Here is a 55,636-nt window from a genome sequence, read left to right as displayed (position 1 = left end):
CGTCCTCGCCCGTGCCGTCGCTGTCGTCCGCCTCGTCGTCACCCGCGTCGTCCTCACCCCGGCCGGCCACGCGGTCCGCGACGCCCCAGGTGAAGCCCTCGGGCGGCACACCGAAGCCGTCGACCGACACCTCGAAGAACTCGGGCGGCACGCCGAAGCCCTCTGGCGGCACGCCGAAGTCCACGACCACCGTGCCGCGCGGCGCAACGCCTCCGGGCCAGCCGACCAAGCGCAACTGATCATCCGCACCACCCATCTCCAGGAGCGTCATTGTCCCGGTCCCGGCACCAGCGCCGCCGGCAGTCCCTGCTGAGGCCACGCCGACTGGCCGCGCCCCCGCTGCGCTTCTTCATGCCGCTGTCCCTGCTGGCGTGCCTGCTCGCGCTCCTCGTCCTGCGCGGCCTCGCGACCAACGAGGTGTTCCACGACGACCGGATCGCGATCTCGGTCGACAAGGACACGGTGCCGCAGAACCTGCTCAAGGGCGGCCCGGTCATCGACGCGCGCGGCAGCAAGAACGAGCACCCCGTGAGCTACCGCATCCCCGACCGCACCGTGGTCCTGAGCTTCGACGACGGTCCCTCGCCTGAGTGGACCCCGAAGATCCTGGAGCTGCTCGAGGCCCGCCGCATCCATGCCTCCTTCTTCGTGACCGGCGCCATGACCACGCGCAACCCGGAGCTGATCCGGCAGATCGTCGCGGGCGGCCACGAACTCGGCGTGCACACCTTCACCCACGCGGACATGGCGTACCAGTCCCCCACCCGGATCGGCTGGGAGCTGGCGCAGTCGCAGCTGGCGCTGGCCGGCGTCGCGGGCGTGCACAGCGCGCTGTTCCGCCCGCCGTACTCCTCCGACGCCACCGCGATGGACGACTGGAACTACCCGGTGATCAAGTACGTGGGCGCGCGCGGCTACCTCACGGCGTTCATCGACAAGGACACCGACGACTGGAAGCGGCCCGGCGTCGACGCGATCGTCAAGGCGGCGATGCCGTCCAAGCCCGGTGCGGGCGAGATGATCCTTCTCCACGACGCGGGCGGTGACCGCACCCAGACCATCGCCGCGCTCGTGCAGATCATCGACAAGCTGCAGGCGCAGGGCTACCGCTTCACCACCATCTCCGAGGCGCTCGGCGCCTCCAGCGCCACCGTGCCGGTGCACGGCTTCCAGCTGTGGGCGGGCAAGGGGTACATCTGGGCCACCCAGTTCGCCGTGCTCACCCTGCCCGTGCTGGTCGCGCTGCTGGCCCTCGTGGGCTTCCTCAACTTCGGCCGTTTCGCGCTGATGATCGTCCTCGCGCCGATTCACGCCCGCCGCGCCAAGCGGCGGGACGCATGGGGAGCTCCCGTCACCGAGCCGGTCACCGTACTGGTCCCGGCCTACAACGAGCTCGAGTGCATCGCCAACACCTTGAACTCCCTGGCCGACAGTGACTATCCGATCGAGGCGATAGTCATCGACGACGGTTCGACGGACGGCACCGCGGACATCGTCGAGGAGATGGACCTGCCGTTCGTCCGGCTGATCCGCCAGGTCAACGGAGGCAAGTCCTCCGCACTCAACACCGGGATCGCGGCCGCCTCGCACGACATCATCGTGATGATGGACGGCGACACCGTCTTCGAGCCGTCCACCGTGCGCGAGCTGGTCCAGCCCTTCGGGGACCCGGCGATCGGCGCGGTTGCGGGCAACGCCAAGGTCGGCAACCGGGACAGCCTGATCGGCGCCTGGCAGCACATCGAGTACGTCCTCGGCCACAACCTGGACCGCCGGATGTACGACGTGCTGGGCGTCATCCCCACCATCCCCGGCGCGGTCGGCGCCTTCCGCAAGGAGGCCCTGCGGCAGGTGGGCGGGATGAGCGACGACACCCTCGCCGAGGACACCGACATCACCATCGCGGTGCTCTGCGAAGGCTGGCGGATCGTCTACGCCGAGCAGGCCCGCGCCTGGACCGAGGCCCCTGCCAGCCTCCAACAACTCTGGTCCCAGCGCTACCGATGGAGCTACGGCAGCATGCAGGCCATGTGGAAGCACCGCCACGCGGTGACCTCCCGCGGCCCGGCAGGGCGCTTCGGCAGGCTAGGACTGCCGCTCATCGTGCTGTTCGGCGTCGTCGCACCGATGCTTGCACCGCTGGTCGACATGTTCCTGGTGTACGGCGTGGTGTTCGCGGACACGCCGGTCACCCTCGCCGGCTGGGGCGGATTCATCCTCCTGCAGGCCGCACTGTCCTGGTACGCCTTCAGGCTCGACCACGAGAAGCCCTGGCACCTGATCAGCTTGCCGATCCAGCAACTGGTCTACCGGCAGCTGATGTACATCGTCCTGTTGCAGTCCGCGATCACGGCGATGACCGGTGGCCGACTGCGCTGGCAGAAGCTCCGGCGCACCGGTGAGGTCGCCACCGCACCCGTGGAGGCCTGACCATGACCGCATCCGTCGAGTTCGGCCGCACTCACGACACGGTCCAGCTGAGGATCCCCGCCGTTCTGCGGCAGGAACCGGAGCCGGAGGCGCCGGTCCAGCGCAAGGGCGGCCGGGACCGCTATCTCGACCTGCTGCGCGCACTGGCGCTGGGCCGTGTGGTGCTCTACCACAACTTCGGCTGGTTCTGGCTCCCCCTCGTCTTCCCGTCGATGGGCGTGATGTTCGCGCTCGCCGGCTCGCTGATGACCCGCTCGCTCAGCCGTCCCGCCCTCGGCGTGATCCGCGGCCGACTGCGCCGACTGCTGCCACCGATGTGGCTGTTCGGCGCCATCATGCTCACCCTCCAGATCCTCGACGGCTGGGGCCCCGATTCCGAGGGGCACCCCAACTGGTGGTGGGGCAAGCTGGCCCTCTGGCTCCTGCCGCTGAGCACCCCCCCGTTCGGGGAGGAGCTGGGCGGGTTCGCCGGTTTCCGGCACCACGTGGAATCGACCTGGGCCCAGCAGGTCATCGTCCCGCTCTGGTACCTGCGAGCGTACCTGTGGTACGTCCTACTCTCGCCGCTGATGCTCCGGGCACTGCGCAAGTTCCCGGTGGTGACGCTGTTCACCCCGCTTGCGGTGGTGATCGTCATGAATACCTTCTTCGTCGAGCAGGAGTTCGTCTACGGGCGGGTCTGGGAGACCGCCAACGACTTCATGATGTTCGGCTCCTGCTGGATCCTCGGCATGGCGCACCAGGAGGGCCTGCTCAAGAAGATCCCGCAGTACGTGGTGCCGTCCATCGCCCCGCTGATCATGGTGGCGGGCCTCTGGTACCTGCAGACCCGGCCGGTCTATCCGCACGAACCCACCGACATCGAGGCCTGGCCGATCGCCCAGGCCCTGTGGTCCCTGGGCTTCGTCGCCATGCTGCTCCACATCAGTCCGTCCTGGGAGCAGTGGCCCAGACCCCTGGAACGCTGGAACGGCCTCGTCAGCCTGCTCAACTCGCGCGCCGTCAGCGTCTACCTCTGGCACCAGGTCGCGCTGGTGTGCGCCGTCCCGCTGATCGACCCCCTCTGGAACATCCCCTTCGTCTACACCAACCTCACGTGGCTGCTGTCGAGCCAGTGGTTCACGCTGCTGGTGGCCATCCCGCTGATCGGCCTCCTGGTGCTGATCTTCGGCTGGATCGAGGACGTGGCCGCCAAGCGCTCACCGCGGCTCTTCCCGTACCCGCGCCGTCAGCGGGGCCGGCGCCGGGCCGCCGACTGACGGGTCCTCCACCGGTTCCTCTGGCGGGGGCGTGGCGCTCGGCGCAGAGGGCCGGGAGTTCGGGGTGGAGCACATCCATGGGGCTAACCCGGGCCATGCGTCATGTCGGTCCCCGAATTGCCCGGCGGCCTCTGGAAGGCTCCTCTCGACATGGCCAGACTCTTCTCCGCGATGGTGCAACCGTTGCGCATTCCTGCATGCGTTCGTCCGGGAGTTCACGGGCGGGACGGCCCCGGCATACCTGGCGGCACCCACACCATGTGACGGCGTCAGGGGAACCAAGACGGAGAGAGCGAGTGCTCCTGTGCGAAGTCTTACGAGCAGAGCAGGTGGTTTGTCCGGTCATGAGGGAGGAGCGGCGCTCATGGGCAGATCGGGCCGGTGCATCGCGGTAGGGGGGATGGCGGCCGCGTGCCTGCTGATCGCAGCGTGCGACGTCGAGACGTACAAGCCGGCCAAACCGGCGCCCCCGGGACCCCACACCTACTACCTCAGCCCGGACGGCGACGACGACCACGACGGTCTGTCGGATTCCCGTGCGTGGCGGTCGCTGGCCCGGGCCGACTCGGTGCGGTTCAAGCCCGGGGACCGGTTGCGGCTCAAGGCGGGGGCCGTGTTCAAGGGCACGTTCACCATCGGCAAGGGGGATGCGGGCAGCGCCGCGCGGCCCGTGGTGATCGAGTCGTACGGCGGCGGCCGGGCGACGATTGCGGCAGCCGGGACGGAAGGCATCGCCGTCTACAACACGGCCGGTGTCGAGATCCGCGACCTGAACCTCGTGGGTGACGCGAAGGCGTTCAAGGAACGGGACGGCATCAACTTCTTCAGTGATCTGCCGGCCGGCAGAAGACTGGATCACGTGCGGATCTCCAACGTCGACGTGTCCCGGTTCCAGAACGGCATCCGGTTCGGCGCGGGCAAGAGCGGCTCCGGTTTCCGCGATGTCCGGATCGTCGACTCCACCGTCCGCGACAACAAGGACGCCGGAATCGTCTCCTTCGGGCCCGCCTTCGAGGAAGCGTCACCGAAGTACGCGCACGAGCGCGTGACGGTCTCGCGCGTGAAGGTGTACGGGAACAACGGAGACCCGTCGGCGGACGACCGCAATTCCGGCAGCGGGATCGTTCTCGGCAGCATCCGTACCGGCAGGGTCGAGGGTTCCGTCTCTCACGACAACGGGGCGAACTCGTCTCCGAAGGCCCAGGAAGGACCCGAGGGCATCTGGACCTACAACTCCACCGGCATGGTGATCGAGAAGAACGTATCGTACGCCAACCACACCGGCTCCCGGGTGGACGGCGGAGGCTTCGGTCTGGACAACAACGTGTCGTCCTCGGTCCTCCAGTACAACCTGTCCTTCCGCAATGACGGCGCCGGGTACCTGGTCTACTCGAGCCAGAACACCAGGGCCCACAAGAAGAACGTGGTCCGCTTCAACCTCAGCGGGGACGACGCCCGCAAGCTCCCCTGGTACGGCGGGATCGTGGCCTACGGAATGCGGGTCAGCGAACTGGACATCTACCACAACACCGTCGTGATGAAGGCCAACGGCGCGGTGCGGGCTCCGGCACTGCGCCTCGAGGAAGGGCTCCATACGGTGAGCGTGCGCAACAACGTCTTCGCCACGGACGGGGCCCCGGTCGTGGATTCCGAGTGGCCCTACCAGGCCTCCCGGGTGACGTTCCAGGGCAATGACTACTTCAGCACCGGAAAGTGGACGCTGCGCTGGGGCAAGGGAACGTTCACCGACCTGGCGTCCTGGCGTGCGAAGGCCCGGCAGGAGCAGCGCGGGTCCGATCCGACGGGAACGGCCAAGGATCCGTGCCTCGCCGGCGTGGCGGCCCCGATCACCGATGTGGCCAAGGCCGCCGCCATGCTCGTGCCCGAATGCGCCGAGGACGTATCAGAAGGGGTACTGGACCTGCGGTCCTTGGGGATCGACCCCGGCCCCGTGGACTACTTCGGGGAGCGGCTGAGCCCGGTCGCGGCGATCGGTGCCGCAGAGCCGCGGACCGCCGACTGAGGGAGGGTGACGCGGCCTGCGGGCTGCTGGCCGGGTACCACCGATGCGGAGGGCCGGCCGAGCGCGCGCACGGTCCACCCGGCGGAGCGCCACACCGCGGCGTCGAGTCCGTTGCGTGCGTCCAGGATCCTGGGCGCACGCACCACGGCGGCCAGCTTGACCGGATCGAGCTCGCGGAACTGGCTCCATTCCGTCAGGTGCAGGACCACATCGGCATCCTTCAGGGCGGTGAGCACGTTCGGGGCGTAGGTCAGGTCTCCGTGGACCGCCCGCGCGTTCTCCATGCCCTGCGGGTCGTAGACCCGTACCTCCGCACCTTCCGCGTGCACGGCGGCGGCCACGGCGAGCGCCGGCGAGTCGCGCACGTCGTCGCTGTCCGGCTTGAAGGTCGCCCCGAGAACCGCGACGCGGCTGCCGACGAACGTGCCGTCGGCCATCCCCCTGGCGATGTCGACGGTACGCCGGCGCTGGCGGAGGTTGATCTCGTCCATCTCCCGCAGGAAGGCCACCGAGTGGTCGACTCCCAGTTCGGCCGCGCGGGCGGTGAAGGCCCGGATGTCCTTGGGGAGGCATCCGCCGCCGAATCCGAGACCGGCGGAGAGGAAACGGCGTCCGATGCGCGTGTCGTGTCCGATGGCGTCGGCCAGGGTGACGACGTCGGCGCCGGCTGCCTCGCAGACTTCGGCCATCGCGTTGATGAAGGAGATCTTCGTGGCGAGGAACGAGTTGGCGGACACCTTGACGAGCTCTGCCGTGGCCGGGTCCGTGCTGATGTACGGGATGCCGGCCTGCAGCATGGGCGCGTACACCGTGCGCAGGGTCTCGTCCGCGCGCGACGAGAGGACTCCGGCCACCAGCCGGTCCGGCTGGAGGGTGTCCTGGACCGCGTAGCCCTCCCGCAGGAATTCGGGGTTCCAGGCGATCTCGACGTCACTGCCGTCGGGAATGCGCTCACTGATCCGTGCGGCGAGGCGGGCCGTCGTGCCGACGGGCACGGTGGACTTGCCGACGATCAGCGAGCGCCCGTGGAGGTACGGCGCCAGGCCGTCGATGACCGCGTCGACGTGACGCAGGTCCGCTGCGTTCGAACCCCGCTGCTGCGGTGTGCCGACGCAGATGAAGTGGACGTCGCCGAATTCGGCGGCTTCGCGGAGCGAGGTGGTGAATCTCAGGCGCCCGGAGCGGACGTTGCGGACGAGTACTTCTTGCAGACCCGGCTCGAAGAAGGGGGGCCTGCCCTCCGCGAGCGCCTCGATCTTCTGGATGTCGACGTCGACACCCAGGACCTCGTGCCCGATGTCGGCCATGCACGCGGCGTGCACAGCTCCGAGGTATCCCGTACCGATGACAGTCAACCGCATGCTGTATCTCCTGTGAGAGGGCTTTGAGGGGTCAGGCGCCGTAGCCCGTGGGGTTGAGTTCCTGGAAGCGCCACGCGTCGCGGCACATGGTGGCGAGGTCGCGGGTCGTGGCCCAGTTCCATGCCCTGGCCACGGCGCTCGGGTCGGCGACGAGCTCCGCGACGTCACCGGGTCGCCGGCCGGTGATCTCGTAGGGGATCTGCCGCCCGCTGGCCTCCGAGAACGCGGCCACGAGGTCGAGGACCGAGGAGCCCACTCCCGTGCCGAGGTTGAACACGCGCATTCCGTTCTCGTCACCGAGGTGTTCGAGGGCGGTGCGGTGGCCTTCGGCCACGTCCACGACGTGGATGTAGTCGCGGATGCCGGTTCCGTCGGGGGTGGGGTAGTCGTTCCCGAAGACGCTCAGGCGGGGAAGGCGGCCGGCCGCCACCTGTGCCACGTACGGCATGACGTTGTTCGGTACGCCGTGCGGGTCCTCGCCCAGCAGCCCGGAGGGGTGGGCGCCGACCGGATTGAAGTACCGCAGCGCCAGCACGCTCAGCTCCGGGAGCCGCCTGCAGGCGTCGTCCAGGATCTCCTCGCACAGCAGCTTGGTCCTGGCGTACGGGTTCGTGGGCCCGGCGGGGCTCTGTTCGGTCAGGGGGACTTCGGTCGCGTTGCCGTAGATCGAGCAGGACGAGGAGAACACCAGCCGGTGCACCCCGTGCTCGTGCATCGCGGCCAGGAGTGCGGTGGTCCCTCCGACGTTGATGTCGTAGTACTCCAGCGGGATCTCCACGGACTCCCCGACGGCCTTCTTCGCGGCGAAGTGGATGACCGCGTCGAAGCGGTGGGCGGCGAATACGGAGGACAGTGCGCGCCGGTCGCGCACGTCGATCCCGTACACGGCGGCGAGGGGGGTACCCGCCACCTTGGCGATGCGCTCCAGCGCCCGGGGCGAGCTGTTGGAGTGGTCGTCGACCACGACCACGTCGTAGCCGTGCTGGAGCAGTTCCACGCAGGTGTGGCTGCCGATGAAGCCGGCGCCACCGGTCACCAGGACCGTTTTGGGCACGGGGATACCTCTTTCGTCCTCTGGAGGGGGGCGGGAGACGCGTCTACCAGCCGAACACGGCGGTCGCGTAGGTCGGGTACATCGAGATCGCCCAGGCCAGGGGGATCAGGGCGGCGGTACCGGCGAGAAGCGGCAGGCGGGCGGTCACCAGGGCACGGTGGACGGGAACACCGGCGGCCCGGGCCGTTTCGACCACGTGCAGCTGGGCGATGGCGAGCGTGACGACCGCGTAGGACAAGGAGCCGAGGAGGCAGAGGAAGACGTAGCCGGCCGCGGGGCCGGTGAGCTCGCCGACGACGGCCGACGCGGAGAGCGTGGTCGTGATGATGAGGTACGGCGCCACGAGTTTCAGGGGCAGGGGCTCCAGGCCGTCCCGGGTCTTGGGGGTGACCTTGAAGACGACCGGCCGGGGCCGCAGCCGCTGCAGTACGGCCGCGCCGACGCCCCAGGCGACGTACGGCCAGCGCGCGAGGCCGAAGAGCCAGCTCTCCCAGCTCAGGAGGGGGGCGTTCGGCGGCCGGAGCAGGCCCCGCCTGCGCATCATGGCCGTCAGGAGGATGAGCCACACGGACATGGCCCAGAAGTGGCCGAGGAACTGGAAGTAGTTCACGTTGATCCAGGGCAGCCCGGTGACGGCGGCCACGGGAGGAAGTGCGAGGCCGGCGGTCGTGGTGAGCGCGAGGAGCGGGTAGTACGACAGCGCGAACGCGAAGCGCAGGCGCAGCCACCCCCGCAAGCGGCGCATGTGGCTCGGGAGCATCCCGAAGAGCATCACCGCGAGGCTTCGCGACCACTGGAATTCCTGCGTGGCCATCGCCGCGAAGGTGATCGGTCCGTCTCCGTGTGCCTCGGCGTCGATGGCGAACGACCCGTGCCAGCCCGCGGAATTGAGCAGGAAGCTGGTGGAGAAGTCCTCGGCCAGTTCGGGACCGAGCCCGCCGATGTCGCGCAGGGCCTGGGTGCGTACGGCGTAGTGGGAGCCGATGCACAGGGGGGCGAGTCCGCCGGAGTGCCCGAGCTGGACCGCGCCGTGGAAGATGGCCTCCCGGTGCAGGCGGCCGCGTGCCGACCACGACGCGTCGGCGTTGGCGTCGCACACGCTGGGGGCGGCCACGTACCCGATGGCGGGATCGGCGAAGGGCCGCAGGACCTCGGTCAGGTACGTCGCCTTCGGCACGTGGTCGCAGTCGAGCTGCGCGACGACGTCGTAGTCGCGGTACCCCGAACGGTCGTAGAAGTAGGCGAGGTTGCCTTCCTTGCAGCGGGTGCGGCGCGGCCAGGTCGGCCGGTGGTACTCGGGCAGGCCCCGGCGGCAGGACACGCGGACGCCGTGCGCCTCGCACCAGGCCTCGATCTCCTCGGTCGGGTCCTCGTCGCACAGCCACACGTCGTACGGGTGGGGGAAGTCCTGGGCCAGCATCGCCTCGAGCGTGGCCCTCGCGATGCTCCATTCCTCCGACGGGGCGCGTGTGACCACGAAAGCGGTCCGTAGCCGGGGAACGTCGATCTCGGGATTGAACCTGCGCAGGCGCACCACCGCGACGATGAAGTGCACGGGCAGGAGGGCGAGGTACAGCAGGAGTGCGCTGTTCACGGCCAGTCCCACCCAGCCGATCCGGTGCTCGGGCTGCAGCCACCAGACCCAGAACCAGACGAGGCTCGCCACCCAGCCCGTCGTCAGCAGCGCCACCTTCACCCGGTCGGCGCGGGAGAGCTGGGGAACGAAGCTGGAGGGCTGCGTCGCCGCGTCGCGCGGTGGCAGGCCCAGCACCGGGCCGTCGGAGGCGATGTCGATGACCCTGCCGTTGGACAGCTCCAGGAGCTGGCTCCGCAGTGTGTCCTGGGCATCGAACGGAAGGAGGGGTTGTCTGTCAGCCGCGACAGCCTGGGGGGCGAACCCCGGCTCGGTCTGCGTCATGGAAGCGTGCTCTCCTCGGGTTTCGGCTTGGCAACGCGAGAACCTCCTCGCGGCGGCCTGGATGACGATCGCGGCCGGGGCCGGCGCGGCTGCACGTCGGCCCCGGCCGATGGGCCGGTCAGCCCGGCACGTCGGAGTACAGCCGTGCCGGGGAGGCGGCCCCCGGCACCCGTGCTGCTGCCGCGACGGTCAGCGGCGTGCCGTCGAGCTGTCCGCCCCGGATCGCGGCGGCCCCTGCGGTGACGTCGCCGAGGCGGGAGGCGAACCACTGCACGGTTCGCCGCAGCCCCTCTTCGATGTCGACCTCCGGCTCCCAGCCGAGCTGTTCCCGCGCCCGCGTGATCACCGGACGGCGGCGGACCGGATCGTCGGTCGGCAGCGGGTGGTACTCGATCTCCGAGGTGGAGCCGGTCAGTTTCAGCACCATCTCCGCGAGCTCGGTGACCGTACGCTCCACCGGGTTTCCGAGGTTGACCGGTCCGGTCGTACTCGAATCCAGCATGGCCAGGATTCCGCGGATAAGGTCGTCCACGAAACAGAAACTGCGGGTCTGCTTTCCGTCGCCGTAAACCGTCAAAGGCTCACCGCTGAGCGCTTGGGCGATAAAGCTCGACACCACCCGGCCGTCATGCGGTCGCATGCGGGGACCGTAGGTGTTGAAGATGCGGATGATGCCGACATCCACCCCGTGGTGGCGCTGGTAGGCGAGAGAGATTGCCTCGGCGAATCGTTTCGCCTCGTCATAGACGCTGCGCGGGCCCACCGGGTTGACGTTCCCCCAGTACCCCTCCTCCTGCGGGTGGACCAGGGGATCGCCGTACACCTCGCTCGTCGAGGCGAGGACGAAGCGCGCGCCGTGGCGGCGGGCGAGCCGGAGGGCGTTCTCGGTACCGCGGCTGCCGACGGCCAGCGTCTCCAGGGGCCAGCGCAGGTAGTCCGGCGGGGAGGCGGGACTCGCCAGATGCGCGACGGCATTGACCGGCCCCAGGACGTCCATGCCCACACTGACGTCGGTGCGGACGAATTCGAATTCCGGGTTCGCCCGCAGGTGTTCGATGTTCCTCGGATCACCGGTCGAGAAGTTGTCCAGGCACACCACTGAGTCGCCGCGCCGCAAAAGCGCCTCGCACAGGTGTGATCCAAGAAAGCCTCCGCCACCGGTTACGGCAACACGCATAAGTTCTCCATGCAGGGGGGCTGGATCTCCGGGCCCAGGAACGTCTCGTCACCTTGCGCGGGGACGTTCCCAGACCACAGACGGTTCTCGGGAAACCGCAGAAAAAGCATATGGATATTCTTAAGACTCTCTGCCAAGCTCTGACCGCCCTTGCTCTGTTCGGCGGCACCCGACGTGCGAACCCCCGGGGTGTGTGCTTGCGTGACGCAAAGGCGCTGGAGGACCCCGGCGGACCACCTCTCGATCACCCGTGAGTGTGAGCGGGGCCGCGCGCGTCGCCCGTCAGCTCCGTTCGTCGTCGAGCACCGCGTGCGCGCCGGCCAGGACCTCGTGTTCCAGGGCGGCCGACCATTCCGCGAACGCCGCGTCGGCGGCCCCCCAGTTCACGCGGCCGCCGATGAGCAGGCGGTCGACGAGCCGGCCGATGCCGTAACCGATGGCCGCCGCCACTGCGGGCAGGACGAGGGTCCCCGTCCACGCCACCACCAGGTGCCGGCCGCCGAACTCGGCGGGCGACGCCGTGCCGAACCGGCTGTCGATGATTCCGAGGAGCCCGAAGGCGAGGGACAGGAAGGCCACCACGAGGTACATGACACCGATCACCGGCGCCGCGACGGGGTGCTCGTCGCTCTCGAGACCGAAGATCCACACCGGCGCGGCCAGGAGCGCCAGTACGAGCCCGATGCACAGGACCACGTCGAGGAAGCCGACCGGCTCTCCGTTGCGGACGATCAGCTGGACGAGCGGGCCGGCGCCGAGGAGCAGCCACACCAGGAAGAGCGGGAGGTGGTGCCTGATCGTGGGATCCGCGTCGTCGGCGGCCCGGGTGTCGTCGCGGACGGTAAGGTACGCCTCCTCGTGACCGGAGACCCGCAGCAGAAGGGCGGACCGCCGGGCCATGAGGGATTCCCGCAGGCCCTCCTCCCCGAGGTCCGGGCGTGCGGCCAGCTTCCGGCGGATGTCACGCCGGGCCACGGTCTCGTTCAGCACCACGGCGAAGAGCCCGTCCGGCCTGTCGTACCCGCTCGCCCAGGGGCCGGACGTGCGGGTGGGTACGGGTTCGTCGACCGGTTCGGCGGCCAGGGCGACCTCGACCGCGGCGCGGATCGTGGCATGCGCGAACCGGTACCCCCTGCCGGTGGCCACGAGGAGACCGTGGTCGGTCGCCGTGGACAGGAACGCCGAGAGCCGCCAGGGCACGCGGTAGCCCACGCTCAGCCGCAGCCGGTCCATCACGTGCCGCACCAGCGCGAATCCGCCGGCGACCGTGAACACGTACAGGCCGGCCAACGCCGCGTCGCCGGCCCACGGGCCGATGGAGAAGCTCTTCGTCCCCGCCAGATCCGCACACCACCACGCCGCCGCCGCGTGGACCGGCCCGAGCACGCCTGCGGCCAGGAGGCCCCGCAGCAGCACACGCGGCAGGGACCGTCTCGGCTCGGCCGCGGTACCACGGACCCGGAACGTGGCCAGGCCGGCGCCGGCCCCCACGACCAGGAGCGCGGCCGTCATGACGGTGGCGACGACCGCAGCCGTCCCGAACGGCAGTCCGGTCATCAGCGCGTAGGCGAACGTCACCGCGCAGGCCAGGGCCGCCGTCCTCAGCGGCGGGCCCCACTGGCCGGGCAGGACGTGGGTCCAGCGCCCCACCCAGCGCAGAGCCGGCGCGTCCAGGGGCCCGCCGTACACCTGCGTGTACCAGAGCGTGAGCAGCGACCAGCCGAACAGCAGCAGGACGCCCGGGGTCATGGCATACGCATGGGTGCTCAGGACGACGCCTGCGATCGCGAGGTCCCGCAGGATCTCCTGCCGAACCCGGGGGGCGAAACTCCGGGCGCCCAGGAGGCGGGCCTCGGCCGGGTCCGAGGCGGCCAGCAGGGTGAGGCCGTCGAAGTATTCCTGCCGGCTGAATCTCATGGCGCGGGCCAGGCCGTGCAGTCCACGGGTCAGCTTCGGGTCCGCGCTCACCTCGGGTACCGGTGGCACGGGTCGTTCGGGCGGCCGGGTCCTGCGGCGTTTCCGGGTGTTCCGCTTGCCGGGGGGTTCGGTGGAGGGGGCGGCCCCCCGCAGCAGGCTGTCGACGTAGTGCCGCAGGGCCGTGTACTGCTCGCGCACGTGCTGTCTGGCCTGTGCCGACTCCCAAGTCGCCTGGAGGTGGCGGGGGTCGGGCGACGTGATCGCAAACCGCAGGACTTCGTCGCGGGAGGGGGAGTCCCAGTCGCCGGGGTCCACGGCGGCGACCACCGCCAGCATCAGCGGAGTGGTGCACCACTGCCGGATGCCCGGGTTGTCGGCGAGCAGGTCCTGAACGGGGTGACGGTCACCGCCGAGTGAGGCGACCGCATCGTCGAGCAGTGTGCCGGTGAGGGACTGGATCCGGAGGTTGCCGGTGAAGGCCGGGCCGAGGCCCATGGCCTCGGCGGTCACCTCGCGGCTGGCCACGATCATCGGTTGCTCGCGGTGGCTGCGCAGGTGCCCCGTGATCGCCGCTGCCCATCCCTCCAGGTGGGCCTCGGGGACGGCGTCCAGGCCCTCCAGGCACGGGACGAGCAGGCCGAGGTGGATCAGTGCCGCGACCTCGGGGGGCTTCAGGTCGAACCAGGTGGTCACCTGAGGGATCAGCCATTTCATCACGTCCGCGGGGGCGGGACGGTCATGCGGTACGACGACCGGTACGGGGAGGGGGGTCGTCCACGGATGGCCCTCGTCGAGCAGGTCCTCCATCACGCGCAACATGAGGATCGATTTGCCTGCCCCCGGCTCTCCGAGGATCAGCAGCTGCTGTTTGCACCGGTCGAACACGTCGCGCGGTGGGGTGTCGGCGGGAAGCGCCGTGGGCCGGCCACGGCCCAGGGTGAGGGTCATCGGGACGTCGACCAGACGCAGCCGCTTGCGGGCGTCCTCGAGCTGGGGTGCGACCCATCCGAGCAGGATCGCGTCGGCCATGCGCCGGCGCCTCACCTCCCAGAGCGCCGGGACGTCGGGGCTGCCCTGTGCCTCTTTGCGGGACCGCCGTGGCTGCACCACGGTCACGTGCCCGACGACGCCCGAGTTGGCGATCGCTCCGTGGGAGGCGTTCGCGTTCCCGGTCCCGGACGCGTAGGTCCTGGGACCGGGAGCCGCTCCGGTCGCCGGCGCGGGCGGCGGCACGGATGCGGCTGTGTCCGTGGTGTGGGTGACCGTCTTCTCCTCGGCGGCGGGGCCGGAGGGGCAAGGGTCCTGTGGGCCGTCGTCTCCTGGTGCCATGAGCTGGATGTCCCTCGCCTTCGGCTGCCTCTGCTCTCAACCGCCGTCAGGTGCCGGTGCCAGGTGTCAGGTGTCAGGTGTCAGGCGCCGATTGCCTGGTGCGGAGACCGAACGGCCAAGGAATCAGGTGTAGTCGATGCCGCTGACGGCACGGCTGTTGTCGCCGGTGGCGGTGGTGTTGCCGGTGTCCTCGGCTTTCGCCGAACCGCTGTCGCCCTGGCCCGGTCGGCGTCTGATGCCCGAGACGGCGCTCGCGCCGCCGCTCGCATCAGCCGACCCGGTGCGCAGGGCCGTGTCCTCCGTACCGCTTACACGGCCCGTACGGCCCGTACCGTGGGCGGAGGGCTGGAGCAGGGCCCAGATCAGGGCGGCGACGCCGACCGCGGCCTGGATGGAGGCCCCGGTGAGCTGTCCGGCGTCGGAACCGTCCAGCACCCAGACCAACGGTGTGGAGCCCATTCCCGCCAAGGCCAGCACGATGGCCGCGGCCTTCCACGTACGCGACATCCCGACCCCCTGCCCCGACACCCACCCGCCGTCGCCCGAACAGGCCGACATGCGCCACTTCGTATTGTCTCCCCGCACCTTGCTCCGAAACAGAGCGAGCAGTGGACACGGATCAGCGCTGTCGGCGGGAGCACTGTGCCGGTGATTGCGTCAGAGCTCGGGACGGTCCGGCAACCGGCGGAGTTCCAGCAGGGCCACCGCGACCTTCACCCCGGTGGAAATCGTCAGAGCCTGCAGAAAAGGCATACCCGTAAGCCACAGGGCCACCATCATGACCGTGAGAACCAGGAACGCGGGAAGCAGATGGGTACGCGTGACCAGGGACTTCAGGCGCCCGGCTCTCCTCCGACGCTGATCCACCGCACCGATCGAACGCGCGGTAAGGCCCTCCTCCTCGGCTTGCGGCATCAGTTCCTGCCCTCCTCGCACTCGGCCCCGTCCACGAGCCTCGGGCGCGCCCGGGCGGTCTGCCACTGCTGCGACCCGCCCGTGCCGCCATCCGGCGTACAGGTTCACCTCACCGGGCCGCCCTCCGCCCGTGATCCGCTGTCGATGCACCCCCTGGGAAACGAGCGGAAGGTTGTCATCCGCACGGGGATTGACAAGACTCAACACCCCTTTCGCTCTTCACCACCGAGGTCCGAGGAGATCCATGGTCGACACCGTCAACTCACTGGCCACCCGTGTTCACGAACTCCTGGTGGCGCTCCTGACCCACGGTGTCGACGCGGTGGTGCCGGGGCAGAGTGTTTCCTCGCCCTCGCGCGAATTCATCGGTGCCCCGCGAAGCGTCGACATCACCACGGGCCTCCAGGACGTCGTCGCGCGCGCCACGGCGCTCGGCCCCGACGGCACATGGCTCGTCGCCGCCGGCCAGGCGGGCCTCGGGGTCCTGGCCGTCGTGCGCGGAGAGGCGGACCGGGCGATCTTCCACCTCGACGCCGCCGTGACAGCCGGTTTCAACGACTGCGTGGGGCTCCACGTCGCCCCCATACGCCCGCTGCACGACGATCCCCGCTTCCGAGCCCTCTATCAGCGGATGCGCATCACCGAGGCCGACCTCGACGAGTTCTTCTGGCTGCACCGGGAGATGCAGCTCATGTCGCAGGACGCCCAGACAGCGGCCGTCGACAACCTCGGACGCCTCGACACCGGGGTGTCGCTGCTCCCGCAGGCCCCCATGCCGACCCGCGAACCGAACACCCCCGGCGTCCTGATCACGCGCATCGATCTCGCCGCGGCCCAGACGGCACTCCAACGGGCGGCTCTGGCCGCGGAGTTCCAGCGCAGCTCCGGCAACACCAGCCTCGGTCTCATCGACGACTCATGGGACCATTCCCGTGCCAGACGCGACGCCTGGCACGCCGACGAGCTGGATTCCCGGCGCCTGAGGGCCGCCGAGGCCCGCGCTTTCGTGGAACGCCCCGGCGCCGGCACCATGCTCGTCCCCTGCCCGCCGCTGGGCTCGATCACCTACCCGGGCTGAGGAAGCCCGACCGGGCGGTGACCGGCGCGTCCGGGCGATGGTGGAAGCCGGAAGCCGTTACCCTCGCTCGGACTCACTGCGCAGAACGCAGAATTCGTTGCCTTCGGGGTCCGAAAGGACTGCCCAGCCGGAACCATCAGGATTCCGGTGATCGGCGACGAAGGTCGCGCCGAGGCCGAGCAGCCGGTCCACCTCCTGATCGCGCGAGGTCTCGGGGCGCAGACACAGATGGATCCGATTTTTGATCGTCTTGGCCTCGGGCACCTGGTTGAAGTACAGCACCGGGCCCTCCGCCAGCAGCACCTGGGTCTCCCGGTCACCCGGTCTGACATCCGGGTGCATCGGACTGCCCGTCACACTGCTCCAGAAGCCGGCCAACGCGTAGGGATCGGCACAGTCGATCGCTATGTTCTGCACTATCGAAACCATGCCCTCAGCCTTCCTGACTTCCGTTCCCGACGCCACCGAGCTGCGCTCATCGTTCGCGAACACAGGTCAGGCAAGAATCAGTCGCGGAGCCGGCCTGATCCGTAAGACACCCCCCACCTCGGGGCCCCGTCCACGTTCCATTCCCGCGGCAGTTCTCCCTCGCAGAAGACGCAGACGAAGTCCTCCTCCCGGACGATGTTCAGCCGGTCGCACGGGGGGCAGCGCCGGAACACCACCTCGTGGGTGAAACCCGAAGCGTGCCCGAGGCCGGCCGCGTCCAGGGCCCGCGCGACGGCCGGCCACGAGCTGACGTCCGGGCAGTATCCGGTCGACTGGTTGCTCACCTCACCGACCACCCACTGCCCGGAGTCCTTGCGGAAGCTCATCTCCCCGGCGCCGAGCACGGAGCCACCGCCGGCACACACCACGTGCTCGCTCCGGCGCGGCGCGATCCGCAGCACACCCGTCGAGTCGATGACGAACGTGAAGGGCTCGGCCAGCTCCACTGCCGCCAGAGCCGAAGCCCAGTCTTCGAAGTCCCCCGCCGAGTGGATGCGTCGGCCCTCGGCATCCGGCTGGACGAGGGCCAGCAGATCAGGCGGCCCCACATACCGATAGCTCCGCCCCGGCACGTTCACACTGGCCAACCCAACTCCTTCGAGATGCGCGGCGCCTGGCGGCGTCGCGGCGCGGCCACCGCGGTGACACGGGGGCCGCGCCGCCCTGTCCGGTCGGCGATCAGCCCCCGATGGGCCGGAAGATGCCGCCCGGGATGACCACCGGACGGTCGATCGTCTTGAAGCGGTACTCCATGCTCACGTCGTCGATCAGGAACGGCATCCGGTTCGCCGCGTCCTCGATGGCCATGAAGCTGATGTTCACCTTCTGCGGAGAGGAGCTGTAGAAGGCGTCGGGCAGGGTGACCGTCACCTTCTCGTAGGAACCTTCGGTTCCGCCCTTGTTCATACGGTCGTGCAGCTCATAGGGCGTGCCGTCCTCCGCCGTGGCCTCCACGATCAGCTGGCGGAAGCCGAAGCCGCTCGTACCGCTGCGGACCACGTCGCTGCGCACCCAGAACGACAGCACCGGAACCCGGTACGCCGGCACCGTGACCTGCTGCGAGATACGGCTGATGCCGGTCATGCCCTGGCCGCCCAGCTCCGCTTTGCCGGTGCCCGAGTGGGCCGGCCAGGCGGAGGAGTTGTTGATGGGGTGCCCGGCGAACGGGGTCACCTTCTCGTTCCAGGACGTGTTGCCGCTCTCGAAGCCGGGGTTCGCGATCTCGGATGTTCCCGCGCTGGCGTTCGGTGCGGCGATGAACACGCTTGTGGCCGCGACGGCGGTGGCGGCAGCGAGCATGCTCGCTCTCCGCGCTCTCTTTCTCATGGGTCTCCTGGCTGTTTCTGGATTTCCGAACGGGGACGGCCGCAACAGCCCGGCGGCTCGCCCTCGTAGGCCCCTGACGACATGTCACGGGACTGGTGCGGCCGGAACTGTCCGAGGAGTACGGGGGTCAGCCGTCTCAACCGCGGCGCACACTCTAACGCCTTGGTATGACAATCCGACCCCGGGGTGGGCGAGCGCGCTGACACCGCGGGCGGGCACCAAGGGTTCACACGTCCAGGGCGGTGCAAACCGGCAGTTCACCCCTGCTGGCGTGCTCCTGGGGCGTGTCGCTCGGGAGGTGTGGGGGTGGCTTCGGCGATGAGGAGGGCGACGTCGTCGTGGTCGTCGGGGTGGCGCAGGGAGCGCAGGAGCCACGGGCAGGTGTCCGTCAGGGCGCGCCGGGGTTGGTTGACGATGTGCAGGAGGGTGTCGAGGCGGTCGTCGATGGCGTGGTGGCGGGTTTCGACGAGGCCGTCGGTGTAGAGGACGAGCCGGTCGCCGGGGCCCAGCTCGAAGGTGGTGGTGTGGAAGGGGACGCCGCCGACGCCGAGGGGTGCGCCGGTGGGCAGGTCGACCAGTTCGGCGCGGCGTCCGGCCGGGGCGAGGACGGGCGGGAGGTGTCCCGCGTTGGCGATGTGGCACCGGTGGGTGTGGGGGTCGTAGACGGCGTAGACGCAGGTCGCGATGTAGTGCTCGAGCCCTTGGGTGATCTTGTCGAGGTGGGTGAGGACTTCGTCGGGTGCGAGGTCGAGGTCGGCGAAGGCGCAGGTGGCGGTGCGGAGGCGCCCCATCGTCGCGGCGGCGTCGATGCCGTTGCCCATGACGTCACCGATGACCAGGGCGGTTTTGTCGTGGGTGAGCGGGATGACGTCGTACCAGTCGCCTCCGACCTCGTGGGTGGCCTGGGCCGGCTGGTACAGGGAGGCGACGGTCAGGCCGGTGAGCGGGGGTGGGTGGCCGGGCAGGAGGCTGCGCTGGAGGGTCTCGGCGGTGTTGCGGACGCTCTGGTGCCAACGGGCGTTGTCGATGGCGACGGCGGCCCTGGCGGCGAGCTCGCCGGCCAGGAGGATGTCGTCCTCGTCGAAGGGCAGGGGGTTGCGGGCGCGCACCAGGTCGAGGACGCCGAGGACCTCGTGGCGGGCGATGAGCGGTACCGCGAGGTAGGAGTGCACGCCGGCCTCGGCGAAGGCGGCCGCGGCCTCGGGATCGCGGGCGATGTGCCGCAGATCGTCGCCGTCGGCGTGGGAGACCACCATGGGTGCTCCGGTGTGGACGCAGCGGGTGATCAGCCGGTCGGCTCCGTAGGCCGCGAGGTCGCCGACCGGCAGAGCGGCGGCCGCCGCGGGGCTGGGGTAGGCGGCGGCCACGGCGAGCGCCCGGAACGTCTCGGGGCCCGGCTCGCGGGAGGGCGTGGCGCGGCGGAAGGCCAGGACGTCGTCGAGGATGTCGACCGTTGCGATGTCGGCGAGATCGGGCACGGCGACGTCGACGAGCTCCTGGGCGGTGTGCTGGACCTCCAGGGTGGTGCCGACGCGGGCGGAGGCGTCGGCGATCACGGCCAGGCGGCGCCGGGCCCGGTCGGCTTCGGTTGCGGTCTGGTGGCGTTCCGTGACGTCGACCACGGAGGTCGCCGCGCCGATCACCCGGCCTCCGGCGCTTTCGATGCGGAAGTACGACACGGACCAGGCGTGGTCGTGGTCGGGGTCTGCCGGGGTGCGGCCGACGGTGTACTGGTCGACCACCGGGGTGCCGGTGAGGAGCACCTGGCGCAGCGCGGACTCGATGGTCTCCACGTCGAGGAAGGCCAGGACGTCGCGGGGGTGCTTGCCGAGGTGCTCGCCGGCCGGGATGCCGTTGATGCGCTCCAGTGCCGGGTTGACCAGCAGGTAGCGCAGGTCGGTGTCGAGCAGGGCGATGCCGATGGGGGCCTGCGAGACCAGACGCTGGGAGAGCGCCAGGTCGGTCTCGACCCGCTGCAGCGTGGTGTGGTCGGCGGCGATGCCCAGGGCGTAGGTGTCACCGAGGTCGTCCAGCAGCCGCATGTTGCGGAACTCCACCAGACGAGTGCTGCCGTCCTTGTGCCGGACGGGGAACGCGCCGGCCCAGCTCGCGCCGGTGCTCATCACCTCGGCGAACAGTCTGACGATCAGGTCCCTGTGTTCGTCGTGGACCAGCATGGCCGCGTACTGGCCCAGAGCCTCCTTGGCGGTGTAGCCGAAGATCTCCTCGGCTTGGGGGCTCCAGAACACGATCCGCCCGCTGGTGTCCAGTACCACGGCGGCCACGCTGAGCAGGTCGAGCAGCCCGCCGGGCGGGGACGGCCCCGCAAGGCGGTCCCGCTCTTCCTCGTCGAGCGGCTCGTGTGCAGCCATGACGGCCTGCTCCCTCCTCAGCGCGGCCGGCTCGCAGCGCGCGCCGGTTGAGAGCTCTCTGTCCATGCTCCTCCCCGAACCCGGTTCTGCACGATCCGGCACTCCGGCGCACGCGTGTGGCGGTGGCTTCCCGAGCCGGGCCGAGGTCGTCCGTACACGTGGTGCGGCTACCCACGGTGACCGTGCGGATGTGCTGGGGGTCGGGCGCCTGCAGCGAGGAGCGTGGCGACCGTTTCGGGGTAGGGCCCGGTGATCGCCCATTCGAGCGGGGAACGGCCCGTGCCGTGGTCTTCGCGGAGGTTGGGGTCGGCGCCGTGGGCGAGCAGGGCACGCACCGTCTCGGTGTAACCCCAGCAGGCGGCCGCGCACAGGGGGGTGCCTTCCGCGCCGCGTCCGCTTTCGGTGTCGGGGAGGGCGCCGGCTGCCAGCAGACACAGGACGTTGTCGGTGGCTCCGGTGACGGATGCCGCGTAGAGAGGCGTGGTGCCCTCGGTGTCACTGGTCTGCGGGCAGGCCCCTGCCCGGAGCAGAGCGTGGATCTGCGTGCTGTCCCCGAACGTCGCCGCCTCGACGAGGCGCTTGGACAGTTTCTTCTGCCGTCGTCTGTTCACGATCGCTCAGGCTAGCCACCAAGTGGGTGAAACGTCTGGTCACAGCCACTCGTCGGTGAGCGCCGTGAGGGCGGCCGCCTCGTACCCTGCTGACTCTTGAGCGGTTCGAGCCGCAACCACCGGCTTCCCGGCCGCCCGGGACCGGATCGGCCGGCATCGGCGGCTCGATCCGGTCCCACGTCACGCTAGATGACGCCCTGGGCGAGCATCGCGTCCGCGACGCGCTCGAAGCCGGCGATGTTCGCGCCGGTCACGTAGTCGTTCGGGGCGTCGTAGCGGGCCGCCGTCTCGTGGGCGACCTCGTGGATGGAGCGCATGATGCCCGCGAGCTCCGCCTCGACCCGGTCGCGGCTCCACGCCACCCGGCCCGCGTTCTGGGCCATCTCCAGCGCGCTGACGGCGACGCCGCCCGCGTTGGCCGCCTTGCCCGGGCCGAAGGCGACGCCCGCCTCCTGGAAGAGGTGCACCGCCTCGGGGGTGGTGGGCATGTTGGCGCCCTCGGAGACCGCCTTGACGCCGTTCGCGATGAGCGTGCGCGCGTCGTCGGCACCCAGCTCGTTCTGGGTGGCCGACGGGAAGGCGACGTCCGCCGGGACCTCCCAGACCCGCCCGCCCTGCACGAAGCGGGCGGACGGTCCGCGGCGGGCGGCGTACTCGCCGATGCGGCCGCGCTCGACCTCCTTGATCTGCTTGAGCAGCGCGAGGTCGATGCCCTTGTCGTCGACGACGTAGCCGGAGGAGTCGGAGGCCGTCAGCGGGTTGGCGCCGAGCTGCTGGAGCTTCTCGATCGTGTACAGGGCGACGTTGCCGGAGCCGGAGACCACCGCGCTCAGACCCTCGAGGGACTCCCCGCGAACCTTCAGCATCTCGGCGGCGAACAGCACGCTGCCGTAGCCGGTGGCCTCGGGGCGGATCGCTGATCCGCCCCAGCCCTGGCCCTTGCCGGTCAGGACACCGGCCTCCCAGCGGTTGGTGATGCGGCGGTACTGGCCGAACAGGTAGCCGATCTCGCGGCCGCCTACGCCGATGTCGCCGGCCGGGACGTCGGTGTGCTCGCCGATGTGCCGGGACAGCTCCGTCATGAACGACTGACAGAAGCGCATGACTTCGGCGTCGGACTTGCCGTGCGGGTCGAAGTCGGATCCGCCCTTGCCGCCGCCGATGCCGAGGCCGGTCAGCGCGTTCTTGAAGATCTGCTCGAAGCCGAGGAACTTCACGACGCCGATGTCCACCGACGGGTGGAAGCGCAGGCCTCCCTTGTAGGGGCCGAGGGCGCTGTTGAACTCGACGCGGTAGCCGCGGTTGACCTGCACCCGGCCCCGGTCGTCCGTCCACGGCACGCGGAAGATGATCTGGCGCTCGGGCTCCAGGAGCCGCTCGACGAGCCCGGCTTCGGCGTACTCGGGACGCGCGGCGAGGACGGGGGCCAGCGTGTCCAGGACCTCTCGTACGGCCTGGTGGAACTCGGGCTGCCCGGGGTTGCGTCGCTCGATGTCCGCCCGCAGTGCGTCCAGCCGGTCCTTGGCGTCGGTCACAGTCTGTTTCCTCTCCGAAGATCGTTTCGGGGGCCGTACGGGCCCAGCGGGAGCGTACCCCGCGCGAACTGCGTTCCGGCAAAGCACTTTCGGCCTCCGAACTGGCCTTTGACCGGCGCCGGACATATCGGGACTTCGCCGCCCTGCGCCCGTAGGATCGGCCCAGGCCGCCGGTCCGAAGTCTGGACGGTCCGACCGTGGTGACGCGCGTGGGAGAGAGGCACGCCGGCCGTCGGGGCGACGCAGCGGGTCAACGCCACCCTTCCCGATGGCCGGTTCCTCTCCGTCCCGGCAGCAGGTGGCGGCTCAGGAACGAGCGCACGAGGTGACGGACGGCCGGCACCGTGACGCGCGGGTCGGCCCGGCCGACCATGGCAGCGCGCCCGGCGGCGGTCATCAGACCGGCCTGGTGGAGCTGGGGGACGAGGGCCGCGTAGTCGGTGAACACCCAGTGGTGGGTGTCGTCGAGCTGACGGCGGGCCACCGGGCCGGCGTGAGCGAGAAGCGCCGCCCAGGAGCGGTCCAGCCGGGCGTCGCGGAAGCCGTCGGTGCCGGCCAGGAGCAACGGCCGGTCGGTCCCCTGCCGGGCCACCGGCAGGAGTTCGCCGTCCATCCGGTCGAGATACCCCTCCAGATTGACGGCGGCGGCGATCCGCCGGTCCTCGTGGAGCGCCTGCGCGGCCGCGGTGCCGCCCGCGGAGTGCCCGTACACACCGACCCGGTCCAGACCGAGGGCGTCGAGGACGAAGCGGAGATCGGCGACCCGGGTGTCGATCATGGTGCGGAAGGTCGCCGCGTCGATGTCCGGGCCCAGCACGGTCGTCCGGAGCCGGGGACGTTCCGGCCGCCCGTCCGGGAACTCCACCTCGCTCGCGTCCCCCGGGTGGTCGACGGTGACGATCGTCCAGCCGTGTGAGGCGAGGTCGATCGCGAGTGAGCTGCCCATCGTGCGGGCGTCGCCGCCTCCGGGGCTGTAGAGCAGCACGGGGCGCCGGCCGGGCAGGGGCGGGGCCCCGTCCCGGGCCCGGGTGAGGGTGGCCGCCCAGTCGACGCCGCTCGCAGGCAAGTCCGGATGGATCAGGTGGGCGAGGAAGGCGAACGCTCCGGCGGCGCCCGGCGTGAGCTGCGGCAGCCACGGGAAGCCGGAGCCGGGCACGGCCGGCCGCAGGACGGTGACCATGAGCTCGCGTACTCCGATCCCGGGATCCCAGGGGTCGTTGCGGGAACGGTCGACGAGGTGGAGGACCCGGGCGCCGACGGGGTACGCGCCGGTGGGCGCGGGCAGTTGGAGGAGCGGCGGGCGGGAACGCCCGGAGGCCGAGGCGGCGCCGGGGGCGGCGGCCCCGAGGAACAGTGCGGCGGCACCGGCGAGGGCGCCTTTGGCCACGGAACGGCGCGTGGGTGCGGAGGAGTCGGTCATGGACGGCATCCTGAGGGCGGGCGCCGCGCGGGGGCGAAGGATGCGGCCTGGCCCGAAAGGCGGGCGCGGAGCAGGGGGATGTGCATGATCCGGATCCATTTCACGGCGGACGATTTCGCCCGGCTGCGGTTCGCTCCGCGGCCCTCGCCCTTACCCGAGGTGCACGCGGCCTTGATGATGCTGGGCGCCCCGCACGAGCCATTGCTGTTCGGGCGCTGGCGGAACAGGCTGCTGCGCAGCATCCCGAAAGCGGCCGCACCGCTCGCGGACCTCGTACCGGACGGGGTGGCCCCTTCCTTCCTCGACGTCCTCGGCGACACGCCGGACGAAGGGTTCACCCTGATCAGAGCGCACCGCCCGGAGTTCGTGCGCGCCGGGATCGAGCAGGTGTACGCGAGACGGCCGGCCCCGCCGTGGATCCGCGACCTGCACGCCGGGGACGCCGGCGCCTGGCGGACGCTCCTGCGGGCGCAGCGGGCGGCGTACGAGTCGGTACTGGCGCCGGTGTGGCCGGCGGTCCAGGACCTGCACCGGGCAGAGTTCACCCGCCATGCCCTGGCCGTAGCCGAACGGGGCCTCGGCGGCGCGCTGACCGGCCTGGCTCCCGGGTCACGGCTGCGCAAGGGGGTCTGGGAATGGCCCCTGCCGGGCCGGCCGGGTGTACGCGACGTACGGCTCGGCGGGCGCGGGCTGATCCTGCGACCGACCTTCCACTGGCGGGGCGGCCCCCTCATCCAGGACCTGCCGGACCGTCCGGTGGCCCTCGCCTACCCCGCGGGCAGGGGGCTGCCGCTCGTCCCGGATCAGGGCGGCCCGTCGGAGGATCCCCTCGCGGCGGTCCTCGGGCGTGGCCGCCTCGCCGTGCTGCGCTCCTTGGACGAAGCCCGTACGACCACGGGAGTGGCGCGCCGTATCGGCGTCAGCAACGCCACGGCTTCGGCCCACGCCTCGGCGCTCCGCGCCGCCGGTCTCCTCACCACCACCCGCACCGGCCGCTCGGTGCACCACACGCGCACGCCCCTGGCGGAACTGCTCCTCACCGGTGGAACGGATGGCGGCTGACGGATGGCGGCTGACGGCTGAGGGCCGGCCGCCGAGGGCCGATCGCACAGGGCCGGACGGAGCGCTGCGCGTGATCCACCGGTCGGTGAGCCCCGCGTGTCGCATCCACCGAGGCCGCCGTCCCGCTCGCCGGCCCTCGATGCGAGACTGGCCCCGGTCAGGACAGCGGCGAGCCGGCCGAGCAGGAGGCGTAGTTGAGCATCAGCGTCGAGGGACAGATCGACATATCGGGTCCGGTGGGCAAACTGCTCCATCGGCGGCGGCTGCAGAACGCCACGGTGATGCAGTCCTTCGGCATCGATCCCGTCACCGGTGAGATCTTCGTCCTCCAGCTCGTCGAGGGGGGTCTCGCCCTCCCGGGCGAGTCGGGGCCCAGGACCGGCAAGCAGCGGGCGTACGCCGGTGACCTCGCCGTGACCCGGCTCAGCCAGGCGGGCACCATCACGGGGCACATGTTCCTGCGGGGCTTCGGCCACGGCGTGTCCATGGGCGTCGAGCACCACGACGGGGTCTCGCGGTTGTGGACGGAGACGGCGTCGATCCCCATGGGCACCGACGTGCCGGAGGAGGAGAAGGAGGGATACGGCACCGCCGTCACCCATTTCGAGTTCCGCAGCGGCGTGACCATCGACTCCGGTTCCTCCCAACTCGCCCAGCCCTACCGGCCGGTGGCCGGTGCCACCAACGTGACGTGCACCATCGACCCGACGACGAACCGGGTGATCGTCCGCTTCAAGAGCGGCAGCACGATGTTCGAGGCGTACGACTTGGACAAGGCCAGGGCCGGTGACTGGACGCCGCTGACCCGGATCACCCAGCCGGACGCGAAGGGGGTCTTCCAGGGGTACGCCTCCCTCGGCGGCGTGCTGTACATGCTGGCCGGACAGGGCTACTCGGACGTGATCAAGCCCCCCGGGAATACGTACCTGACCGCCGTGGACTGGGCCACCGGCGCCGTCCTGGACCAGCAGTTCGTCGCCGCCGCTCCCGGCCTGGAGCTGCGTGAACCCGAGGGGATGGCCGTCTCCGTACGAAACGGGGTGCACCACCTGCACTTCGGCTTCGCCGGCGAGGAGCCCAGCCCGCGCACCTGCACCCTTCTGTCGCTGTCCGGGGCGCCGGAGGTCGACGGGGTGAAGGTGCTGGCCGACTGGCAGCCCATCCCGCTGGCGAGCGGCGTGACCGCCGACGTCCGGGCCCCGCAGGGCCGGCTCATCAGCATGGCGGGGACGACGGTGCTGCAGCTCAGCGGCGGGGTGAAGGGGAGCTTCGAGGCGGACACCCTGATCGGTACGCTGCCGGACGCACTGGCGCCGAGCATGGCCGTCCAGGGCAGTGTGCCGCGCAACAACAGCGGCGGAGTGTGCACCGCGCGGGCGGAGGCGAACTCCGTCCGGGAGCTCTGGCTCTACGGCGGGCGTTCCACCAACCCGATCACCTGGGCCCAGTTGGACAACTTCAGCGTCGTGTGGCGCTGAGGCCCCCCTGGCCCCAAGCACGCCCCCTGCCCCCGCACGAGCCCCTCCCCCAAGGACAAGGAGACCGACCACCCATGCCCCACAACCGCCGCCGTATCCTCGGTGCCGCGCTCGCCCTGCCCGCCACGCTGGCCACGGCGAACCTGGTGGCCGCCACCCCCGCCGTCGCCGCGGGTGGTGTCGAGGCACAGCCGTGGACCGACCTCCTCCTCGAGTCGGGTGTCACCGCCCCGACGGGCGCGACTCCTCAGGTCCGGCTGATCACCATCGCCGGTACGGTCTTCCTCCAGGCCCGCGGCTCGGTGACCTGCAACCTCGCCGCCGACGCGAAGATCGCCACCCTGCCGGCCGGACTCCGCCCCACCGCCCTGGTCCGCGCCACCGCCCCGCGCAACAACAGCCAGGGCATCAACGCCTGCCGGTTCGAGGTCAACACCGCCGGATCCTTGACCATCTACGGCGGCAACGGCGGAAACCCGATCACCTGGGTCCAGTTCGACTCCGTGCAGACGATCTGGCGCTGAGAGGCGGCGAGCGGGTTGACGTAACGCGGCCGGAGCCGGCCCGCCCGGGCAGAGGATGAGCTGACGGTTGAGCAGGTCGAGTCGTGGTACTCGTTCGGAGCCACCCGGGGCTCCGAGGCGGCCCCGGCCGCGGGCCCTGGCGACCTTGGGTTCGGCCCTCCCGGGTACCGCACCGGCTCGCTCCGGTCGGGCGGCGAGCAGTGCGCGGCGGGTCGCCTGCCGGCGCCGCCTACGGCCGCAGCTGGGTCGCGAGTGCCTCGGCGACCTTCCTGAGCGACTCGCCGGCCAGGGCCGGGTCCGCCTTGGTGACGGGCCATCCCTGGGAGACCACGAGCGCCAAGTCGCCCTTGCCCGCCGCTGCCACCCGTGCGACGGCGGCCGTGCCCCGGCCCGGGGTGACCCTGGTCTGGCCGATTCCGGGCCTGTCCTTGGAGAACGCCATCACCTCGTCGGCGCCGAGGTTGCCGAGGCGGGCGATCTGCGGCAGCGCCAGGTTCACCGCCACCCCGCCCTCGGACGCGGCCACGAGGTCGATCTCCACCGGGGCTCCCGAAGCCGTGAAGTTGCAGACGACGGACGTGTGCGGCGGGACGGCGGGGTTGGAGGGGAGCCCAAACGGCGGCGTGGGCTGCCCGCTGGGCCAGGCCTCAGCCGGCCGCCCAGGGTCGACGGTCCCCTGAGCCGCGGGTCCGCCGCCGGACGCCGCCGGGGTGACGGTCCGTTCGGCACCGGCCGCCTTCAGCGCCGCCGCCGGGTCTAGGCCGAACGGGCAGGCCGACGTACTCGTCAGCTGCTTCGCCGTCGAGGCGACCCGGTCGTAGGACAGCCTCTCACCGCCCGAGGCGGTCCCGCCGAAACTCCCGGACGAGGAACAGGCGCTCCCGGCGAGGGCGATCCCGGCCGCGCCGGCCAGGGCGAGGATGCGGCGGTACTCGGCTGCTGTGCGATCAGCTGTCATCCGGTCAGCCTAATCGTGCAACCGCATCTGCGTGATGGATGTGGTGTGGGGCTCGCTGGTGTATCCGGGTGCCGATGAGCTGACGGTTGAGCAGGTCGAGGCGTGGCTCGAGGGGATAGCCGGACTCCATGCCCGCATCGCGCATCGTTTTTGCAGGTCTACACCACTCCCCGAAGAGGGGGCTCAGTTGTGGGGACAGCCTACCCATCACCTGTGACATGTGAAATATTACCTCCGCACCTGCGCTCCACCCCACTCCTCCGCCCCAACTCAGCGAAAGGCACGCCACCTTGCGCAGACTCGCTGTGGTCGGAGCGGCGATATCCCTCGCCCTCCTCACCACCCCAGCGCTCGCCGCCGCCACGCCCCCACCCCCTCCCCCGGGTGCACAGCCGGCCGGGCAGACCGCCGAGCCGCCGCCCGCGCCCCTGGAACTGCAGCGCCAGGCCCTGCGCCGCCAGGCGCTCGAGAGCGTCGCCGCCGGTGGGCCCGCGGCCGCCCTCAAGGCGGAGGCGGACGGCACGCTCCCCCGTCAGGCCAAGGTCGGCAAGCGGTACGTCGAACTCGCCCAAGAGCGCAAGGACAAGGTCTTCGTGATCCTCGCCGAGTTCGGCGACCAGGTGGACGACACCACCGAGTTCGAAGGCAAGCCCCGTTTCGGCGGCACCCCCGGCCCTCGCCACAACACCATCGGCAAGCCGGCCGCGAGCGACAACCACACGCTGTGGCGCAAGGACTTCGACCGGACCTTCTACGAGAAGCAGTTCTTCTCCACCGATCCCGAGTCGGCGTCCATGCGGGCCTATTACCGGCTCCAGTCCTCCGGCCGCTACGACATGGACGGCGTGGTCTCGGACTGGGTCAAGCTGCCGTGGAACGAGGCCCGTTACGGCACCGACAACTGCTCCGAACCCGGCCAGTGCCGCACCAACTGGGACCTGATACGGGACGCCACCGCCTCCTGGTACGACGCCGAGCGCGCGAAGGGCCGTACGCCCGGGCAGATCAAGGCGCAGCTCGCCGAGTACGACGTGTGGGACCGCTACGACGCGGACCACGACGGGAACTTCGACGAGCCGGACGGCTACCTCGACCACCTCGTCGTCGTGCACGCCGGCAAGGACCAGACCTGGGGCGGCGGGGCCCAGGGCAAGGACGCCGTCTGGGCGCACCGCTGGTTCGCGTACTGGAACCAGGCCGGCAGCGCGGGCCCCGAGGGCAACAAGGCGGGTGGCACACCGATCGGCGACTCCGGCATCTGGGCCGGTGACTACCTGACCGGTGGCGAGAACAGCGGCGCGGGGCTCTTCGCCCACGAGTTCGGCCACGACCTCGGGCTGCCCGACCTGTACAGCTCGGACGGGGACAACAGCGTCAACTTCTGGTCCCTGATGTCCTCGGGCTCGTACCTGGCCAAGGGCCGCAACACCACCGGCGCGTGGCCGGGCGATCTCGACCCGTGGAGCAAGCTCCAGCTCGGCTGGCTGGAGTACACGGAGGCCGACGCGGGGCGCAAGACGCGCGCCGTGCTCGGGGTGTCGGGTTACAACACCGAGGATCCACAAGCCCTGTTGGTGCACCTGCCGCCGTCGGAGACCCGGACCGAGCTGACCGACCCGTACGAGGGCGGCAGCCAGTGGTGGAGCGGCACCGGGGACTTCATGGACAACACCCTCGGGCGGACCGTCGACCTCACCGGCTCGGCCGGGCCCGCCCGGCTGGACGCCAGGGTCTGGTACGACATCGAGCAGGACTTCGACTTCCTCACGGTGGAGGCCTCAACGGACGGCGGCACGACCTGGACGGCGCTCGGCGGTACGGTCGGCGGCAGTGCCATTCCGGCGAAGGGCGTGTCCGGGACGTCGGCCGGCTGGGCGGAACTCGGCGTGCCGCTGGACGCGTTCGCCGGCCGGAGCTTCCAGCTGCGGCTGCGCGTCACCTCCGACGGCAACACCCACGGCAAGGGCGTCACGTTCGACGACATCCGGATCAGCGCGGGCGGGCGTGAGCTGCTGCGCGACGGGGCGGAGCAGGGCGCGAACGGCTGGAGCGCGGTCAAGTGGTCGCGTACGGAAGGTCGCACGGGCACCGAGCACCACGCGCGCGCGTACCTGGTCGAGAACCGCCGCTACACCGGCTACGGCACCCAGCTCAAGACGGGCCCGTACAACTTCGGTTACACCGGTGACCGGGTGGAGTTCTACCCGTACCAGCAGGGCGTGCTGATCTGGCTGTGGGACACGGCCTACAGCGACAACACCACCAAGGCCCACCCGGGAGGCGGCATGCTGCTGCCGGTCGACGCCCGGCCGGATCCGCTCCGGAATGCCGACGGCTCCCTGCTCAACGCCCGCGCGCAGACGTTCGACGCGCCGTTCTCGCTGCGGGCGAGCGACCGGATCGTGCTGCACAAGGCGGGCACGCCGACGGTGATCCCGTCGCGTCCGGGGGTTGCCGTCTTCGACGACCACCGGGGCTCGTACTGGAACGCCGAGCTGCCGCAGGTGGGGGTCAAGGTGCCGGACACGGGGACCCGTATCGCGGTGGTGAAGGAGGCTGCGGGCGGGGCGCTCACCACCGTCCAGGTGAGTCCGTCCTCTTGATGCCGGTGAGCCGGCGCGGGTGAGTTCGGCTCCCTCACCGCCGGCGTCGGCGGGCCCCGGACCGGAGTGCGGTGCGGGGCCCGTCGTGGCGCTGTCAGCGGCGGCGGGTCCAGAATCCGATCCCGCTCGCGGGGCGGGGCTCCATCGACCAGGGCCCGTCGGCTTCGATCACCAGCAGACGCGGGCCCCGGGGCAGTGAACCCCGTCCCCGACCCTGGTCACTCCGGCTGAACGCGAACTCGTGCTGCCCGCCGCGCCGGTGGACCCACACCGCGAAGTGCCCCTCCCCGTCCTCATCGCCCTGGAAGCGGAACTTGACGTTGACGTCGGCGCCGGTGTGGGCGATGACGTCCGGCCCACTTCCCTCCACCGGGCCGTCGAACGAGCGCAGCGTCGACACCGGGCGGACCCTGATCATCCACCGGCCCCGCGTGTCCACCCGCAGCCGCAGCGGGGAATGGCCGTCGTGGTACACGAGGCCCACCCCGCGCAGGTCCTCCATGCTGCTGCCGATGACCCGACGCCATCTGCGATTGCGGATGGTCAGCGTGACGATCTCCAAAGACGCGTCACCCTCCCTCGCGACGTCGACCACCAGGAAGCCGCGCGGGAGGGTGAGTCCGGGTTGGACGACCTCTTTGTCCCGTCCCGCGTACTCGAAGTACGGGAAGTCCGGGCCCATCTCGTCCGGGAGGGTGTTGAGCCGCCCCGGGGACGTACCCGAGGGCGCGACGGCGCCGGGCAGTGGTACGTCGGCCTTCGCGACGAACACGGGAGGCGCGGGGGCGACCGGCGCGGGCACGGGACCGGGTACGAAGGCGGGAGCCGCGACGGGCGCGGGAGCGGCGGCCGGCGGGACCGGGGCCGCGGCCGGCGGTCGCTGCTCCGGCAGTTCCGGCGCGGGCGCGAGGGGCCCGGCGGGCGGCTCTGACGCGGGCGTGTCCTCCTCCACGGAGAACCCGAAGTCCGCGGCCAGGGCCGGGAGTCCGGCAGCGTACCCCTGCCCCACGGCACGGAACTTCCAGCCCCCGTTCCTGCGGTAGAACTCGCCCAGCAGGATCGCCGTCTCCGTCGTGGCGTCGTCGACCGTGTACAGCGCCAGCTGCTCCCCGGTGGCAGCGCTCACCGCGCGCATGTACAGGTCTTCGACATCCCCGAACGTCCCGCCGTCGCACGACGCCGCGATCACGATCCGCTCCACGGCGGGCTCGACCCGGGCGGGGTCCATCTCCAGCCAGTCCGCGACCACCCCGCCCTCCCCGAGGGCGTTTCCCGCGAGCCGTACGCCGCTCCCCGTGTGCTCGGGCTGGTTGTAGAACACCAGGTCGCCCCGGCCCCTCACCTTGCCGGTCGCGTCGACCAGCAGCGCGGCCGCGTCGACTTCAGGCGCTCCGGGCCCACCGGACCGGCGCACGACCGCGACCCGCATCGGCTCGCCGCTGACGGGAAGGTTTCCCCCCTTGATGATCTTTGTCATGCGCGCATCCTGACACCCTGGCGACCGCCCCGTCACGCCCCGCCGGACCGGGCGCCGTCGACGGGCGCGGGTCCGTGCGGGGTGCCAGGCTGGGTGTCGTACAGGACCCGCGAGAGGCAATCACCATGATCACCACTGACTTCGTACCCGGCTCCCCCTGCTGGCTCGACCTCGGCGCCCCCGACGTCCCGGCGGCCGCGGCCTTCTACGGCTCCGTGCTCGGATGGGAGTACGAGTCCATGGGCGAGGGGGAGGACATGGAAGGCGGGATGTTCCGGAAGGACGGCAAGACCGTCGCCGGGCTCGGCAAGCTCACGGAGCAGGGCGCGCGCCCGGCCTGGATGATCTATTACAGCGTCACCGACGCGGACGCCACCACCCGGGCGGTGGAGCGGGCGGGCGGCACGGTGCGGGTGGCCCCGATGGATCTCGAGGGGTGGGGCCGGATGGCGCAGTACAGCGACCCCCTGGGGGGACAGTTCGCCGTCTGGCAGCCGGGCACGAACAAGGGGGTCGACCTGGTGGACGAGCCGGGCTCGCTGTCCTGGACCGAGCTGTACACGACCGACGCCGGGGCGGCCAAGGAGTTCTACGGCGGCATCTTCGGCTGGCAGTTCAGCGATATGGCGCTGCCCGGCGGCGGGGGTACGTACACCCTCATCACTCCCGCCGGGCTCGCCGAGGACCGCATGCACGGCGGCCTGATGGAGCTGTCGGCGGAGAACCTCGCCCTCGCGGGCGGACGGCCGTACTGGCATCCCGTCTTCGCCGTCGCCGACTGCGACGCCACCGTCGCCAAGGTCACCGAGAACGGCGGCAGCGTGCAGATGGGACCGGAGGACGCGGAGGGGGTCGGCCGGCTCGCCGTCTGCCTGGACCCGGCCAACGCCGACTTCGTGGTCCTCACCCCGGCCCGCGGCTGAGCCGACCAAGAGCCTGTCTCGTGGGAGTGCGGTGCGCATGGTGCTGCGTGCCGGATCGGAATTGTGTGGCGGCAGCGCTGCTGCCTGGCTTCGCCCGGGCCTCCCCCCGCCGGGATGAGGATGATCGATCCGCCCCGCGGCTGGATCCACCGCGGACTCGGCCGGGGCGGCGGGCGTGGCGTCGGGATGTGTACGGGTTGTCGGGTGATGATGGCGCGGTGCGACTTGATCACGTGTCCTATGCAGTGGCCCGCGACAGCTTCGTCTCGACCGTCCAGTGGATCGGATCGGCCCTCGGCGCCGGGTTCGTCGACGGGGGCGTGCACCCGCGGTTCGGCACCCGCAATTTCATTCTCCCGCTGAGCGGCGGCACCTACGTCGAGGTCGTCACCACACTCGACCACCCCGCCGCCGACCGCGCACCCTTCGGCCAGGCCGTCGCGCGCCGCGCCGCCGAGGGCGGCGGCTGGCTCGGTTGGGTGGTCTCCGTCGACGACATCGCCCCGGTCGAGGCCCGCCTCGGCCGCACCTCGGCCGAGGGCCACCGTGTCCGCCCCGACGGGTTCGACCTGCGGTGGAAGCAGATCGGCCTGCTGGAACTGATGGAGGACCCGCAACTGCCCTACTTCCTCCAATGGTTGGTCCCCATCGAGGAGCGCCCGAGCGCCGACCCGCGCACCTCCACCACCATCCACGGGGTCTCCATCGCCGGCGACGCCGCCTCCATCGCCGAATTCCTCGGCGAACCGGCCGACCACCCCCTCGACCAGATCGATGTGACCTGGGTCGAGGATGAGGAACCGGGCTTGGTCGCGGTCGAGTTCGCCACCGCCAACGGCCCGGTCACGATCTGACCGGGCCCGACTGCCATCAACCGCCTCAAGCAGGGGCTCGGCCCGGGCCCCCGATACGGCGGGCGTAGCAGAACAGGTGGTCCTCCGGCCCGGCGGACTCGCTGTCCGGGTGGAAGGTCGAGGTCGACCAGTGCACCACCTCCAGCCCCAGTTGCCGGATCCTGCGCAGGTACTCGTCGGTGGAGTAGCTGGAGACGGCGACCCTGCGGCCCATCCACTCCACCTCCTCGTCCCGGAGGTCCCCCGGCACGGTGGCCATCACGAAGTACCCGCCCGGTGCGAGCCAGTCCGCGATGTGCTCCAGCGTCGCGCCCACCTCCTCCTGGCCCATCAGCAGGAGCGGGAAGAAGGCGCAGACGGCGTCGAAACTCCCGCTCGGCGCCCGGAACTCGCGTACGTCGACCTGCTCGAACCGCGCGCCCGGCACCCGGGACCGCGCCAGCTCGACCATGACCGGCGAGACGTCGATGCCGGTGACCCGGCATCCGGCCCGCACCAGCGTCTCGGCGACCGGCCGGCCCGTCCCGCTGCCGATGTCCAGCACCCGCGCGCCCTCGGGCAGCCGGGAGGTCAGCCACGTCAGCGCCGCGTGCTGCTCCGGCAGCCGGACGAAGGCGTGCTCGTACTCCACCCCCAGACCGTCGAACAGCTCGGCCGCACCGTTCAGCACCCCATCACTCACCGCTGACCTCCCGTTTCCGCTCCTGGACAGGGCACCAGGTACCACGCCGGGTGCCCGCGGCCGCTCCCCCGCGCCGCACAGGACGCCGACAGGCCACCAGAACGGCCGAAATGGCGTCGCCGGCCGTCAGGAGGGTTTCGTCGCCGAGAAGGCGGTGACGGTCGCCTTGTTGTCGCATTCGGCGAACACGCCGTCGTCCATGGCGATCTGGTGCGAGCCCGCGCCCGGCACGCCGAGAACGAGCGTGGGGAAGGTCGCGGGTGTGGCGCCGGATTCGCAGTAGCCGTCGGCCTCGCCCTGGACGTTGACGAAGGTGAGCTTCGTCCAGGCCCTGGCCCCCGGAGTCATGGTCACGGTGGAGGCCGAGCCGCTGTGCGTGACGGCGAGCGGGAGGTTCTTGTCGGGCGAGCCGTTGCCGGCGCCGGCGACCGTCGGGAATCCGCTGAGCGTGCAGGCGTGCTTCGACGTGTTGGTGACGGACACGATGGCGGCTCCCGTTCCGGTACCCGGGGGCCGGACATCGGCCTGGTGGGCGTCGGAGACCTTGACCTGGTCGATCGTGCAGGCCTTCGTCCCGCCGCCCGTGCCTCCGCCCGTGCTGCCGCCCGTGCTGCCGCCGGAGGAACCGTTGCCCGTGGGCGTCGGCTTCGCCGGCTCCGAGCTCGCCGGCGGCGCCGACGGCTTGGCGGTCGCGCCGTCGTCTCCGGCGGGCGTACAGCCGGCCATGAGCGCGCTGACTGCCACCGCCGCCAGCAGCGCTGCCGCGCTCCGGCGGACATCCGTTGTGTACTGCATGATCGCTCCCCGAGGTTCACGACCGGCCCCAGACCGGCACTCGCCGCTGGACACGGCATCGCACCCCGCTCGGGTTCCCCCGGGCGCCATGCTGTTCCGGTTCAGTGACGGGATCATGACTGCCCCATGACCGGCGCCGCACACGGACCGGCGAGCCGTTCGGAGCAACCGCGATGGCGGCGCCCACCGATGCGGGAGACGGTGGCCGGAGCACCGGTGGACCTGCCGGTGCTCCGTGTCGTGCCCCCTTGGGAGAGAACCCGATGAGCGAACGCAACACCGTCCTGCGGAGCCTGCACGACGTGGGACTGGCCGCCTGGTTCGGCGGCTCCGTGATGGGCGCGGTCGGCCTCAACGGCGCCGCGAAGGAACAGAGCGGTGGGGACTGGGAGCACGGTGCGCGGATCGCGAGCGCGGGCTGGTCGCGATGGGCTCCGGTGGGAGCGGCGGCGATCGGGCTCCACCTGGTCGGAACCAGTGGCCTGCTCGCCTCCAACGCGGCCCGCGTCGCCACCCAGCAGGGAGTCGCCGGCTCCACGATCGCCAAGACCGTCCTGACCGGGGCCGCGCTCGCCGCGACCGCCTACACCCGCATGCTCGGCAAGAAGATCGAGTACGTGTCCTCGCCTGACCCGGCCGATGCTCAAAAGGGCGAACGGCACCCCGTCGACGCCAAGAAGGCAGAACGGCACCTCTCCCTCGCCCAGTGGGCCGTGCCGGCCCTGACCGGCGGCCTGCTCATCCTCAACGCCCTGCACGGCGAGCAGCAGCGCCCGGCCCAGCAGCTGCACGGCATGTGGCAGCGCTGCCGCAGCCTCGCCCCCCACATGCCCCACCCGGGTGACTGGCACCTCACCCGCTGACGTGCCGAAGGCCGGACGCAGTGCCTCGTGCGGGGTGGTTGCGGCCGGAAGGCGGGGAAACCGCGGTCCGTGTGCGCAGCTGCCGGCCGAGTCGATTTCAGGACCCGGCGGGGCCTTGAGCGCGTAGCGGGCGCGCGGGCGGGCAGGTACGAGTTCTGCCCCGGAATCGTGCCGTTGGAGGCGATGTCATGCAGGCCGAAGTGTTCGCCGGTCCGGACGCCGAGTCGTCCTGCCGGACCCGCTGCGCGGCAGGGGCGGGCCGGTGACCCCGACGGGACCGACGGCAGGGGACGCGGCAGACCCCCGTCCCACGGACGGGGGGATGCCGGCAGGGCTGCTCGCCGAGGCGCACGCCCTGCTGCCCGAGACGGTGGCGCTGCGGCGGAAGATCCACCGCCATCCGGAGGTGGGCAGCGACCTGCCCCGCACGCAGCGCACCGTCCTGGACGCCCTGGCCGGCCTGGGCCTGGAGGTGACCACGGGCTCGCGGCTCAGTTCCGTCACCGCCGTCCTGGAGGGCGGACGGCCGGGCCCGGCCGTCCTGCTGCGTGCGGACATGGACGCGCTGCCCATGCAGGAGACGACCGGTCTGCCCTTCGCCTCCCAGGTCACGGGTGCCATGCACGCCTGCGGACACGACACCCACACCGCCATGCTCGTCACCGCCGCCCGCCTGCTGGCCGCCCGGCGTGCGGAGCTGGCCGGGCGGGTGGTGTTCATGTTCCAGCCGGCGGAGGAATCCGGTGGCGGCGCCCAGCACATGATCGAGGAAGGCGTACTCGAATCCGCAGACGGGGAAGGTGTGCGGGAGGCGTACGCGCTGCACATCATGACCCGATTCGAGAGCGGCACCGTCCATCTGCGGCCCGGGCCGACGTTCGCCGCCTCCGACCAGCTGCACGTGATCGTCCGCGGCCGCGGAGGCCACGCCTCCACGCCCCACCGGGTCCTCGATCCCGTACCCGTGGCCTGCGAGATCGTCCAGGCCCTGCAGACGATGGTCACCCGCACCGTGGACGTGTTCGATCCCGCCGTGGTCACCGTCGCCTCCGTGCACGCCGGTACGACGACCAACGTCATCCCGGAGACCGCCGAGCTGCACGGCACCTTCCGCACCCTCACCCCCGCCACCCGGGCACGGGTCCGCGAAGGCATCGACCGTGTCGCCCGGCATGTGGCCGCCGCCCACGGGGCAGAGGCGGAGGTCACCCTGATCGAGGGGTACCCGCCGGTCGTCAACGACCTCGCCCGCACCACCGCGTTCCGCGATACGGCGACCGCGCTCCTGGGCGCCGACCGGGTTCACCATCTGGCCGACCCGATCATGGGCGCCGAGGACTTCTCCTACGTCCTCCAGCAGGTGCCGGGCGCCATGGCCTTCCTCGGCGCCCGCCCACCCGGCAGCCCGCCCGAGAGCACGCCGGACTGCCACTCCAACCGCGTCGTCTTCGACGAGAGGGCTCTGGCCACCGGAGCCGCCCTGTACGCGGCGGCCGCGCTCGATCCCCACCGTCCGGACCGGTGAGCGGGTCCCTTGACGTTCGGACAGGCACCCGGCCGGGGAAGGTGACCGGCGTGCGGTCGGGTCGACCGCCCACGACCTGGTGAGGGGGCGGTCCGTATGCTCGTGATCAACGCGGTGCTGTCGGGAGCCGCCTGGCTCCTGCTCCTCACCGCTGCTGCTCTGCGCCTCCGGCCCGGTCGGCCTCCGGTACCCGAGCCGCTCGGCCGACGGCTGTCTCCCGTGGAGACGGGCCTGCTGCGGGGAGGTGCGCGGGGTGCCACGCAGACCGGGCTGGTCGAGCTGTACCTGGCGGGTTCGGTCGAGGCGGGATGGCGGCAGACCGTCCAGCCCGGCGCAGCCCGGCTGCCGCGCGACTGCTCCGAGGTGGCCCGCGCCCAGTACCACGTGCTGTACCGGCCACTGCACCCGCGCCGCCTGCACGACATCGAGCGGGTGCAGCGTGCCGTTCAGGGCGTGTCGACGGAGCTGGAGCGGGCACGGCTGGTGGTGTCCCGCCGGCGGGTGTGGGTCGTACGGAGCCTGCTGCTGCCGGTCTTCGCCGCCGCTCCGCTCGGGGCCGCCGCGGGCGGGCAGACGGCGGTGTGGCTGGTGCTCGACCTCCTCGCCGGCGCCGGCGCGGTGGCCTTGTGGGCGTGGCCCCGGCGCACCCTGCGCGGCACGGCACTGCTCGCCCGGCTGCGCCGCGACCACGCGGGAGTCCGCCCGGCGACCGGGAGCCGGCCGGAGGCGCTGCTGCTGGACGTCGCCCTGTTCGGCGCCCCGGCGCTCCGCGCCCAGCTGCCCCGGTTCACCGAGGAGAGCGGCCTGCTGACCCGCCCCCCGAGGGAGCCCCTGGACCGGGGCGGCGGGTCCGGCGAAGGGTTCGCAAGCTGCGGGGGCTAGCGGGCCGCTCTCACGGGACTCTGTGGCTCAGGGCTCAGGGCTCGGACAGGCGTACGGCCAGGGCGGCGATGTCGTCGTCAAGGCGTCCTCTGCTGTAGTGGAGGAGGTCGCGGTGAAGGGCCGTGAGCAGTTCGCGGGGCGGTGTCGGGGGCTGTTGGCGCATCCAGGCCGCCAGCGGGAAGAACTCGCCGTCGCGGGCGCGGGCCTCGGCGATCCCGTCGGTATAGAGGAGCAGCAGGTCACCGGGGGCGAAGTCGTAGGTGTCGACGTTGTAGTGATCACCGATCAGCTCCGCGAGGCTGAGCAGGGGTGAGGGGGTGGCGGGCTCGAGGACGCGGATTTCCCTGCGGTTCAGGAGCATCGGCGGGGGGTGGCCGCAGTTGAGGATGTCGATGTGTCTGCCCCCGTGCGGGATCTGGACGAGAAGGGCGGTCGCGAAGCGCTCCATCGGCCCCTCGGGGGGAAAGGCGGCGTTGTAACGGGTGCTGCTCGCGTCCAGTCGGCGTGCGACGCTGACCATGTCCGCCTCGCCGTAGGCCGCCTCCCTGAAAGCGTTGACGATCGCCGCTGCCGCCCCGACTGCCGGCAGGCCCTTGCCCCGCACGTCGCCGATGAGCAGCCTGACCCCGTACGGCGTGTCGACGACCTCGTAGAAGTCCCCGCCGATGCGGGCCTCCGCCGCGGCCGCGAGGTACAGCGACTCGATCTCGACGCTGCCGAAGCGGCGCGGCATGGGGCTCAGCACCACCTGCTGCGCTGCGTCGGCGACGAGCCGCACCTGAAAGAGGGTGCGCTCCCGCTGGAGCCGGACATGGCTCCCGTAGGCGGCGGCCACGGTGACCGCGATGATCCCCGCGGCCGTCCACCACGTACCCAGATCGGGGAAGACGAGGCTGAGGCCGATCATCAGAAAGAGGCAGACCGTCCCGAGCAGGACGGTGGGGAGCACCGGCCACATGGCCGCGGCGAGGGCCGGTGCCGCGGGCAGGAGGCGGCTGAAGGCCAGTTCCGGCGGAGTGGTGTACGCCAGGCTGGCGATGACGACGGTCAGGATGACCGGCGACAGCCGCACAAGTCTCCCCGGGCCGTGGCGACGGCGGAGCCGCGGCCGTCCGGACTCGATCACACTTCACAGAATATCCATGTAAAGGGGGTCCAGCGCTTTGACGGACGGAGCCGCCCGCCTGTACGGACCGCGCCACCCGAACACCTGTTTGGACAATGGACCTGCGGATCGAGGTGGGCCGTACGTCGCACCGAGGCTGCCGCAGGCCGCCATACCACACAGTATGCCGCCGCTCCGGGGAGAGCCGCCAAGGGGGTGACGCCCGGGGGCGTCTGCGGCGAACGGGTCACCCGGGCCCCGTTCGCCGCAGCGTACGGCCGTTACCCGAACTGGCCCGGCTGGTAGTCCCCGGCAGGGGTCTGGAGCATGACGTTCGCGCGGTTGAACGCGTTGATGATCGTGATGACGCCGACCAGGGCGCCCAGCTGGTCCTCGTCGTAGTGCTTGGCGGCGTTCGCCCACACCGCGTCCGGGACGCCGCCGGCCGCATCCGCGATGCGGGTGGCTTCCTCTGCCAGCTCCAGCGCGGCGCGCTCGGCCTCGGTGAACACCGTCGCCTCCCGCCAGGCCGCGACCAGGTTGAGCCGCTCCGCGGACTCGCCGGCGTGCACGGCGTCCTTGAAGTGCATGTCGGTGCAGAAGCCGCAGCCGTTGATCTGGCTGGCGCGAAGCTTCACCAGCTCCTGGGTGGCGGCCGGGAGGGTGGAGCCTTCGAGGGCCTTGCCAGCGGCTACGACGTGCTTGAGGACCTTGCCCAGGACGGGGTTGGTGAAGGGGTTGAGGCGTGCTTCCATGATGCGCTCCGTTGCCGTGTGGACGGTTACACCGCTTTGACAAGGCAGGCCCGGGAGTTGTGACATGGGTGGGCTGTGACGTGGGTCTCACGTCTCAGCGCGAGCCGGCCACCCTGGCTGCCCTGCTGCCGGAGCGCCGTGTGCAGTCTGCCGCCGGCTTCGGTGGGGCGACGATTTTGACAGGCGCCTGCCCATGGCGAGGTCGAGCTTCGGATGTCCGGGGCACTGATCGGCCGGTCAGCCCCCTCTGATACCTATTCAAGCCATGAAGAAGATCACCCGTCGGCAGGTCTTTGGCATAACCTCCGGCGCAGCACTCGCACTTGGACTGACCTCCTGCTCGTCCTCGCCCTCGTCCTCGCCCGCTTCGGCCACCGGCCCAGCGGCCGGCGCGCCCGCCTCGCCCGTTTCCATACCCACCGGCGGCATCGACGAGGTCTACGAGGGCCGCCGCATCCAGATCACCCTCGGCGCCGGCGGCCACCACGGCGTCGGAATGCCCAAGATCACGATCGATGGCAACGAGCTGCACCTCATGGCCAATGCCGACGGCAGCTGGGTCACCGTCGTCAACCACTACGAGACGTTCAAGGACCCCGTCTCGGCCGCACGCGCCGCTGTCCGCGATCTCCAGGGCGCCGCCCTCGTTCCGTTCGTGGCGAAGGAGGTCAAGCTGTGATCGTCCGCAAGAACCAGGCCAAGCTCACCGCCGAGGAAAAGCGCGCCTTCACCAATGCGGTGCTCGAGCTCAAGCGGACCGGCGTCTACGACCGGTACGTCAACGCCCACAATTACTTCCTCATGACGGACTCCGACTCCGCGGCCCGGATCGGTCACCGTTCCCCGTCCTTCCTCCCCTGGCACCGCCGCTTCCTGCTGGACTTCGAGGCGGCGTTGCAGAAGGTCGATCCGAAGGTCTCGATCCCCTACTGGGACTGGACCGTCGACCGGACCCCCGCCTCCTCCCTCTGGGCCGCGGATTTCATGGGCGGCACCAGCCGGGCCCGGGACGGGCAGGTGCTCGACGGGCCCTTCGCCCATTCCGCGGGCAAGTGGGCGATCACCGTAGGGGTGGACCAGCGTCAGTACCTGCGGCGCACCCTCGGCACAGGTACGCCCGAGTTGCCGACCAAGGCGGAGGTGAACGCCGTACTCGCCATGCCCGAGTACGACACGGCCCCCTGGAACAGCTCCTCCAACGGCTTCCGCAACCACCTGGAAGGCTGGCGCGGCGTCAATCTGCACAATCGCGTCCACGTGTGGATCGGCGGCCACATGGCCACCGCGGCGTCTCCCAACGACCCGGTCTTCTGGATGCACCACGCCTTCATCGACATGCTCTGGGCCGAATGGCAGGCCCGGCACCCGCAGTCCACCTACCTCCCCGCCACGCCGACGCCGAACGTGGTCGACCTGCACGCCACCATGGCGCCGTGGAACAACGTGACCCCGGCCGACATGCTCGACCACCGCAGGTTCTACACCTTCGACACCGAGGCCGCCGGCGGCAAGCGGTAGCACGGTTCGCCCGAGGGTGTGGTCCGCGCGAACGGTCGTCCACGCGATCCCGGCTCCCTCGGCCGCACCCCCGCGCTCCGGGCCTGTCCGCAGGCGAGCCCTCGGCGGTCAGAAGGGCGGATCCGGTTCGATGGTGAACAGGGGCAGGGCGCCGGTGAGTTCCAGCAGGCGCAGGAACTGGAGCTGCGGCGCGACGAGGCGCAGGCTCTGGCCGTGCTCGGCGGCGAGGGCGCGTGCGTGCAGGAGGGCGTTGAGCCCGGAGGAGTCGCAGAAGGCCAGGTGCCGCAGGTCGACGGCCACCTGCTGGGGCCGGGGGGCGTCGGTCAGGGCGCTCAGGAGTGCCCGGCGGAAGTCCGCGGCCCGGCCGAGGTCCATCTCCCCGTACGGGCGGACCACGGTCGTGCCGTCGTGGGCCTCGACCTCGAGTCCTTCTCTGCCGTTCTGGTCATCGCCTTGCACGCGGGGTCCTCTCGCCAGTCCGCCCACCGTAGGCCCGGCGGCGGGCGTCCACCAGCACGACACCAGCCTCGGCCGCCCCCCACGCCTGGGCCCCGGCCGGGTGCCCGCCCCGGGGCGGGCGGCGTGGTGGCTGGTTCAGCGCATGCGCAGCAGTTCTGTCGAACGTCGAAGGCCGGCGCCCAGCGACTTCGGGCTGGTACGCCCCGTCGCGCCCTACAGTCGCCCCATGGCCAACGAGGACGAGAACCCGAGTCAGCCGGACATCACCGCGATGCTCAAAGACCAGACCAGTGCCTGCAAGGCAGCACGCGACGCCATCGCCGCCGGCGGCGAGGTGGTGCTCTACGACGGCCAGCCGCCACAGTGGATGGTCCTCGGCATTGCTGCAACAAGGCTGAAACGGTCCTTGAAGATCGGCCTGACGACCCTCGGCCTTGACGAGACCGTTGAGATCCTCCGCGCTCGGCACCGCGACGAGCAACTGCGTACCGGCAACATCGTCGCAGCAAACCGATCTTGGTTCTTCACCCTGTACTTCGACGCCTCTGGGACCGAACTCCTGGCATGCATCGGCGTCAAGAACGAGCGGCCCTCGCGGGAGGACGGTCAGAGGCTCCAGCTGTAGAGGCCGCCACCCGTATGCGCCGCAGACGCTGCGAGGCGGGCAACGCCCTGCAAGACCGCAAGGAGATCATCGTCGGTCATATCGTCGCCGTCCTCAGACCGGAGACGCGCGGTCCAGCGGCTGGCGAGCCCTTCGAGTTCGGCGGAACTCGCTTTGCCGAGCGCTCGGGTCAGCCGCTTCGGCAGAGCTAACACCTCGATGCCATCATTCAACGGGGCGGTGACCCACTCCGGCCACGGCCGCCACGCATAGAGCTGCTCAAGCGGCGGGGCCTCGGCCGAAGGCGCCTCGAAGAACATGTCCCACTCGGCGATGGCGCTGTCCGGCTCAATAAAACGGCAGGTCACAGACTCGAAGTCCTCGCCAGGTCCCCGCAGACGCGTCAAGGCGGCCGTCTCGTCGTCAGGGGCGAGGAAGAACACTATGTCTCGGGCCATTCGAGCATGATGGCAGACGGAGTGCTGCGTGGCCGGTCTCAGCCGTCTGGTCGGCGGACCCCCTCGGCTGCGTCCGCGGTCCTGACGGCCCCGGGGGGACCAGCCGGCCAACCGCGCCCCTTCGCGGGGGTGGCCGGGGCCGGTCGGTGCCGGCACGTGTTCGGGGACCTGCCGCGAGGGCTTCAGGGCAGTTGGGAGATGTTGGTGCCGGGTGGGAGCAGGAGCCCCTGGGGGGCTTCCAGCCGGCCGAAGCGCGGGGGGTGGGTGAACGTGCCGGGGTGGGAGAGATCGACCACGGCGCCGTTGAAGCGGGCGGGCGGGACCGTGTGGTGAAGGCTCCGGAGATGGTGCTCGCCGAAGTCCATGACGGTGCCCGCGAAGGTGGATCCGGCGAAGTCGATGAGCCCGTCGGAGAACTCCGCGTCCTCGAATCGGATCTCCCCCGCGGTGAAGACGGCATCCCGGAAGTTCACACGGGCGCCGGTGAAGCGGGCGCTGTCGAAGGTGACCCAGCCGCCGCTGAAGACGGCCCGGTCGAAGCGGATGGTGCCGCTGCGGAACTCGGCGAGGCGGAAGTAGACATGACTCCCCTCGGCGAATTCGGCCTCGTCGAAGACCACCTGGTCTCGATCGTGGCCAACGAAGAGCGCGTTGATGAAAATGATGTCGCCGCCGGTGAAGCGGGCACCGCGGAAGGAGGCCTCGTCGAGCACGGCGCCCGTGAAGTCCAGGTCGTAGCCCTGCCAGGATTCGGGTGAGTCGTCTCGTAAATGTGCTGCGACGAGCCGAAGGACGGTCTTGCGGACCTCACGTTCCCGTCGCCAGACGGCGAGGGCCGGCTCGTCGGCTGGAGGCTCCGGGGAATGAGGCATCCTCAGATAACCGCACAGCACGTCGATACAAGTCTGCCGCTCCTGGCGCCATTCGTCGGCGAGACGGGCCATGGCGTACGCGCCCGCCATCCGGGCCGCGGGCTGGTCTGCTCCGAGCTGGTCCGCCGCGGCCCCGAAGCGTTCGGTGAAGGCCCTGTTGTGCTCCCTCTGCTCACTCACCTCGTTGAGGTGCTGGCGCCGGTAGCCGACGACGAGAGCCACTACACCGCCGGTTCCGGCGACGATCGCCAGTGCGATCTTGAGGCCGTCGTACACGTCTCCGGGCTTGAGTGGTCCGGCCACACGCAGCGGGGGCCTACCGAGGAGCAGCCAGAGAGCTCCCGCCACGATGCCGCTGGTAAGGACGGACAGCAACAGCACGAGGCCGACGTGCAGGCTCAGCGGCCAGCGCATCACGTTACGAGGATCCGGACCTGAACGCTCGCCCCTGGCCGCCACACCGTCAGCCTAGAACCGGCACCGAGATCAGGGAATGACGTCGGAAGAATTGCCGCCGCGGGACCACAGTCCTTCCTGTCAGACCCGCGGCGGTGCCGGAAGTCCCGTCCGGCGGCCGTCTGATCACTTCATGCGGCTCCTGGCCGTGCGGAGCAGGTCGGCGGCAGAGGCGACGGTGACCTCGGATCCGTCGAGCCGGTTGCCGTAGCCCGCGATGCGCAGGCAGTGGCCGTGGTAGGGACCCCCGACGACCACACGTCCCTCGTCGTCGATCTGGTACGCGTCGGGGTCGATCTCCGGCGCGGGTTGCGATTTCGGCTCGGAGCATTGCGTGCCGGCGGTGTCCGACCTGAAGGAGACCGTCCAGAAGTCCTCGGAGGTATGCGGCGGCCGGTAGCGGCACTCGAACCCGTACCGTCCTTCGGAGCCCGTCGCCACGAGCGGAACCCCGACCGACTTCTCCACCACGGCCTTGGGCAGCATGTCGCAGGGCCGTTCCCAGGAGACGGGCGACGCTTCGTCGGCGCCGCCACCACACCCGGTGAGTGCCAGCAGTACGCCCATGGCCAAGGCCGTTATCCGACGCCCGGTCAAGGCGCCACATAGGTCGAACGGCTGCGCGGGCAAGCGGTGTTGCGGAGGTTCATCACCATGGTCCCCCTGCTCCTCGTCCATCTGCTCGCGCTGATTCTCTTCGGCGCCGGTTTCGCGGTCAAGATCGTGTGGTGGGTCGCGATCGCCGTACTGGTCATCCGGTTGCTCGGGTTCTTGTCCCCTCCGAAGGGGGGCAGCGGGCGCTGGTACCGCTGGGAGCGGCCGTTGTCAGTGGCCCTTCCTATGCTGGCGCCATGGAGATCACCAAGCAGACACTTGCGGAGGCCTGGCAGCGGAGGGCCGCCGGACACGCCCCGCTCCACGGGGTGGGGCTGCCGCCCGTGGCGGTCTCGGGCGACGAGCTGGAGGAGTTGTCCGAGCGCGCCATAGAGACCACGGAGGGTGAGGACGAAGGCCTGTGCCTGCTGCTGGACGCGGACGGCACCGTGCGCGGCCATCACGGTCCGTACCGCGAGGTCTTCGCCACCCGCGACCTCGATCAGGTGCTCTACCTGATCGCCGAGGCCGCGATACGCCGGCGCGGCGGCAGCCTCGAGGAGGTGGCCGACGCGCTCGGCCGGATCGATCCAGTGTGGGGCAGACGGTTCCGCAGTGGCGGTCTGGACGACACGGGGGCGGTTGAGGCGGCGTGCGGACGCGACCCGCTGGAGGGGCTCGCCTGGATAGCCAGGTCGTGGCGTGAGCAGGACCCGTACACGACGCTCGCGTTCTTCCGTGCGGAGCCCGGGCGAACCGTCGACGCCGAGCGGCTGGCCCTGCTGTACGGGGCCGATCCCGTGCAGGTCGCGGCTGGTACGCGCCTGAAGGACCTGCAGGCCGTGGACAACGGCCGGGCCCACTGGGACCGCCAGTGGGAGAGCTGCTGTTTCGGGCAGGCAGGCGAGTGGACGTTCCTCCTGCACCACGACACACCGCCGGGGGCCTTCGCCGACAAGGAGGCGTACGCGGCGCTCGGGATCAAGGAGAGCGTGTGGCTGACCGCCACCTCCGTGAAGGCCATCTACACCTTCACGTACATGAGGGACGGCCGCCTCGTCGACGACGACTGGGGGGTGCTGGAGCTGCTGTGGTACGAGCGCGGGCGTGCCCCCTATCTGCGCGGCGGCGAGCTGGACTTCCTCAACCGTGCCGTGCGCCGTGCCGAGCTGGACCACCCCGAACTGACGAACACGTACGAGCTGTATTTCCACGCCTTGGAGGAATCCCTCGGTCTGCGCCTGCCGCGCCGGGACTTCGCGGAAGGGGAGGTGCGCGCCGCGTACTGGGGCGGGCAATAGGGGTGGTGCGGCTGCTCGTGCCGCATCCCGCGGGGCGCCCGGTGTGACCGGCCGTGGGGCCTACGTCGTGGCGGGTTCGAGGGAGTCGACGTCTTCCATGAAGGCGAGCAGCCGGGCGTTGACCACCTCGGGGTGGTCGATCTGCAGTCCGTGGCCCGTCGCGGCGATGATTTCGGCGCGGGCCCCGGGGACGAGGCGCGGTACGCGTTCCAGCTGCCGCTTCGGGTGTACGAGCAGGCTGTGCTTGCCCATGACGACGTAGAGCGGGGTCCGGATGGACCGCAGCGCGTCCTCGGCCAGGGGCAGGGGTGCGGGGCGGCGGATCCGGTACGCACGGGCGCCGAGCTGGATCCACTTCCGCATCTCCGGGACGGCGAGGACCGGTTGGTCCAGCCAGGCGGCGAGCCGCGGGCGCAGCGCCTTGGGGGCGAAGGTGGCGAACAGGCTGACGAAGACCCAGCCGAAGAAGCGCAGCCCCACCTTCTCGAGGCCGCCGGGGTCGAGGGCGGTGACCGAGGCGAGGCGCCCGGGGCGCCGGTGGGCCTGGTTGAGCACGAGCCAGCCGCCGTAGGAGGAGCCGACGAGGTGGACCCGGTCGAGGCCGAGTGCGTCGAGGGCCTCGTCCATCCACTGGGCGGCCCGTTCGGGCTGCCACATGGGTTCGCGGTGAACGCTGCGGCCCGCGTCCCCGGGGGTGTCGAGGGCGTAGACGGGGCGGTCGAGGCTGAGCCCCCGGGTGTTCGGGTACCACATGGCGGAGGAGTAGCCCGCGCCGTGGATCAGGACGATCGGCGTACGGGATTCGGCTGCCGGGTCCTCGGGGCCGTACCGGTAGACGTGGGTGGTGCCGAAGCTGGTCTCGACGTCCGTCTCGGAGCGCATGGGCGCTCCCATCGCGTAGAGCACGTCGGCGGCGGCGAAGTACCGGTCGCGGAGCGCGTCGTTGACGTAGCGGCCGACGTCGCGTCGCGCGCGGGTGGCGTTCTCGGGCACGGGGCACCTCCGGAGATCAACTTTTGATGGTACGACCGTACCATGAATTTGGTACGGCGGTACCATGAAAGGGCCCGGGAGCTCGGTACGCGAACCCCCAGCAACGAACGGAGACACCGGCACATGCCGAAGCGCGTGGATCACGAGGAACGGCGTGCACAGATCGCCGAGGCCCTCATCCGGGTCGCGGGGCGTCAGGGCCTGCACGCCGTCGGGATGCGTGACGTGGCCGCGGAGGCCGGCGTGTCGCTCCGCCTCGTGCAGTACTACTTCGAAACGAAGGAAAGACTCCTCTTCCACGGGCTCCAGCGCCTGACCGACCGCTTCACCGCGCGGGTGGGAGCCCGCCTGGCGGCCACCGGTCCGGAACCGAGCCCCCGCGCGACCATCGAGGCGCTGCTGCTGGCCTCCCTCCCGACCGACGAGGAGAGCCGTACCTTCCACCTCCTCTACAGCTCCTACGCGATCCTGTCCGTGACCGACGAGGCGCTGGCCGCCCAGCCGTTCATCGACAACCCCGACGCCGCGGAGAACGCTGTGACCGGTCTCCTCGAACAGGCCCGGGAGGCGGGCCTCGCCGATGCGGGCATCGATGCACGCGTGGAGGCGATCAGCCTGCTCGCCATGACGGCGACCATGGGCACCAGCATCCTCGTGGGCCAGCGGGATCCCGAGTCGGCCATCGCGGTACTCCGCCACCACCTGGACCGGATCTTCACGACCACCGGAACGTCGGCAACCCCCCGGACGGGCCGGCTCTGACGCTCTCCCGCGTACGAAACGCCCGGCCGCCGAGGGCGCCCTGACATGGCCGGAACCCCTGCGCTGACGTTTGTCACTTACCTCTGCCCCGGACCTGCCCGAGTCTGGGGGAGTTGACCGGACGAGGAGCAGGGGGTGCTGCCGTGAGTGCGGCGGGCTGTGCGGTGGGGACGGTGACGGCCAGGCCCACGAGGATGGGCATCGTGCGCGTGTGGGCCGGGTCGCTGGTGGCGGTGCTGATGCGGCGTCCGCCGGTGTCCGGACTGCGGCACTCGGCAGGGCTGCGGCAGCTGGTGCTGCCGCTGGTCGCCATGGAGATCGTGGTGGCCTTCCTGGTGTCCTCGATGCTGCCGCCCGCGGCGCGGCCGGTGCACGCGGCGACGGAGGCGCTGCTGGTGCTGGCCGGCCTGGCCCTGGTGGCCGCGGTGCTCCGGCATCCGCACGGGGTGGATGCGGAGCGGTTGGTCCTGCGGACCGGTTTCCTCGGGGACGTGACGTTGCCCCGCTCGGCGGTCCGGTCCGTTTCGCCGGTGGTCCGCACCGTCCCGGGCAGGGGCCCGCGACCTGTGCCGGGCGAGCCGGGAGTGGTGGCCTGTTCGGTGGACGGCTCGCTGAACCTGGCCGTGCACCTGGACCCGCCGGTCCGCCTGGACCTCGGTGCGGCCGGACCGGTGGACGCGACAACGGTGTACGCGTCGGTCGACTCCCTGCCCGCGCTTTCGGCAGCCCTCCGGACGACCCCGCCCGCGTAGGCCGGCTCCCGTTGCGCCACCGGTTGCCGGGGCGGGGTGTCCGGGCCGGTCCCCCGGCCTGGCCGCGCAGGTGGCCGCCGGCCGCTCAGGCGTCCGCCTCGGTCCCCTTCTGCGGGAGCAGAGCAGGCATGCCCTCCACCAGCACCACGACGCCGACCACCTCGCCGGCCGCGCAACGGCCCACCCACACCGGATAGGTGCCGTCCGCGGTCGTCGCGAAGGCCACCAGCTCGGCGCCGGAGGCCCGGTCCCGGGTGCGCAGCATGTACATGGAGTCGCTGATGGTCTCGGCCGCGTCAGGGTCCCCCTGGATCAGCCCCTTCTCGTAGAGCGCGAGGAGAGACCCCCAGGCGCCGGCGTCGGCGAAGCAGCCGGTGGCACCGTCGGTGTCGAAGCCGGAGATCTGGTCGTCGATGAACAGGCGCAGGTCGTCGCCCGGTCTGAGGGCCATCTCCCAGGACGCGGCGGGGGTTTCACTGACGCGGAGGCGGACGGCCGTGGTGTCCGTCCGCGTGACCTGCGCCCCCTCCCACTCGCAGTGGTAACGGTGGCGGACCTGCGCCTCCTCGAGCACGTACTCCCCTGGCGGGACGGGCAGCGTGATGTGCGGCCCGTCGCCGTGGTCGATGTCCGGCCCGGAGACGGCCAGCAGCCCGCTCGGCACGCGCAGGGTGCCGACCCGGCGCGGCTCCACGACGGTCATCTCGGGGTGGTACCCGTCGGTCACGCGCACCCCGGGCCGGAACAGCTCGTTGATCGGCCCGGGCTGCGCGGGGCGCGGCGGCCGCCAACAGGTGGCAGGGGCCTCGCCGTGGCCGTCACTGTCACTCTCACTGTCACCGGGATCGGCTCCCCCGGCCGTCCGGAAGGCCGGCGGCTCCGTGAGCCCCTGGGCCTGCGCCGAGAGCAACGGCCACTCCCCGAACGCGGGCCGGTCCATCCAGCGCTCGTCGTCGCTCAGGCTGGGGGTGGTGACGTAGGAGCCTCCGAGCGCGCCCCGGCGCTCCTCCTTCCGCCGGCCCCTCCCGTCCGGGAGGAGGTCCACGGTGATCTTCGGGCACTCCTTGTCGGACTCGGCCATGTCAGGGCCGGTGTGGTACCAACCGACGGAGTACCGGCGCAGCAGCCGCGCCGGGTCGTCCAACAGCCGCATGTCCAGGTCGTGCGTGCGGCGGCCCTGGGCGTCGTAGACCCGGAGGCCGACGTAGTGGTCCTGCCAGGAGACGAGCCGGACTTCCAGCGGAGCCTGCCGGCCCTCCGTCCGGTACACCACGACGTACGGAAGCCCGGCGGCATCCCGCTCCTGTGCCTCACCGGGAGATATGGGCCGCCAGGGCGCACGGGCCTCCAGGTCCCACGCCTGCGCGTACCCCACCTCGACGACCATTGCGGCTCCCCGTTCCGTGCCCGGCTCCTCCGCCGTGCGTTGAACTGCAAGGTAGCCGCCGCCTGTGACAACGGCCCCACGGGGCCGTGCGGATGCGTGCCGGCGGATGGGCGCGCCGCCACCGGGCAGGTGATCTACCGACAGGGACGGCGAACGGGAGGGATGGTCATGGCCGGAGCGTTGGCGGCAGGCGGATGGGGGCTTTTCGCAGGAGCAGCGCTCCTGGTGGGAGCCGCGTCGGGATCGTTCCTTTCCGTTCCGCCGCGGTGGGTGGCCCTGATCATGGCGTTCGGCAGCGGAGTGCTCATCTCCGCGGTCTCCTTCGACCTGATGGCCGAGGCCCACGAGCTGGGCGGTACGGTCCCGACGGCGGCCGGGGCGGTGGCCGGTGCGGCTCTGTACTCCGCCGCGAACGTGCTGCTGTCCCGGTACGGTGCCCGCCATCGCAAGCGTTCCGGCTCCCAGCAGCCTTCCGAGCGGGAACAGCCCGGCTCGGGCAACGCGATCGCCGTGGGCGCGCTCCTGGACGGCGTCCCGGAATCGGTCGTCATCGGCACCAGCCTCCTCGGTGGCGGGCACGTGGGCACGGCCACGGTGGCCGCCGTCTTCATCAGCAACCTCCCCGAGGGACTGGCCAGCGCAGCGGGCATGCAGCGGGCCGGCCGCAGCCGGACCTACGTCTTCACGCTGTGGTCCGCGATCGCGGTGATCAGCGCACTCGCGGCCCTGGCCGGATACACGCTCCTCGGGGACGCTTCCGGCACGACGATGGCCGCGATCACCGCGCTGGCGGCGGGAGCGATCCTCGCCATGATCGCCGACACGATGATCCCCGAAGCCTTCGAGCAGGCCCACCTCCTCACGGGCTTCACCACGGTGCTCGGCTTCCTGACCGCATTCATGCTGTCCCACGGCTGACCGGGCGCGGCGGCCCCCGCGTGGCGGCCTCGGCCCCGACCCACCCACGAGTCGGCCGGTTCCCCCCTGCGTGCCGGCTCCGCTGCCTCCCGAGCGGGGCCACCAGGTGAAGCGCGGCAGGGCCAGGGCAACGACGGAACACGCGGCCGACGCGATCACGGACCGGCTGCTGCAAGCCGGGCGCCTGCTCGGGAAGGCACCCCGGACGCCGGACGACCGGGCCGTGTTCCGCACCGATCAGGGCGTCAACGACGCCCCGTACCGCGAACGCTGGGCGCACGACAAGGTGGTGCGCTCCACCCACGAGGTCAACTGCTCCTGCTCCTGCTCCTGCTCCTGGCAGGTGTACGTCAAGGACGCCCTGATCACCTGGGAGACGCAGGCCACCGACTACCCCTAGACCGGCCCCGACCGGCCGGAGTACGAGCCGCGCGGCTGTCCGCGCGGGGCCTCCTTCTCCTGGTACACCTACTCGCCCACCCGCGTCCGCTACCCGCACGCCCGCGGGGTGCTCGTGGAGATGTACCGCGAGGCGAAGCAGCGCCTGGTCGGGGACCCCGTCGCCGCCTGGGCGGAGATCACTACCGCCCTGGAGATCGCGGCCGCCGCCCACGTCCACACCCTGCGCGCCCACGGGCCCGACCGGATCGCCGGCTTCTCTCCCATCCCCGCGATGTCGATGGCCTCCCACGCCGTCGGAGCCCGATTCCACGCCCTGCTCGGCGCGCCGATGCTCACCTTCTACGACTGGTGCGCGGACCTGCCCATCGCCTCTCCGCAGGTCTTCGGCGACCAGACCGACGTGCGCCGCGTCAACCTCGGCGAGGAGCAGGACCCCGCCATCGCCCGGTCGGTCGGCATGGACGGCGACGGCATCGAGGCCATGTACCGGCTGCCGGCCATCGCCAAGTACGAGGACCGCTACGTCATCCCCACCGGCTACACCGCCGGGCACTCCGACCATGCCGACCCCGGGGCCGGCTGCAGCCTCGACGGGGAGGGCGGGCCCGGCATGTACACCGCGGACACCTTCCACGCCCCGCTCGCCGGGCCCGGATCGGCGGCGACTGGGCCTGCCGGGCCGCTGCACGGCCGGGTCAACCTGCTCAACTGGAACGGCCAGGGCACCCCGTCGGGCCTCTTCCCCCGCCCGGAGGGGTCACGAGCCGCACCGCCGCCCTCCACCAGGCCGCCTCACTGCTGCTGACCCACCCCGACGAGGACTGGCACGGGCGCCTCGACCTCGTCCGCGGCGCCCTCGCCGGCCTGCCCGGGGAAGAGCCCGGGCTCCTGCTCCGCTTCTGCGCGGCCGTCGCCGGCGTACCGCAGCTCGAGCCGTCCGCACGCTACGTCGACACCTTCGACCGAAGCCGCCGCCGCACCCTGCACCTCACGTACTACACCGACGGCGACACCCGCCGCCGCGGCGAGGCCCTCGTACGGTGGCGGCGGCTCTACCGCGAGCACGGCTGCCCCCCCGCCGACGAACTGCTCGACTTCCTGCCCCTGGCCCTCGAGTTCGCCGCCCGCAGCCCCGGGCCGGGGCGCACCGCCCTCCAGGAGCACCGGGCGGCCCTTGAACTGCTGCTCATGGCCCTGACCGAGCACGGGAGCCCGTACGCCGACGTCCTCGAGGCCGTCTGTCTGACGCTGCCGGGCCCCTCCCCGGCCGACCGCGCGGCGGCCCTGCACCTGGCGCGCAGCGGCCCACCCACCGAGACCGGGGGACTGCTGCCCTTCCCCACCCTGCGCCCGCAGGCCGCTGAGGAGTACCGACGGTGAACCATCTGCACATCGCCCTGTGGGGCGTGCTGCCCTACATCGTCGCCGTCGTACTCGTCGCCGGCACGGCCTGGCGCTACCACGACGACCGCTTCGGCTTCACCCGTGCTGCGCACCGCGTGAACAAGGCGGGGCCGGCGGAGTAGCGGCCGGGCTCGCCGCGGGGCCCGGTCCGCGAGGGCCGGCGGGGACGCGGAAGGGTGCGCGTGCCACGCGTCGGGAGCGGCGGCACGCGGTGCTCGGCCGCGGGCAGTTCGCCATCAAATGCGGGTGACGGAGGTCGCAGCGGTCCTGCATCATGAGCACGCATTGACGCGCTCACATGTTCGAGTAAGGAACCTTGGTGCAGGCAGCTGTTTCGGTTACTCACACCCCACGTCCGCCGATGGACAGCAACCTCGTGCAGACCTGTCTGGACCTGCTGCACCAGGCACGGCAACTCCCCGTCGACGATGCGCAGCGCCGTCTGCTGGAAAGGGCCGCCGAGGCGTTCGTCCGCGACGGACGGCATCGCCGCCGCGCTCAAGGGCGGGCGAAGCGGGCAGCAGCCGACGCGCAGCTGCTCGCCACCACGGCGACCGGCGCTCCCGAGCGCACCATGGACGCCGCGCTGCCCACCAGCGCCCCTGCCGGGCACGGCCTGAGCGTTCGGGACTACATCGGGCTTCAGCCCGGCCCGGGTTCCAAGCGCCCGTCGCCGGACAGCGTCCCGGGCAGCGGCGAGCCGCTCGCGCTGCTCAACCGCCCGCAGCGCTGCTACGTGTGCAAGAACCACTACCGGCAGGTGCACCACTTCTACCACCGGCTGTGTCCCGAGTGTGCGGAGGACAACTTCAACCGCCGCACGGCTGGCACCGACCTGACCGGCCGGCGTGCGCTGCTGACCGGCGGACGCGTGAAGATCGGCTACCAGGCCGCTCTGATGCTCCTGCGCGACGGGGCCGAGCTCACCGTGACCACCCGCTTCCCCCGCGATGCCGTACGCCGCTTCGCCGCCGCGCCCGGCGCCGCCGACTGGTGGCACCGGCTGCGGATCGCCGCCCTGGACCTGCGCGATCCACGGCAAGTCCTCGCCTTCACCGACCATCTGCTCTCCGAGGGCCTGCCCCTGGACATCCTGATCAACAACGCGGCCCAGACCTTGCGCCGCTCTCCTCGGGCCTACAGCGCACTGGTCGCCGCCGAGGTCCCCGCGAAGGACTCGCTCCCCACGGCTCGGATCTGGACTGCTCCCGGATTCCTCTCCTCCAACGCCCGTACCGCGCCCCTCCCGTGGACGACAGAACTCACCCCCCAGTCCGAACCGCGTCATGCCCTGGCCGGCACCACGCCCTCGGCCGCCCGGCCGGCGGCCGCGGCGCTGCGACAGGAAGCCGTCGACGAGGCGGGCCTGCTGACCGAGACGGCCGACACCAACTCCTGGACGCTGCGGCTGGGACAGGTCGACCCGGTCGAGCTGCTGGAGGTCCAGCTGGTCAACGCCGTAGCACCGTTCCTGCTCGCCGACCGCCTGCTGCCCCTGCTGGACGCGTCCCCGCACCCCCACCGCTACCTGATCAACGTCTCGGCCGTCGAAGGGCAGTTCACCGTCCGGAACAAGACCAGCGACCACCCCCACACCAACATGGCCAAGGCAGCCCTGAACATGCTCACCCGCACCAGCGCTGCCGACCTGGCCTCCCGCGGCATCCACACCTGCAGCGTCGACACCGGCTGGGTCACCGACGAAAAGCCCCTTCCCGCGAGGGAGCGGCACGCCGCCACCGGATGGCGTCCTCCCCTGGACATCGTCGACGGCGCAGCCCGCATCTACCACCCCATCGTGCAAGGACAGGCGGGCACGCCCATCCACGGCGTCCTCCTCAAGGACTACCGGCACGTCGCATGGTGATCTCAGACCCGGTCAGGCCGTCAGGAGGATCGCCACCGCGCCGAAGAGGTCGACGACGCCGCACCACTCCGACCAGGCTCGCGGGACGACCCTGCCCACGCGGTGGTGGGCGAAGTCCCAGGCCGCGTGGAGCAACCAGCCGCCCGCGACCACGTACAGGCCGGCCGTCCGGTCCACCGTGAACGACAC

General features: G+C 71.1%; 51 protein-coding genes and 3 pseudogenes (2 of these 54 running past the window's edge). 26 read left to right on the top strand and 28 right to left on the bottom strand.

What is annotated here, in order from left to right:
• Positions 1-271: the 5' portion of a hypothetical protein gene (locus ACIP5M_RS07840; protein WP_401193308.1), read on the bottom strand. The gene continues 227 nt to the left of window position 1, outside the view; 271 of the gene's 498 nt are visible here — the first part of the coding sequence; the start codon lies at positions 269-271; the stop codon falls past the left edge of the window.
• A gap of 68 nt (positions 272-339) precedes the next feature.
• Here ACIP5M_RS07840 and ACIP5M_RS07835 point away from each other — a divergent pair, with 68 nt between their 5' ends.
• The 3 genes from ACIP5M_RS07835 to ACIP5M_RS07825 all read left to right on the top strand — a co-directional run bounded on the left by ACIP5M_RS07835 (position 340) and on the right by ACIP5M_RS07825 (position 5,712).
• A complete protein-coding gene (locus tag ACIP5M_RS07835; RefSeq protein ID WP_401193580.1) occupies positions 340-2,430 on the top strand; it encodes a bifunctional polysaccharide deacetylase/glycosyltransferase family 2 protein in 2,091 nt (696 codons plus the stop codon).
• A 2-nt stretch (positions 2,431-2,432) separates the two neighbouring features.
• A complete protein-coding gene (locus ACIP5M_RS07830) occupies positions 2,433-3,689 on the top strand; it encodes an acyltransferase (RefSeq protein WP_401193306.1) in 1,257 nt (418 codons plus the stop codon).
• 364 nt (positions 3,690-4,053) lie between these two features.
• Positions 4,054-5,712, top strand: a complete 1,659-nt coding sequence (locus ACIP5M_RS07825; protein WP_401193304.1) for a right-handed parallel beta-helix repeat-containing protein — start codon at positions 4,054-4,056, stop codon at positions 5,710-5,712.
• On the opposite strand, the gene ACIP5M_RS07820 is transcribed toward ACIP5M_RS07825, so the two are convergent.
• From ACIP5M_RS07820 to ACIP5M_RS07790, 7 genes are all read right to left on the bottom strand, one after another.
• Positions 5,646-7,073, bottom strand: coding sequence for a UDP-glucose dehydrogenase family protein (locus ACIP5M_RS07820; protein WP_401193302.1), 1,428 nt, complete (start codon positions 7,071-7,073; stop codon positions 5,646-5,648). The two genes, ACIP5M_RS07825 and ACIP5M_RS07820, sit on opposite strands and share 67 nt — an antisense overlap.
• A gap of 31 nt (positions 7,074-7,104) precedes the next feature.
• Positions 7,105-8,127, bottom strand: coding sequence for a UDP-glucose 4-epimerase GalE (gene galE, locus ACIP5M_RS07815; protein WP_401193299.1), 1,023 nt, complete (start codon positions 8,125-8,127; stop codon positions 7,105-7,107).
• Positions 8,128-8,170: 43 nt separating this feature from the next.
• The gene (locus ACIP5M_RS07810; protein WP_401193297.1) at positions 8,171-10,045 is read right to left on the bottom strand and encodes a glycosyltransferase family 2 protein; all 1,875 of its coding nucleotides are present in this window, start codon (positions 10,043-10,045) and stop codon (positions 8,171-8,173) included.
• Positions 10,046-10,163: 118 nt separating this feature from the next.
• A complete protein-coding gene (locus tag ACIP5M_RS07805; protein WP_401193294.1) occupies positions 10,164-11,222 on the bottom strand; it encodes a UDP-glucuronic acid decarboxylase family protein in 1,059 nt (352 codons plus the stop codon).
• Between the two features lie 282 nt (positions 11,223-11,504).
• Positions 11,505-14,468, bottom strand: coding sequence for a hypothetical protein (locus ACIP5M_RS07800; protein ID WP_401193292.1), 2,964 nt, complete (start codon positions 14,466-14,468; stop codon positions 11,505-11,507).
• Between the two features lie 123 nt (positions 14,469-14,591).
• Positions 14,592-14,975 (bottom strand): hypothetical protein, encoded by a 384-nt coding sequence (locus tag ACIP5M_RS07795; protein WP_401193289.1) that lies wholly within the window; start codon positions 14,973-14,975, stop codon positions 14,592-14,594.
• Between the two features lie 150 nt (positions 14,976-15,125).
• On the bottom strand, positions 15,126-15,383 hold the full coding sequence (locus ACIP5M_RS07790; protein WP_401193286.1) for a hypothetical protein: 258 nt from the start codon (positions 15,381-15,383) through the stop codon (positions 15,126-15,128).
• Positions 15,384-15,627: 244 nt separating this feature from the next.
• Between ACIP5M_RS07790 and ACIP5M_RS07785 the strand changes: the two genes are divergently transcribed.
• The gene (locus ACIP5M_RS07785; RefSeq protein WP_401193283.1) at positions 15,628-16,461 is read left to right on the top strand and encodes a hypothetical protein; all 834 of its coding nucleotides are present in this window, start codon (positions 15,628-15,630) and stop codon (positions 16,459-16,461) included.
• A gap of 57 nt (positions 16,462-16,518) precedes the next feature.
• Here the strand turns inward: ACIP5M_RS07785 and ACIP5M_RS07780 are convergent, their stop codons facing one another.
• The 7 genes from ACIP5M_RS07780 to ACIP5M_RS07750 form a co-directional block, all read right to left on the bottom strand.
• Complete coding sequence (locus tag ACIP5M_RS07780) at positions 16,519-16,890, bottom strand: VOC family protein (RefSeq protein ID WP_401193578.1); 372 nt, start codon at positions 16,888-16,890, stop codon at positions 16,519-16,521.
• Positions 16,891-16,967: 77 nt separating this feature from the next.
• Positions 16,968-17,537, bottom strand: coding sequence for a hypothetical protein (locus ACIP5M_RS07775; RefSeq protein ID WP_401193280.1), 570 nt, complete (start codon positions 17,535-17,537; stop codon positions 16,968-16,970).
• A gap of 91 nt (positions 17,538-17,628) precedes the next feature.
• Positions 17,629-18,249 carry a hypothetical protein gene (locus ACIP5M_RS07770; protein WP_401193278.1) on the bottom strand — a complete coding sequence of 207 codons (621 nt, stop codon included), beginning with the start codon at positions 18,247-18,249 and terminating at the stop codon, positions 17,629-17,631.
• Positions 18,250-18,533: 284 nt separating this feature from the next.
• The gene (locus tag ACIP5M_RS07765; protein ID WP_401193275.1) at positions 18,534-20,648 is read right to left on the bottom strand and encodes a SpoIIE family protein phosphatase; all 2,115 of its coding nucleotides are present in this window, start codon (positions 20,646-20,648) and stop codon (positions 18,534-18,536) included.
• A 167-nt stretch (positions 20,649-20,815) separates the two neighbouring features.
• Complete coding sequence (locus ACIP5M_RS07760; RefSeq protein WP_401193272.1) at positions 20,816-21,259, bottom strand: ankyrin repeat domain-containing protein; 444 nt, start codon at positions 21,257-21,259, stop codon at positions 20,816-20,818.
• A 185-nt stretch (positions 21,260-21,444) separates the two neighbouring features.
• Positions 21,445-22,794 carry an NADP-specific glutamate dehydrogenase gene (gdhA, locus tag ACIP5M_RS07755; protein WP_401193270.1) on the bottom strand — a complete coding sequence of 450 codons (1,350 nt, stop codon included), beginning with the start codon at positions 22,792-22,794 and terminating at the stop codon, positions 21,445-21,447.
• A 250-nt stretch (positions 22,795-23,044) separates the two neighbouring features.
• The gene (locus tag ACIP5M_RS07750; RefSeq protein WP_401193267.1) at positions 23,045-24,214 is read right to left on the bottom strand and encodes an alpha/beta fold hydrolase; all 1,170 of its coding nucleotides are present in this window, start codon (positions 24,212-24,214) and stop codon (positions 23,045-23,047) included.
• 84 nt (positions 24,215-24,298) lie between these two features.
• On the opposite strand from ACIP5M_RS07750, the gene ACIP5M_RS07745 reads away from it, so the two are divergent.
• The 3 genes from ACIP5M_RS07745 (at position 24,299) to ACIP5M_RS07735 (ending at position 27,278) form a co-directional block, all read left to right on the top strand.
• Positions 24,299-25,276 carry an ArsR/SmtB family transcription factor gene (locus tag ACIP5M_RS07745; RefSeq protein ID WP_401193264.1) on the top strand — a complete coding sequence of 326 codons (978 nt, stop codon included), beginning with the start codon at positions 24,299-24,301 and terminating at the stop codon, positions 25,274-25,276.
• A gap of 194 nt (positions 25,277-25,470) precedes the next feature.
• The gene (locus ACIP5M_RS07740; protein WP_401193262.1) at positions 25,471-26,754 is read left to right on the top strand and encodes a hypothetical protein; all 1,284 of its coding nucleotides are present in this window, start codon (positions 25,471-25,473) and stop codon (positions 26,752-26,754) included.
• A 74-nt stretch (positions 26,755-26,828) separates the two neighbouring features.
• A complete protein-coding gene (locus ACIP5M_RS07735; protein ID WP_401193260.1) occupies positions 26,829-27,278 on the top strand; it encodes a hypothetical protein in 450 nt (149 codons plus the stop codon).
• A gap of 229 nt (positions 27,279-27,507) precedes the next feature.
• On the opposite strand, the gene ACIP5M_RS07730 is transcribed toward ACIP5M_RS07735, so the two are convergent.
• Positions 27,508-28,236 (bottom strand): hypothetical protein, encoded by a 729-nt coding sequence (locus tag ACIP5M_RS07730; RefSeq protein WP_401193258.1) that lies wholly within the window; start codon positions 28,234-28,236, stop codon positions 27,508-27,510.
• A 290-nt stretch (positions 28,237-28,526) separates the two neighbouring features.
• Between ACIP5M_RS07730 and ACIP5M_RS07725 the strand changes: the two genes are divergently transcribed.
• Positions 28,527-30,839 carry an immune inhibitor A domain-containing protein gene (locus ACIP5M_RS07725; RefSeq protein ID WP_401193255.1) on the top strand — a complete coding sequence of 771 codons (2,313 nt, stop codon included), beginning with the start codon at positions 28,527-28,529 and terminating at the stop codon, positions 30,837-30,839.
• A 94-nt stretch (positions 30,840-30,933) separates the two neighbouring features.
• Here the strand turns inward: ACIP5M_RS07725 and ACIP5M_RS07720 are convergent, their stop codons facing one another.
• The gene (locus ACIP5M_RS07720) at positions 30,934-32,316 is read right to left on the bottom strand and encodes a TerD family protein (protein WP_401193252.1); all 1,383 of its coding nucleotides are present in this window, start codon (positions 32,314-32,316) and stop codon (positions 30,934-30,936) included.
• A 125-nt stretch (positions 32,317-32,441) separates the two neighbouring features.
• Between ACIP5M_RS07720 and ACIP5M_RS07715 the strand changes: the two genes are divergently transcribed.
• Together ACIP5M_RS07715 and ACIP5M_RS07710 are read left to right on the top strand one after the other, a co-directional pair.
• Entirely contained in the window at positions 32,442-33,239 is a 798-nt protein-coding gene (locus tag ACIP5M_RS07715) for a VOC family protein (RefSeq protein ID WP_401193249.1), read from the top strand.
• A 218-nt stretch (positions 33,240-33,457) separates the two neighbouring features.
• Positions 33,458-34,093 carry a VOC family protein gene (locus tag ACIP5M_RS07710; RefSeq protein ID WP_401193247.1) on the top strand — a complete coding sequence of 212 codons (636 nt, stop codon included), beginning with the start codon at positions 33,458-33,460 and terminating at the stop codon, positions 34,091-34,093.
• Positions 34,094-34,118: 25 nt separating this feature from the next.
• On the opposite strand, the gene ACIP5M_RS07705 is transcribed toward ACIP5M_RS07710, so the two are convergent.
• Positions 34,119-34,775, bottom strand: coding sequence for a class I SAM-dependent methyltransferase (locus ACIP5M_RS07705; RefSeq protein ID WP_401193244.1), 657 nt, complete (start codon positions 34,773-34,775; stop codon positions 34,119-34,121).
• A 126-nt stretch (positions 34,776-34,901) separates the two neighbouring features.
• The gene (locus ACIP5M_RS07700) at positions 34,902-35,570 is read right to left on the bottom strand and encodes a DUF4232 domain-containing protein (protein WP_401193242.1); all 669 of its coding nucleotides are present in this window, start codon (positions 35,568-35,570) and stop codon (positions 34,902-34,904) included.
• Positions 35,571-35,833: 263 nt separating this feature from the next.
• Between ACIP5M_RS07700 and ACIP5M_RS07695 the strand changes: the two genes are divergently transcribed.
• From ACIP5M_RS07695 to ACIP5M_RS07685, 3 genes are all read left to right on the top strand, one after another.
• Positions 35,834-36,433, top strand: coding sequence for a hypothetical protein (locus ACIP5M_RS07695; RefSeq protein ID WP_401193240.1), 600 nt, complete (start codon positions 35,834-35,836; stop codon positions 36,431-36,433).
• Between the two features lie 322 nt (positions 36,434-36,755).
• Positions 36,756-37,958 carry a M20 family metallopeptidase gene (locus ACIP5M_RS07690; protein ID WP_401193237.1) on the top strand — a complete coding sequence of 401 codons (1,203 nt, stop codon included), beginning with the start codon at positions 36,756-36,758 and terminating at the stop codon, positions 37,956-37,958.
• Between the two features lie 96 nt (positions 37,959-38,054).
• Positions 38,055-38,840, top strand: a complete 786-nt coding sequence (locus tag ACIP5M_RS07685; protein ID WP_401193234.1) for a TIGR04222 domain-containing membrane protein — start codon at positions 38,055-38,057, stop codon at positions 38,838-38,840.
• A gap of 34 nt (positions 38,841-38,874) precedes the next feature.
• Here ACIP5M_RS07685 and ACIP5M_RS07680 read toward each other — a convergent pair whose 3' ends face one another.
• Complete coding sequence (locus tag ACIP5M_RS07680) at positions 38,875-39,912, bottom strand: PP2C family protein-serine/threonine phosphatase (RefSeq protein WP_401193232.1); 1,038 nt, start codon at positions 39,910-39,912, stop codon at positions 38,875-38,877.
• A gap of 314 nt (positions 39,913-40,226) precedes the next feature.
• Positions 40,227-40,700 carry a carboxymuconolactone decarboxylase family protein gene (locus ACIP5M_RS07675; RefSeq protein ID WP_401193229.1) on the bottom strand — a complete coding sequence of 158 codons (474 nt, stop codon included), beginning with the start codon at positions 40,698-40,700 and terminating at the stop codon, positions 40,227-40,229.
• Positions 40,701-40,965: 265 nt separating this feature from the next.
• Here ACIP5M_RS07675 and ACIP5M_RS07670 point away from each other — a divergent pair, with 265 nt between their 5' ends.
• Together ACIP5M_RS07670 and ACIP5M_RS07665 are read left to right on the top strand one after the other, a co-directional pair.
• Positions 40,966-41,379, top strand: a complete 414-nt coding sequence (locus ACIP5M_RS07670) for a tyrosinase family oxidase copper chaperone (RefSeq protein WP_401193227.1) — start codon at positions 40,966-40,968, stop codon at positions 41,377-41,379.
• Positions 41,376-42,218, top strand: a complete 843-nt coding sequence (locus ACIP5M_RS07665; protein WP_401193225.1) for a tyrosinase family protein — start codon at positions 41,376-41,378, stop codon at positions 42,216-42,218. The genes ACIP5M_RS07670 and ACIP5M_RS07665 overlap by 4 nt, the downstream gene beginning before the upstream one ends.
• A gap of 108 nt (positions 42,219-42,326) precedes the next feature.
• Here the strand turns inward: ACIP5M_RS07665 and ACIP5M_RS07660 are convergent, their stop codons facing one another.
• Positions 42,327-42,677 carry an STAS domain-containing protein gene (locus ACIP5M_RS07660; RefSeq protein WP_401193222.1) on the bottom strand — a complete coding sequence of 117 codons (351 nt, stop codon included), beginning with the start codon at positions 42,675-42,677 and terminating at the stop codon, positions 42,327-42,329.
• 226 nt (positions 42,678-42,903) lie between these two features.
• On the opposite strand from ACIP5M_RS07660, the gene ACIP5M_RS07655 reads away from it, so the two are divergent.
• Positions 42,904-43,302, top strand: coding sequence for a hypothetical protein (locus ACIP5M_RS07655; protein WP_401193219.1), 399 nt, complete (start codon positions 42,904-42,906; stop codon positions 43,300-43,302).
• Here ACIP5M_RS07655 and ACIP5M_RS07650 read toward each other — a convergent pair.
• The 3 genes from ACIP5M_RS07650 to ACIP5M_RS07640 form a co-directional block, all read right to left on the bottom strand.
• The gene (locus ACIP5M_RS07650) at positions 43,284-43,739 is read right to left on the bottom strand and encodes a hypothetical protein (RefSeq protein WP_401193217.1); all 456 of its coding nucleotides are present in this window, start codon (positions 43,737-43,739) and stop codon (positions 43,284-43,286) included. The two genes, ACIP5M_RS07655 and ACIP5M_RS07650, sit on opposite strands and share 19 nt — an antisense overlap.
• A gap of 182 nt (positions 43,740-43,921) precedes the next feature.
• Positions 43,922-45,025 carry a pentapeptide repeat-containing protein gene (locus ACIP5M_RS07645; protein ID WP_401193575.1) on the bottom strand — a complete coding sequence of 368 codons (1,104 nt, stop codon included), beginning with the start codon at positions 45,023-45,025 and terminating at the stop codon, positions 43,922-43,924.
• Between the two features lie 168 nt (positions 45,026-45,193).
• Positions 45,194-45,640: a hypothetical protein gene (locus tag ACIP5M_RS07640; protein ID WP_401193215.1), complete on the bottom strand. Its 447-nt coding sequence runs from the start codon at positions 45,638-45,640 to the stop codon at positions 45,194-45,196.
• Positions 45,641-45,721: 81 nt separating this feature from the next.
• Between ACIP5M_RS07640 and ACIP5M_RS07635 the strand changes: the two are divergent.
• Both ACIP5M_RS07635 and ACIP5M_RS07630 read left to right on the top strand, forming a co-directional pair.
• Positions 45,722-45,880, top strand: a pseudogene (locus tag ACIP5M_RS07635) (hydrophobic protein); the annotation flags it as partial.
• 38 nt (positions 45,881-45,918) lie between these two features.
• On the top strand, positions 45,919-46,962 hold the full coding sequence (locus tag ACIP5M_RS07630; RefSeq protein ID WP_401193213.1) for a hypothetical protein: 1,044 nt from the start codon (positions 45,919-45,921) through the stop codon (positions 46,960-46,962).
• 60 nt (positions 46,963-47,022) lie between these two features.
• Here the strand turns inward: ACIP5M_RS07630 and ACIP5M_RS07625 are convergent, their stop codons facing one another.
• Complete coding sequence (locus tag ACIP5M_RS07625; RefSeq protein ID WP_401193211.1) at positions 47,023-47,955, bottom strand: alpha/beta fold hydrolase; 933 nt, start codon at positions 47,953-47,955, stop codon at positions 47,023-47,025.
• 123 nt (positions 47,956-48,078) lie between these two features.
• Between ACIP5M_RS07625 and ACIP5M_RS07620 the strand changes: the two genes are divergently transcribed.
• Together ACIP5M_RS07620 and ACIP5M_RS07615 are read left to right on the top strand one after the other, a co-directional pair.
• On the top strand, positions 48,079-48,717 hold the full coding sequence (locus ACIP5M_RS07620) for a TetR/AcrR family transcriptional regulator (protein ID WP_401193208.1): 639 nt from the start codon (positions 48,079-48,081) through the stop codon (positions 48,715-48,717).
• 194 nt (positions 48,718-48,911) lie between these two features.
• Positions 48,912-49,469, top strand: coding sequence for a hypothetical protein (locus ACIP5M_RS07615; protein WP_401193206.1), 558 nt, complete (start codon positions 48,912-48,914; stop codon positions 49,467-49,469).
• Between the two features lie 85 nt (positions 49,470-49,554).
• On the opposite strand, the gene ACIP5M_RS07610 is transcribed toward ACIP5M_RS07615, so the two are convergent.
• Positions 49,555-50,856: a DUF4241 domain-containing protein gene (locus ACIP5M_RS07610; RefSeq protein ID WP_401193204.1), complete on the bottom strand. Its 1,302-nt coding sequence runs from the start codon at positions 50,854-50,856 to the stop codon at positions 49,555-49,557.
• Between the two features lie 168 nt (positions 50,857-51,024).
• On the opposite strand from ACIP5M_RS07610, the gene ACIP5M_RS07605 reads away from it, so the two are divergent.
• From ACIP5M_RS07605 to ACIP5M_RS07580, 6 genes and pseudogenes are all read left to right on the top strand, one after another.
• Positions 51,025-51,774 (top strand): ZIP family metal transporter, encoded by a 750-nt coding sequence (locus ACIP5M_RS07605; protein WP_401193202.1) that lies wholly within the window; start codon positions 51,025-51,027, stop codon positions 51,772-51,774.
• A gap of 154 nt (positions 51,775-51,928) precedes the next feature.
• Positions 51,929-52,579: pseudogene (locus ACIP5M_RS07600) on the top strand (molybdopterin-dependent oxidoreductase); the annotation flags it as partial.
• A pseudogene (gene narJ, locus ACIP5M_RS07595) lies at positions 52,525-53,352 on the top strand (nitrate reductase molybdenum cofactor assembly chaperone); the annotation flags it as partial. The pseudogenes ACIP5M_RS07600 and narJ, both read left to right, overlap by 55 nt.
• A 12-nt stretch (positions 53,353-53,364) precedes the next feature.
• The gene (locus ACIP5M_RS07590) at positions 53,365-53,556 is read left to right on the top strand and encodes a hypothetical protein (protein WP_401193585.1); all 192 of its coding nucleotides are present in this window, start codon (positions 53,365-53,367) and stop codon (positions 53,554-53,556) included.
• Positions 53,553-53,702 (top strand): respiratory nitrate reductase subunit gamma, encoded by a 150-nt coding sequence (locus ACIP5M_RS07585; RefSeq protein WP_401193200.1) that lies wholly within the window; start codon positions 53,553-53,555, stop codon positions 53,700-53,702. Before ACIP5M_RS07590 ends, ACIP5M_RS07585 begins: the two co-directional genes overlap by 4 nt.
• Before the next feature lie 239 nt (positions 53,703-53,941).
• A complete protein-coding gene (locus tag ACIP5M_RS07580) occupies positions 53,942-55,447 on the top strand; it encodes an SDR family NAD(P)-dependent oxidoreductase (protein ID WP_401193199.1) in 1,506 nt (501 codons plus the stop codon).
• A 12-nt stretch (positions 55,448-55,459) separates the two neighbouring features.
• Here the strand turns inward: ACIP5M_RS07580 and ACIP5M_RS07575 are convergent, their stop codons facing one another.
• A protein-coding gene (locus ACIP5M_RS07575) for a hypothetical protein (RefSeq protein ID WP_401193197.1) crosses the window boundary here: on the bottom strand, positions 55,460-55,636 show its 3' portion. The gene runs 309 nt beyond the window's last position; only the last 177 of its 486 coding nucleotides appear in the window; its start codon lies off the right edge, out of view; its stop codon occupies positions 55,460-55,462.

It is taken from the genome of Streptomyces sp. NPDC088762, from assembly GCF_044750905.1.
Classification (GTDB): Bacteria; Actinomycetota; Actinomycetes; order Streptomycetales; family Streptomycetaceae; genus Streptomyces.
This window is presented reverse-complemented; position numbering and strand designations above follow the sequence as displayed.

What these genes read in the sequence shown, in the direction of transcription:
- ACIP5M_RS07605 (WP_401193202.1), top strand. Translation starts at nt 51,025, where the DNA reads ATGGCCGGAGCGTTGGCGGCAGGCGGATGGGGGCTTTTCGCAGGAGCA.
- ACIP5M_RS07715 (WP_401193249.1), top strand. Translation starts at nt 32,442, where the DNA reads ATGATCACCACTGACTTCGTACCCGGCTCCCCCTGCTGGCTCGACCTC.
- ACIP5M_RS07670 (WP_401193227.1), top strand. Translation starts at nt 40,966, where the DNA reads ATGAAGAAGATCACCCGTCGGCAGGTCTTTGGCATAACCTCCGGCGCA.
- ACIP5M_RS07830 (WP_401193306.1), top strand. Translation starts at nt 2,433, where the DNA reads ATGACCGCATCCGTCGAGTTCGGCCGCACTCACGACACGGTCCAGCTG.
- ACIP5M_RS07820 (WP_401193302.1), bottom strand. Translation starts at nt 7,073, where the DNA reads ATGCGGTTGACTGTCATCGGTACGGGATACCTCGGAGCTGTGCACGCC.
- ACIP5M_RS07765 (WP_401193275.1), bottom strand. Translation starts at nt 20,648, where the DNA reads ATGGCTGCACACGAGCCGCTCGACGAGGAAGAGCGGGACCGCCTTGCG.
- ACIP5M_RS07735 (WP_401193260.1), top strand. Translation starts at nt 26,829, where the DNA reads ATGCCCCACAACCGCCGCCGTATCCTCGGTGCCGCGCTCGCCCTGCCC.
- ACIP5M_RS07645 (WP_401193575.1), bottom strand. Translation starts at nt 45,025, where the DNA reads ATGCGCTGGCCGCTGAGCCTGCACGTCGGCCTCGTGCTGTTGCTGTCC.
- ACIP5M_RS07615 (WP_401193206.1), top strand. Translation starts at nt 48,912, where the DNA reads ATGGGCATCGTGCGCGTGTGGGCCGGGTCGCTGGTGGCGGTGCTGATG.
- ACIP5M_RS07800 (WP_401193292.1), bottom strand. Translation starts at nt 14,468, where the DNA reads ATGGCACCAGGAGACGACGGCCCACAGGACCCTTGCCCCTCCGGCCCC.
- ACIP5M_RS07580 (WP_401193199.1), top strand. Translation starts at nt 53,942, where the DNA reads ATGGACAGCAACCTCGTGCAGACCTGTCTGGACCTGCTGCACCAGGCA.
- ACIP5M_RS07805 (WP_401193294.1), bottom strand. Translation starts at nt 11,222, where the DNA reads ATGCGTGTTGCCGTAACCGGTGGCGGAGGCTTTCTTGGATCACACCTG.
- ACIP5M_RS07730 (WP_401193258.1), bottom strand. Translation starts at nt 28,236, where the DNA reads ATGACAGCTGATCGCACAGCAGCCGAGTACCGCCGCATCCTCGCCCTG.
- ACIP5M_RS07790 (WP_401193286.1), bottom strand. Translation starts at nt 15,383, where the DNA reads ATGCCGCAAGCCGAGGAGGAGGGCCTTACCGCGCGTTCGATCGGTGCG.
- ACIP5M_RS07650 (WP_401193217.1), bottom strand. Translation starts at nt 43,739, where the DNA reads ATGGCCCGAGACATAGTGTTCTTCCTCGCCCCTGACGACGAGACGGCC.
- ACIP5M_RS07720 (WP_401193252.1), bottom strand. Translation starts at nt 32,316, where the DNA reads ATGACAAAGATCATCAAGGGGGGAAACCTTCCCGTCAGCGGCGAGCCG.
- ACIP5M_RS07630 (WP_401193213.1), top strand. Translation starts at nt 45,919, where the DNA reads ATGGAGATCACCAAGCAGACACTTGCGGAGGCCTGGCAGCGGAGGGCC.
- ACIP5M_RS07745 (WP_401193264.1), top strand. Translation starts at nt 24,299, where the DNA reads ATGATCCGGATCCATTTCACGGCGGACGATTTCGCCCGGCTGCGGTTC.
- ACIP5M_RS07695 (WP_401193240.1), top strand. Translation starts at nt 35,834, where the DNA reads ATGAGCGAACGCAACACCGTCCTGCGGAGCCTGCACGACGTGGGACTG.
- ACIP5M_RS07590 (WP_401193585.1), top strand. Translation starts at nt 53,365, where the DNA reads ATGGCCCTGACCGAGCACGGGAGCCCGTACGCCGACGTCCTCGAGGCC.
- ACIP5M_RS07675 (WP_401193229.1), bottom strand. Translation starts at nt 40,700, where the DNA reads ATGGAAGCACGCCTCAACCCCTTCACCAACCCCGTCCTGGGCAAGGTC.
- ACIP5M_RS07780 (WP_401193578.1), bottom strand. Translation starts at nt 16,890, where the DNA reads ATGGTTTCGATAGTGCAGAACATAGCGATCGACTGTGCCGATCCCTAC.
- ACIP5M_RS07655 (WP_401193219.1), top strand. Translation starts at nt 42,904, where the DNA reads ATGGCCAACGAGGACGAGAACCCGAGTCAGCCGGACATCACCGCGATG.
- ACIP5M_RS07825 (WP_401193304.1), top strand. Translation starts at nt 4,054, where the DNA reads ATGGGCAGATCGGGCCGGTGCATCGCGGTAGGGGGGATGGCGGCCGCG.
- ACIP5M_RS07770 (WP_401193278.1), bottom strand. Translation starts at nt 18,249, where the DNA reads ATGCTCGCTGCCGCCACCGCCGTCGCGGCCACAAGCGTGTTCATCGCC.
- ACIP5M_RS07810 (WP_401193297.1), bottom strand. Translation starts at nt 10,045, where the DNA reads ATGACGCAGACCGAGCCGGGGTTCGCCCCCCAGGCTGTCGCGGCTGAC.
- ACIP5M_RS07700 (WP_401193242.1), bottom strand. Translation starts at nt 35,570, where the DNA reads ATGCAGTACACAACGGATGTCCGCCGGAGCGCGGCAGCGCTGCTGGCG.
- ACIP5M_RS07620 (WP_401193208.1), top strand. Translation starts at nt 48,079, where the DNA reads ATGCCGAAGCGCGTGGATCACGAGGAACGGCGTGCACAGATCGCCGAG.
- ACIP5M_RS07685 (WP_401193234.1), top strand. Translation starts at nt 38,055, where the DNA reads ATGCTCGTGATCAACGCGGTGCTGTCGGGAGCCGCCTGGCTCCTGCTC.
- ACIP5M_RS07690 (WP_401193237.1), top strand. Translation starts at nt 36,756, where the DNA reads ATGCCGGCAGGGCTGCTCGCCGAGGCGCACGCCCTGCTGCCCGAGACG.
- ACIP5M_RS07750 (WP_401193267.1), bottom strand. Translation starts at nt 24,214, where the DNA reads ATGACCGACTCCTCCGCACCCACGCGCCGTTCCGTGGCCAAAGGCGCC.
- ACIP5M_RS07785 (WP_401193283.1), top strand. Translation starts at nt 15,628, where the DNA reads ATGGTCGACACCGTCAACTCACTGGCCACCCGTGTTCACGAACTCCTG.
- ACIP5M_RS07795 (WP_401193289.1), bottom strand. Translation starts at nt 14,975, where the DNA reads ATGTCGCGTACGTGGAAGGCCGCGGCCATCGTGCTGGCCTTGGCGGGA.
- ACIP5M_RS07610 (WP_401193204.1), bottom strand. Translation starts at nt 50,856, where the DNA reads ATGGTCGTCGAGGTGGGGTACGCGCAGGCGTGGGACCTGGAGGCCCGT.